The organism is Herbaspirillum sp. NPDC101396, from assembly GCF_044767365.1.
In the GTDB taxonomy this organism is placed as follows: Bacteria; Pseudomonadota; Gammaproteobacteria; order Burkholderiales; family Burkholderiaceae_D; genus Herbaspirillum.
The window spans coordinates 1-57369 of the sequence record NZ_JBIWNT010000008.1; the positions used below are offsets into that span (position 1 = coordinate 1).

53 protein-coding genes (1 of these 53 only partly in view) are annotated in these 57369 nt (G+C 61.2%); 30 read left to right on the forward strand and 23 right to left on the reverse strand.

The window, feature by feature from the left end; all coding sequences use genetic code 11:
- Window positions 1-96 (reverse strand): CoA-transferase (locus ACIROY_RS23250; RefSeq protein ID WP_402278782.1); only part of this gene is annotated, 96 nt, incomplete at its 3' end.
- Between the two features lie 158 nt (window positions 97-254).
- Between ACIROY_RS23250 and ACIROY_RS23255 the strand changes: the two genes are divergently transcribed.
- Window positions 255-815 carry a LuxR C-terminal-related transcriptional regulator gene (locus tag ACIROY_RS23255; RefSeq protein WP_402278968.1) on the forward strand — a complete coding sequence of 187 codons (561 nt, stop codon included), beginning with the start codon at window positions 255-257 and terminating at the stop codon, window positions 813-815.
- Window positions 816-821: 6 nt separating this feature from the next.
- On the opposite strand, the gene ACIROY_RS23260 is transcribed toward ACIROY_RS23255, so the two are convergent.
- Window positions 822-1721, reverse strand: a complete 900-nt coding sequence (locus ACIROY_RS23260) for a LysR family transcriptional regulator (RefSeq protein WP_402344539.1) — start codon at window positions 1719-1721, stop codon at window positions 822-824.
- A 144-nt stretch (window positions 1722-1865) separates the two neighbouring features.
- On the opposite strand from ACIROY_RS23260, the gene ACIROY_RS23265 reads away from it, so the two are divergent.
- Both ACIROY_RS23265 and ACIROY_RS23270 read left to right on the forward strand, forming a co-directional pair.
- Window positions 1866-2774: an MBL fold metallo-hydrolase gene (locus tag ACIROY_RS23265; protein ID WP_402344542.1), complete on the forward strand. Its 909-nt coding sequence runs from the start codon at window positions 1866-1868 to the stop codon at window positions 2772-2774.
- 104 nt (window positions 2775-2878) lie between these two features.
- Window positions 2879-3535, forward strand: coding sequence for a DsbA family protein (locus tag ACIROY_RS23270; RefSeq protein ID WP_402344545.1), 657 nt, complete (start codon window positions 2879-2881; stop codon window positions 3533-3535).
- A gap of 6 nt (window positions 3536-3541) precedes the next feature.
- On the opposite strand, the gene ACIROY_RS23275 is transcribed toward ACIROY_RS23270, so the two are convergent.
- Together ACIROY_RS23275 and ACIROY_RS23280 are read right to left on the reverse strand one after the other, a co-directional pair.
- A complete protein-coding gene (locus tag ACIROY_RS23275; RefSeq protein ID WP_402278961.1) occupies window positions 3542-4198 on the reverse strand; it encodes an HAD family hydrolase in 657 nt (218 codons plus the stop codon).
- Window positions 4199-4239: 41 nt separating this feature from the next.
- Window positions 4240-5682 (reverse strand): PLP-dependent aminotransferase family protein, encoded by a 1443-nt coding sequence (locus tag ACIROY_RS23280; protein ID WP_402278976.1) that lies wholly within the window; start codon window positions 5680-5682, stop codon window positions 4240-4242.
- A gap of 180 nt (window positions 5683-5862) precedes the next feature.
- Here ACIROY_RS23280 and ACIROY_RS23285 point away from each other — a divergent pair, with 180 nt between their 5' ends.
- The 10 genes from ACIROY_RS23285 (at window position 5863) to ACIROY_RS23330 (ending at window position 17725) form a co-directional block, all read left to right on the forward strand.
- A complete protein-coding gene (locus tag ACIROY_RS23285; protein ID WP_402278959.1) occupies window positions 5863-7185 on the forward strand; it encodes an aspartate aminotransferase family protein in 1323 nt (440 codons plus the stop codon).
- 21 nt (window positions 7186-7206) lie between these two features.
- Window positions 7207-8700 (forward strand): CoA-acylating methylmalonate-semialdehyde dehydrogenase, encoded by a 1494-nt coding sequence (locus ACIROY_RS23290; RefSeq protein WP_402278957.1) that lies wholly within the window; start codon window positions 7207-7209, stop codon window positions 8698-8700.
- A gap of 596 nt (window positions 8701-9296) precedes the next feature.
- Window positions 9297-10490 carry an ABC transporter substrate-binding protein gene (locus ACIROY_RS23295; RefSeq protein ID WP_402278974.1) on the forward strand — a complete coding sequence of 398 codons (1194 nt, stop codon included), beginning with the start codon at window positions 9297-9299 and terminating at the stop codon, window positions 10488-10490.
- A gap of 109 nt (window positions 10491-10599) precedes the next feature.
- Entirely contained in the window at window positions 10600-11460 is an 861-nt protein-coding gene (locus ACIROY_RS23300) for a branched-chain amino acid ABC transporter permease (protein WP_402278955.1), read from the forward strand.
- A gap of 10 nt (window positions 11461-11470) precedes the next feature.
- Window positions 11471-12457 carry a branched-chain amino acid ABC transporter permease gene (locus tag ACIROY_RS23305; protein WP_402278953.1) on the forward strand — a complete coding sequence of 329 codons (987 nt, stop codon included), beginning with the start codon at window positions 11471-11473 and terminating at the stop codon, window positions 12455-12457.
- Entirely contained in the window at window positions 12457-13236 is a 780-nt protein-coding gene (locus ACIROY_RS23310; protein ID WP_402344548.1) for an ABC transporter ATP-binding protein, read from the forward strand. The genes ACIROY_RS23305 and ACIROY_RS23310 overlap by 1 nt, the downstream gene beginning before the upstream one ends.
- Window positions 13233-13937 carry an ABC transporter ATP-binding protein gene (locus ACIROY_RS23315; RefSeq protein WP_016833809.1) on the forward strand — a complete coding sequence of 235 codons (705 nt, stop codon included), beginning with the start codon at window positions 13233-13235 and terminating at the stop codon, window positions 13935-13937. The genes ACIROY_RS23310 and ACIROY_RS23315 overlap by 4 nt, the downstream gene beginning before the upstream one ends.
- A gap of 48 nt (window positions 13938-13985) precedes the next feature.
- On the forward strand, window positions 13986-15242 hold the full coding sequence (locus ACIROY_RS23320; protein WP_402344551.1) for a Zn-dependent hydrolase: 1257 nt from the start codon (window positions 13986-13988) through the stop codon (window positions 15240-15242).
- A 24-nt stretch (window positions 15243-15266) separates the two neighbouring features.
- Window positions 15267-16766, forward strand: a complete 1500-nt coding sequence (locus tag ACIROY_RS23325; protein WP_402278947.1) for a M81 family metallopeptidase — start codon at window positions 15267-15269, stop codon at window positions 16764-16766.
- Between the two features lie 35 nt (window positions 16767-16801).
- Complete coding sequence (locus ACIROY_RS23330) at window positions 16802-17725, forward strand: DMT family transporter (RefSeq protein ID WP_402278945.1); 924 nt, start codon at window positions 16802-16804, stop codon at window positions 17723-17725.
- On the opposite strand, the gene ACIROY_RS23335 is transcribed toward ACIROY_RS23330, so the two are convergent.
- On the reverse strand, window positions 17726-19780 hold the full coding sequence (locus ACIROY_RS23335) for a putative bifunctional diguanylate cyclase/phosphodiesterase (protein WP_402344554.1): 2055 nt from the start codon (window positions 19778-19780) through the stop codon (window positions 17726-17728).
- Window positions 19781-20074: 294 nt separating this feature from the next.
- On the opposite strand from ACIROY_RS23335, the gene ACIROY_RS23340 reads away from it, so the two are divergent.
- Window positions 20075-21781 (forward strand): methyl-accepting chemotaxis protein, encoded by a 1707-nt coding sequence (locus ACIROY_RS23340; RefSeq protein WP_402344557.1) that lies wholly within the window; start codon window positions 20075-20077, stop codon window positions 21779-21781.
- A gap of 119 nt (window positions 21782-21900) precedes the next feature.
- Here ACIROY_RS23340 and ACIROY_RS23345 read toward each other — a convergent pair whose 3' ends face one another.
- From ACIROY_RS23345 to ACIROY_RS23365, 5 genes are all read right to left on the reverse strand, one after another.
- Window positions 21901-22425 carry a peroxiredoxin family protein gene (locus ACIROY_RS23345; protein ID WP_402278972.1) on the reverse strand — a complete coding sequence of 175 codons (525 nt, stop codon included), beginning with the start codon at window positions 22423-22425 and terminating at the stop codon, window positions 21901-21903.
- A 209-nt stretch (window positions 22426-22634) separates the two neighbouring features.
- Window positions 22635-23297 (reverse strand): BON domain-containing protein, encoded by a 663-nt coding sequence (locus tag ACIROY_RS23350; protein WP_402278939.1) that lies wholly within the window; start codon window positions 23295-23297, stop codon window positions 22635-22637.
- Entirely contained in the window at window positions 23290-23886 is a 597-nt protein-coding gene (locus ACIROY_RS23355) for a phosphoheptose isomerase (RefSeq protein ID WP_402278938.1), read from the reverse strand. The genes ACIROY_RS23350 and ACIROY_RS23355 overlap by 8 nt, the downstream gene beginning before the upstream one ends.
- A 163-nt stretch (window positions 23887-24049) precedes the next feature.
- Window positions 24050-24454: a YraN family protein gene (locus tag ACIROY_RS23360; protein WP_402344560.1), complete on the reverse strand. Its 405-nt coding sequence runs from the start codon at window positions 24452-24454 to the stop codon at window positions 24050-24052.
- A 6-nt stretch (window positions 24455-24460) separates the two neighbouring features.
- On the reverse strand, window positions 24461-25681 hold the full coding sequence (locus tag ACIROY_RS23365; RefSeq protein WP_402278934.1) for a penicillin-binding protein activator: 1221 nt from the start codon (window positions 25679-25681) through the stop codon (window positions 24461-24463).
- Window positions 25682-25692: 11 nt separating this feature from the next.
- Here ACIROY_RS23365 and rsmI point away from each other — a divergent pair, with 11 nt between their 5' ends.
- A complete protein-coding gene (rsmI, locus tag ACIROY_RS23370; RefSeq protein WP_402278932.1) occupies window positions 25693-26613 on the forward strand; it encodes a 16S rRNA (cytidine(1402)-2'-O)-methyltransferase in 921 nt (306 codons plus the stop codon).
- Window positions 26614-26630: 17 nt separating this feature from the next.
- On the opposite strand, the gene ACIROY_RS23375 is transcribed toward rsmI, so the two are convergent.
- From ACIROY_RS23375 to ACIROY_RS23405, 7 genes are all read right to left on the reverse strand, one after another.
- Complete coding sequence (locus ACIROY_RS23375) at window positions 26631-26963, reverse strand: SMR family transporter (RefSeq protein WP_016833797.1); 333 nt, start codon at window positions 26961-26963, stop codon at window positions 26631-26633.
- Window positions 26964-26994: 31 nt separating this feature from the next.
- Window positions 26995-28071 (reverse strand): septal ring lytic transglycosylase RlpA family protein, encoded by a 1077-nt coding sequence (locus ACIROY_RS23380; RefSeq protein WP_402344563.1) that lies wholly within the window; start codon window positions 28069-28071, stop codon window positions 26995-26997.
- Window positions 28072-28200: 129 nt separating this feature from the next.
- Entirely contained in the window at window positions 28201-29310 is a 1110-nt protein-coding gene (rodA, locus tag ACIROY_RS23385; protein ID WP_402278929.1) for a rod shape-determining protein RodA, read from the reverse strand.
- Window positions 29311-29318: 8 nt separating this feature from the next.
- Window positions 29319-31259 carry a penicillin-binding protein 2 gene (gene mrdA, locus ACIROY_RS23390; RefSeq protein ID WP_402278928.1) on the reverse strand — a complete coding sequence of 647 codons (1941 nt, stop codon included), beginning with the start codon at window positions 31257-31259 and terminating at the stop codon, window positions 29319-29321.
- Between the two features lie 18 nt (window positions 31260-31277).
- On the reverse strand, window positions 31278-31790 hold the full coding sequence (gene mreD / locus ACIROY_RS23395; RefSeq protein WP_053195515.1) for a rod shape-determining protein MreD: 513 nt from the start codon (window positions 31788-31790) through the stop codon (window positions 31278-31280).
- Window positions 31787-32845: a rod shape-determining protein MreC gene (gene mreC, locus ACIROY_RS23400; protein ID WP_402344566.1), complete on the reverse strand. Its 1059-nt coding sequence runs from the start codon at window positions 32843-32845 to the stop codon at window positions 31787-31789. The genes mreD and mreC overlap by 4 nt, the downstream gene beginning before the upstream one ends.
- Before the next feature lie 249 nt (window positions 32846-33094).
- Window positions 33095-34138, reverse strand: a complete 1044-nt coding sequence (locus ACIROY_RS23405; protein ID WP_050463753.1) for a rod shape-determining protein — start codon at window positions 34136-34138, stop codon at window positions 33095-33097.
- A 272-nt stretch (window positions 34139-34410) separates the two neighbouring features.
- Here ACIROY_RS23405 and gatC point away from each other — a divergent pair, with 272 nt between their 5' ends.
- The 5 genes from gatC (at window position 34411) to ACIROY_RS23430 (ending at window position 39568) form a co-directional block, all read left to right on the forward strand.
- Window positions 34411-34713, forward strand: coding sequence for an Asp-tRNA(Asn)/Glu-tRNA(Gln) amidotransferase subunit GatC (gene gatC, locus ACIROY_RS23410; protein ID WP_402278925.1), 303 nt, complete (start codon window positions 34411-34413; stop codon window positions 34711-34713).
- 82 nt (window positions 34714-34795) lie between these two features.
- Window positions 34796-36262, forward strand: a complete 1467-nt coding sequence (gene gatA / locus ACIROY_RS23415; protein ID WP_402344569.1) for an Asp-tRNA(Asn)/Glu-tRNA(Gln) amidotransferase subunit GatA — start codon at window positions 34796-34798, stop codon at window positions 36260-36262.
- Between the two features lie 47 nt (window positions 36263-36309).
- On the forward strand, window positions 36310-37770 hold the full coding sequence (gene gatB, locus ACIROY_RS23420; RefSeq protein WP_402344572.1) for an Asp-tRNA(Asn)/Glu-tRNA(Gln) amidotransferase subunit GatB: 1461 nt from the start codon (window positions 36310-36312) through the stop codon (window positions 37768-37770).
- A 214-nt stretch (window positions 37771-37984) separates the two neighbouring features.
- The gene (locus ACIROY_RS23425) at window positions 37985-38881 is read left to right on the forward strand and encodes a TauD/TfdA dioxygenase family protein (RefSeq protein WP_402278922.1); all 897 of its coding nucleotides are present in this window, start codon (window positions 37985-37987) and stop codon (window positions 38879-38881) included.
- Between the two features lie 174 nt (window positions 38882-39055).
- The gene (locus ACIROY_RS23430; RefSeq protein ID WP_116435956.1) at window positions 39056-39568 is read left to right on the forward strand and encodes a LapA family protein; all 513 of its coding nucleotides are present in this window, start codon (window positions 39056-39058) and stop codon (window positions 39566-39568) included.
- Window positions 39569-39665: 97 nt separating this feature from the next.
- Here ACIROY_RS23430 and pyrE read toward each other — a convergent pair whose 3' ends face one another.
- Window positions 39666-40331 (reverse strand): orotate phosphoribosyltransferase, encoded by a 666-nt coding sequence (gene pyrE, locus ACIROY_RS23435; protein WP_053195508.1) that lies wholly within the window; start codon window positions 40329-40331, stop codon window positions 39666-39668.
- A gap of 125 nt (window positions 40332-40456) precedes the next feature.
- On the opposite strand from pyrE, the gene ACIROY_RS23440 reads away from it, so the two are divergent.
- On the forward strand, window positions 40457-41233 hold the full coding sequence (locus tag ACIROY_RS23440; protein ID WP_402278921.1) for an exodeoxyribonuclease III: 777 nt from the start codon (window positions 40457-40459) through the stop codon (window positions 41231-41233).
- An 87-nt stretch (window positions 41234-41320) separates the two neighbouring features.
- On the opposite strand, the gene ACIROY_RS23445 is transcribed toward ACIROY_RS23440, so the two are convergent.
- The 4 genes from ACIROY_RS23445 to ACIROY_RS23460 all read right to left on the reverse strand — a co-directional run bounded on the left by ACIROY_RS23445 (window position 41321) and on the right by ACIROY_RS23460 (window position 46906).
- A complete protein-coding gene (locus ACIROY_RS23445; protein WP_402344575.1) occupies window positions 41321-43978 on the reverse strand; it encodes a DNA topoisomerase III in 2658 nt (885 codons plus the stop codon).
- Between the two features lie 355 nt (window positions 43979-44333).
- Entirely contained in the window at window positions 44334-44810 is a 477-nt protein-coding gene (locus ACIROY_RS23450) for a DUF494 family protein (RefSeq protein WP_053195505.1), read from the reverse strand.
- Between the two features lie 171 nt (window positions 44811-44981).
- Window positions 44982-46097: a DNA-processing protein DprA gene (dprA, locus tag ACIROY_RS23455; RefSeq protein ID WP_402344578.1), complete on the reverse strand. Its 1116-nt coding sequence runs from the start codon at window positions 46095-46097 to the stop codon at window positions 44982-44984.
- Complete coding sequence (locus tag ACIROY_RS23460) at window positions 46094-46906, reverse strand: hypothetical protein (protein WP_402344581.1); 813 nt, start codon at window positions 46904-46906, stop codon at window positions 46094-46096. Before ACIROY_RS23460 ends, dprA begins: the two co-directional genes overlap by 4 nt.
- Before the next feature lie 177 nt (window positions 46907-47083).
- Between ACIROY_RS23460 and def the strand changes: the two genes are divergently transcribed.
- Window positions 47084-47596, forward strand: coding sequence for a peptide deformylase (gene def, locus ACIROY_RS23465; protein WP_402278915.1), 513 nt, complete (start codon window positions 47084-47086; stop codon window positions 47594-47596).
- A 65-nt stretch (window positions 47597-47661) separates the two neighbouring features.
- Here the strand turns inward: def and ACIROY_RS23470 are convergent, their stop codons facing one another.
- A complete protein-coding gene (locus ACIROY_RS23470) occupies window positions 47662-48729 on the reverse strand; it encodes an MBL fold metallo-hydrolase (RefSeq protein WP_402278913.1) in 1068 nt (355 codons plus the stop codon).
- A gap of 160 nt (window positions 48730-48889) precedes the next feature.
- Between ACIROY_RS23470 and ACIROY_RS23475 the strand changes: the two genes are divergently transcribed.
- The 8 genes from ACIROY_RS23475 to ACIROY_RS23510 all read left to right on the forward strand — a co-directional run.
- Window positions 48890-49330, forward strand: a complete 441-nt coding sequence (locus ACIROY_RS23475) for a MerR family DNA-binding transcriptional regulator (RefSeq protein ID WP_402278911.1) — start codon at window positions 48890-48892, stop codon at window positions 49328-49330.
- A 121-nt stretch (window positions 49331-49451) separates the two neighbouring features.
- Window positions 49452-50636, forward strand: coding sequence for an isovaleryl-CoA dehydrogenase (locus ACIROY_RS23480; protein WP_402278909.1), 1185 nt, complete (start codon window positions 49452-49454; stop codon window positions 50634-50636).
- Between the two features lie 36 nt (window positions 50637-50672).
- Window positions 50673-51878, forward strand: a complete 1206-nt coding sequence (locus tag ACIROY_RS23485) for an acetyl-CoA C-acetyltransferase (RefSeq protein WP_402278907.1) — start codon at window positions 50673-50675, stop codon at window positions 51876-51878.
- A gap of 14 nt (window positions 51879-51892) precedes the next feature.
- A complete protein-coding gene (locus tag ACIROY_RS23490; RefSeq protein WP_402278905.1) occupies window positions 51893-52504 on the forward strand; it encodes a 2-hydroxychromene-2-carboxylate isomerase in 612 nt (203 codons plus the stop codon).
- Window positions 52504-52920 (forward strand): YchJ family protein, encoded by a 417-nt coding sequence (locus tag ACIROY_RS23495; protein WP_402278904.1) that lies wholly within the window; start codon window positions 52504-52506, stop codon window positions 52918-52920. Before ACIROY_RS23490 ends, ACIROY_RS23495 begins: the two co-directional genes overlap by 1 nt.
- Before the next feature lie 29 nt (window positions 52921-52949).
- Window positions 52950-54572, forward strand: a complete 1623-nt coding sequence (locus ACIROY_RS23500) for a carboxyl transferase domain-containing protein (RefSeq protein ID WP_402278902.1) — start codon at window positions 52950-52952, stop codon at window positions 54570-54572.
- 20 nt (window positions 54573-54592) lie between these two features.
- Window positions 54593-55753, forward strand: a complete 1161-nt coding sequence (locus ACIROY_RS23505) for a dienelactone hydrolase family protein (RefSeq protein ID WP_402344584.1) — start codon at window positions 54593-54595, stop codon at window positions 55751-55753.
- A gap of 50 nt (window positions 55754-55803) precedes the next feature.
- Window positions 55804-57369, forward strand: the 5' portion of a protein-coding gene (locus tag ACIROY_RS23510) for an acetyl/propionyl/methylcrotonyl-CoA carboxylase subunit alpha (protein ID WP_402278899.1). It continues 456 nt past the right edge of the window; only the first 1566 of its 2022 coding nucleotides appear in the window; the start codon lies at window positions 55804-55806; its stop codon lies beyond the right edge, outside the window.

The following is a 57369-nucleotide window of genomic DNA, read 5'->3' on the forward strand; positions in this document are numbered from 1 at the left end:
AATGCCGCACAGGCCGAAGCCGCCGACGGCAATCGTCTGGCCGTCCTTGACGATGCCGGATAACGCGCTGGACGCGTCGGGATAGACTTTATTCACGTGTCTCCTTTCGATTCTTATAGGTTCAAATGTCAGCAGGCATCATAGGACGCTGGTAGGGCAGCAACAATACGGTAAAAATACCTAGAATCGTCTCCAGGCCTTAGAATTCGGAATCCTGACCAGTATTTTTACGATACAAGAATTAGCAACGGACAATGAGCAACCCGCATCTCGTCGACTTTGAACAAGTATTCATGCATGCCCCGATCGGCATGTGCGTTTCGCACAATCGCGTGATCCAGCAAAGCAACCTGGCGCTGGCGAAGATGTTCGGCTATGCGCCTGGGGAATTGTCGGGCCAGTCGTTCATGGTGCTGTATCCGACCGCAGACGAATTCGAGCGTACCGGCGTGCGCCTGGTGCCCATCCTCAACGAAAAGGGCTTCTACTCCGACGAGCGCATCATGAAGCGCGCCAGCGATGAGATGTTCTGGTGCCACGTGACCGGCGCCTCGCTGGTGCAAGGCGATCCGCATGCGGCCGGTATCTGGACCTTCGAGGACGTCAGCGCCAAGCGTCCGCTGGCGCCCGGACTGACGCCGCGCGAGCGCGAGATCGCGGCGCTGCTGGTGGAAGGCAAGACCAGCAAGCTGATCGCGCGCCAGGTCGAACTGAGCCCGCGCACGGTGGAAATGCATCGCGCCCGGCTGATGCGCAAGTTCGGCGCTTCGACGTCTTCGGAACTCGTGCACAAGCTGCTCAGCATCACTCCCTGATACCGGCTAGCCCTCTCCCCATTCCGGTTCGTCGGTAAACCGTTCCGCCAGAAAATCCAGCATGGTGCGCAAGGTTGCAGGCATGTGCTTGCGCGAGGCATACACGCCATAGATATCGAGTACGGTCGGCTCGTGTTGCGGCAGCAGCGCCACCAGCTTGCCGGACGCCACATACGGCGCGGCCGCATAGGACGGCAGATGCGCGATGCCGGCGCCGGCCAGCGCCGCGGACAGCAACACCATCGCCTCGTTGGCGCTGATATTGCCGCTGACCGCGACCGAGCTGTGCTTACCCTTGTGATCGAACTCCCACAGGCTTTTGCCGACATAGGAATGCGTCAGGCAGTTATGCAACGCCAGATCCGCGACCTTTTTTGGCGTGCCGTGTTCGCGCAGATAGGCGGGCGAAGCGCAAATCGTCGAACGGCACACCGACAGCCTGCGCGCGATCAGATTGGGATCGAGGCGCGTGGTCATGCGAATCGCCAGATCGATGCGTTCTTCCACCAGGTTGACGGTGCGGTCCAGCATCATCAGGTCGACCGCCACACCGGGATAGCGTTTGCAGTATTGCGCCACGGCGCGCACCAGCTGCGGACCGAATGAAGTCGTCGTGGTGATGCGCAACAAGCCCTTGGGCGCTTGTTGCGGCTGATTGACGGCGTTCTGCAAATCGCTCGCAGCCGTCAGCATCTGGCGGCAACGCTCCAGCACATCGTTGCCTGCCGGCGTCAGGCTCAGACGCCGCGTGGTCCGGTGCAACAGCCGCGCGCCTACCCATTCTTCCAGCTCCGCCAGGTAGCGAGAAATCACCGGCCGCGACATGTCCAGTTGCAAGGCCGCCGCCGACTGGCTGCCGCTGTCGACGACGCTCACAAACACCTGCATTGCGGTCAATCTGTCCATATTGCGCTCTTCATCCGTGTGGCCTTATATGACCGATTTTAGAAACAAACTATGTTTCATTATGCTGTTTTTCCAAAACAAATAAGTCATTAATCTTCGTTTGTCGCACTTTTCCCTGCGTTTAAACCTTTTGGAGAGATGAACATGCATTCGAGCTTTCACACAATTTCCCGTCCGCTGCTGGCGCTGGCTGCGGCGGTCGGCATTTTCGCCGCCGGCACTGCCGCCGCGGCAACAACCGCATCCAATGACGCCCTCAAGCTGGACGTCTACAACCCCGGCGACAGCGCGCTGTTTCCGGTCAGCTCGGTACTGGTCAGCGGCAAGCAGGATGCCATCCTGGTCGACGCGCAATTCGGCCGCGGGCAGGCGCAACAGGTCGTGGAAAAGATCCGCGCCAGCGGCAAGAAACTGGTGGCTGTCTATATCAGCCACGGCGACCCGGATTATTACTTCGGCCTCGACACCATCAAGGCCGCCTATCCCGACGTGAAAATCCTGGCGACCCCGCAAACCGTGGCCCACATCAAGGAAACCGTCGCCCACAAGCTGGCCTTCTGGGGACCGAAGCTGGGCGCCGATGCACCGACGCAAACCATCGTGCCCGATGTCCTCGACGGCAATTCGTTGACGCTGGAAGGCAAGAAGCTGCAAGTAATCGGTCTCGACGGCCCGCAACCTGAGCGCAGCTTCGTCTGGATTCCGTCGATCAAGGCGGTAGCCGGTGGCGTGGTGGTGGACGGCAACGAACACGTCTGGATGGCCGATACGCAAGGCGAAAAATCCCACAAAGATTGGCTGCTCACGCTGGCGCGCATCGAAAAGCTGAAACCGAAAACCGTCATCCCCGGCCACTACGCTGCCGGTGCGCCGATGACCATCGCCTCGGTGAAATACACCCGCGACTACATCAAGGCCTTCGACGCTGAAACTGTCAAGGCTGCCGACTCCGCCGCACTGATCGCAGCAATGAAAGCGCGCTATCCCGGCGCCACCAATCTTTCGGTGCTGGAATTGTGCGCCAAGGTCGCCAAGGGCGAGATGAAGTGGTAAGGCGGGTCAACGCACATTGATCAACGAGGTTCCGTCTTGAATAGCCGGCGCACATGCGCCGGCGTTTCACGTTAGGCTACCGGTCTCTCTTCAAGGAACGCATCATGAGTACTTACGACACCAGCAGCAGCACGGCGCTGCATTACATCTACGACCCGCTGTGCGGCTGGTGCTACGGCGCCGCGCCGCTGGCCGCAGTTGCACGCGAAATCATGCCGGTAATCGGCCATGGCGGCGGCATGATGATGGACGCCAACCGCCAGCAGGTCAGCCCGGCCCTGCGTGATTACGTCATGCCATACGATCATCGGATCGCGGAATTGACCGGCCAGCCATTCGGCGACGACTACTTCAACGGGCTGCTGCTGGATGAGACCGCCGTCTTCGATTCGGCGCCACCGATCAAGGCGATTCTGGCGGCGGAAGACATCTCCGGACGCGGTCTCGACATGCTGGCACGTTTGCAAGCCGCCCACTACGTAGAAGGCAAGCGTGTTGCCGATGAAGATGTGCTGCAAGCGCTGGCGGCTGAACTGGGATTGAATGGGGAGGCATTCGCGCAAGCGTACGGCCGCGTCGGCGAAGAAGAATTGCAGCAGCACATCGCCGCCAGCCGCCGCTTGCTGGCGCAGGTCGGCGGTCACGGCTTTCCGACTTTCGTGCTGGAACAGGACGGCCGTTTCGAAGTGCTTGATGCCGGCCGCTGGCTGGGCGAACCCGATGCGTGGCGCGAGCATCTCGCCGCATACACGCATCGCTGAATCGACTCAGACAGGCAAGCCGAGTTCTCGCAATTGCTTCACCGTCTCGGCGCAATCGACATGATGAATCGCATGCCAGCCGAGGCGGCGCGCCGCTTCGACGTTCTTCGCCGAGTCATCGAGGAAGACCAGCTCCGACGGCTTCAGGTTGGGCAGATGCTTGCCGTAGCGCGTCAGCGCGATCTGGTAAATCACAGCGTCCGGCTTGATGCACTGCTCCGTTCCCGACACCACGATGTCGCGGAATATCTGCAGGAAATCATAGTTCGCCAGCGCGTACGGAAACGTCTCCGAAGACCAGTTGGTCAAGCCGAACAAGGGTACATCCTTGTCATGCAAGGTGCGCAGCAATTCGACGCCGTCATGCAGCGGCCCGCGCAGCATTTCCGTCCAGCGATCGTAAAACGCGCGAATCATCGGCTCGTGTTGCGGATGTTCGGCCAGCAGCAACTCGGTGCCATCTTTCAGCGTGCGGCCGCCGTCCTGGCGGATGTTCCAGTCGGGCGAACAGACATTGGTGAGAAAGTGTTCGCGCTCGGCGGCGTCGGGAATCAGGTCTTGATACAGGTGCAGCGGATTCCAGTCGAACAGCACGCCGCCGAAGTCGAACACCACGGCGCGAATGCCGGCCGAACTTGCATAGTCAGGGTTGAATTTTTGCATCAGGCGACCATCAGTTGAATGTTGAAGGAATGTTCTAGACATCAAAGCGTGCGGAAAAATTCATACAACTCGGGCGCATCCGCATACGCCACGTTGAAACGGAACCACGGCTGATCCGGCGGCGTGAGGTGGAAAAATTCCCCCGGCGCCAGCCAAATGCCCTTTTGCCGCGCGCGATCGGCGATATCGCGTGCGCTCAGGTCGCAGCCGTCCAGCCGCGCCCAGGAGAACATGCCGCCGCGCGGCGTGGTGAACGGCGTCAGGCCGGTCTCGCTGAGCTTGCCGTTGACGCGCGACTGCGCGTTGAGCAGCGACGCCGCCAGGTTCTCAACGTGGCGGCGATGGTGGCCTTCGGTCAGCACGCTGTGCACCAGGCGTTCGTTGATTTCGGAATTGGTCAGGCTCAGCACCATCTTGGTATGCACCAGCTGGCGCGCCAGGTCGCGCTGGCAGGCGATGAAGCCGAGGCGCAGCGACGGCGCGATGGTCTTCGAATAACTGCCGACGTAGATCACGCGCTGCAAGCCATCCAGCGCCGCCAGCATCGGATCGGTCGGCTGCCCCAGTTCGCGGAAGATGTCGTCCTCCACCACCCAGAAGCCATGACGCTCGGCCGCCTGCAAGACACGCATCGCGCAGGCCGGCGTGTACGATGTGCCGGTCGGATTGTGCAACACGCTGGTGGTGAAAAACAATTTCGGCTTGTGCGTACGCGCCAAAGTTTCGAGCATCTCGGTGTCGACACCGGTGGGCGTACGTGGAATGCCGATTACGTTGAGGTCGGCCATCCTGAGCATGGCGATCAGGTTGCAATAACCGGGGTCGTCGACAAACACCGTATCGCCGCGCTTGACCATGGTGCGGATGATCAGGTCCAGGCCCTGCGTGGCGCCGTGCGAAGTGAGCACCTGATCGAGCGAGACTTCCAGCGACCAGTTGGCCAGGAACTGGCAGATGATCTGGCGCAGCGGCGCGTAGCCGTAGGGGTGGCCGTAGCCGACCTGCTGCGCGCCGGGCGAGCGGATGATGCGGCGTTCGGCCTGGTGCAGGCCTTCGTCGTCCAGCCATTTGCCGGGTAGCCAGCCGCAGCCGGCTTTGATCGGCACGCGCTCGTCTGCGAACATTTCCGACAGCAGCCAGGCTGAATCGATGACCGGATCAGGCGGTGTGAAGGCCATCGCCGGCGGCGGGTTGGCGCCCTTGGGCGCGATGAAGAAGCCGGCGCCGCGCCGCACGATCAGGAGGCCGCGCGCGACCAGTTGCTCATAGGCTTCCACCACGGTCGAGGCGCCGATGGCGTGCGACTCGGCGAACTGGCGCACCGACGGTAGCCGTTCACCCGAACGCAGCGCGCCCTGTTCGATCAATTGCGCCAATCCGTTCACCACTTGCTCGACCAGGCGGTTGCTCCCACTTCTGGAGCCGCCCTTTGCACCGTTGCGCTCCAATGTCAGGTAAACCGCTTCACGCTGGACCTTCGCCATCATTTCCTCGCTGTTGCCAGCCGTCGACATGATTCTGATCTTGTCGGACGGGCAAGTGTCATCAATACAGATTGTTGAAATAAACAATACAGTTCTTCGGTTAATTCCAAAGTGTATCTAACAATCCGGGCCGCGTCTCGCAATAATCAAGCATCTTCAACCGCCCGAGGTGCGCCTGAAATGAACAAACCACTGTCTTCTTCCGACCTGTCCGCCTATTGGATGCCCTATACCGCCAACCGCAACTTCAAAGCCAGCCCGCGCATGCTGGTCTCGGCGGAAGGCATGTATTACCGCGACGACGCCGGCAATGCCATTCTTGACGGCACTGCCGGCCTGTGGTGCGTACCGCTGGGCCACGCCCAGCCGAAGATCGTCTCGGCCGTCCAGAAGGCCGTGGCGACACTCGACTACGCCCCCTCCTTCCAGCTCGGCCATCCGATGGCGTTTGAACTGGCCGAGCGCCTCAAGCAATACACCGGCGGCCGCTTCTCGCAAGTGTTCTACACCGGCTCCGGTTCGGAAGCAGTCGACACCGCCCTGAAAATCGCCCTGGCCTATCACCGCATGCGCGGCGACGCCACCCGCACCCGCCTGATCGGCCGTGAGCGCGGCTATCACGGCGTCGGCTTCGGCGGCATGTCGGTCGGCGGCATCGGCGGCAATCGCAAGACCTTCAACTCGGCCTTGCTGCAAGGCGTCGATCACCTGCCGCACACCCATAACCTCGAAAAGAACGCCTTCACCAAGGGCGAGCCTGAATACGGCACCCATCTGGCCGATGAACTGGAACGCCTGGTCACGCTGCACGACGCCTCCAACATCGCCGCCGTGATCGTCGAGCCGGTCGCCGGCTCCACCGGCGTGCTGATTCCGCCCAAGGGCTATCTCAAGCGTCTGCGCGAGCTGTGCACCAAGCACGGCATCCTGCTGATTTTCGATGAAGTGATCACCGGCTTCGGCCGCCTGGGCACGCCGTTCGCATCGGACTACTTCGGCGTCGAACCGGACATCTTCACCACCGCCAAGGGCCTGACCAACGGCGTGGTGCCGATGGGCGCCGTGTTCGTCAAGCCGCACATCCATGAAGCCTTCATGAACGGCCCCGACGGCATCGAACTGTTCCACGGCTATACCTATTCCGGCCACCCGCTTGCCTGCGCCGCCGGCCTGGCGTCGCTCGACATCTTCGAACAGGACGGCATCCTCGAACACGCCAACAGCGTCGCCGATTACTTCCAGGAAGCAGCGCATTCTCTGCGCGGACTGCCGAACGTGATCGACATCCGCACCATCGGCATGATCGTCGGGATCGAGCTGGCATCGATCCCCGGCAAGGTCGGCGCACGTGCTTACGACGCCTTCCGCCGCGCCTTCAACGACGGCATCCTGATCCGCGTGACCGGCGACATCATCGCCTTGTCGCCGCCGCTGATCATCGAGAAGAAACACATCGACGAACTGTTCGGCAAGCTCGCCGCCATTTTGAAAACATTAGATTAAGAACCAAGGAAACAAGTCAGCATGGAAAAGATTACCCACTTCATCGGCGGCCGCCGCGTCGACACCAACAGCGACCGCTACGCCGATGTCTTCAACCCTGCTCTGGGCGTGGCAGTCGCACGCGTTGCGCTGGGCACGGCGGAAGAAGTCAATGATGCCGTCACCGCAGCCGCTGCCGCTTTCCCGGCCTGGTCCAACACGCCGCCGCTGACGCGTGCGCGCGTGCTGTTCAAATTCCTGAACCTGATCCAGCAGCATGCCGACGACTTCGCCGCGATTCTCACCCGCGAACACGGCAAGACCTTCTCCGACGCACAAGGCGAAGTCGCGCGCGGCATCGAAGTGGTTGAGTACGCGGTCGGCATTCCACAAATGCTCAAGGGCGAATACACCGACCAGATCGCCCGCGGCATCGACGCCTGGTCGATGCGCCAGGCGCTGGGCGTGGTGGCCGGCATCACGCCGTTCAATTTTCCGGCGATGGTGCCGATGTGGATGTTCCCGATCGCACTGGCCTGTGGCAACTGCTTCATCCTCAAGCCTTCCGAACGCGATCCGTCGGCCTCGCTGCTGATCGCCGAGTTGCTGCAGCAAGCCGGATTGCCTGACGGCGTCTTCAGCGTCATCCAGGGCGACAAGGTCACCGTCGATGCGCTGCTCGATCATCCTAAAGTCAAGGCCATCAGCTTCGTCGGCTCGACGCCGATCGCCGAATACATCTACGCGCGCGGCAGCGCCAAGGGCAAGCGGGTCCAAGCCTTGGGCGGCGCCAAGAATCACATGGTGGTCATGCCGGACGCCGACATGCAAGTCGCGGTCGATGCGCTGATCGGCGCAGCCTACGGTTCGGCCGGTGAACGCTGCATGGCGATCTCGGTGGCGGTCGCGGTCGGCGACGCCGGCGACAAGCTGGTTTCGGCACTGGCCGAACGCACCCGCAATCTGAAGATCAACGACGGCATGGAAAAGGACGCCGAAATGGGTCCGGTCGTGACCGCGGCAGCAAAGGCGCGTATCGAAGGATTGATCGGCAAGGGCGTCGAGGAAGGCGCAACACTGGTGGTCGATGGTCGCGGCTTCAAGGTGCCGGGTCGTGAAAACGGTTTCTTCGTCGGCGGCACGCTGTTCGATCACGTCACTCCTGAAATGACTATCTACCAGGAAGAAATTTTCGGACCGGTGTTGTGCGTGGTGCGCGCCCCCGATGTCGCTACCGCAGTCGAGCTCATTAACAATCATGAATACGGCAACGGCGTCGCCGTATTCACACGCGACGGCGGCGTCGCGCGCGAGTTCGTGCGTCAGATCGAAGTCGGCATGGTCGGCGTCAACGTGCCACTGCCGGTGCCGATGGCGTTCAGCAGTTTCGGTGGATGGAAGCGCAGCCTGTTCGGCGATCATCATGTCTACGGTCCGGAAGGCGTGCGTTTTTACACCCGCGCGAAAGCCGTGATGCAGCGTTGGCCGAACACCGCCAGCGCCGGCGCCGAGTTTGCTTTCCCGCAAATGAAGTGAGCTTGAAAGAAAAATGAAAACGGCGATTTCTTCATAGACAAAAACGGCATGAGCGAACCTCATGCCGTCGCCGTTTTCAGAACCGGTTTTAGCATGTGAATTATTGGTGCGAAAGACGAATTTGATGGTGCAGAACGATACTGAAAATGCACCGTCATCTGCAGAAAGGAAAGATTAAATTCATCAAAAGAAAAATCCCTCCGGGAGGTAATTCACGTAGCATGCAGTAACGCGAAAAAACAAAATGCAGACGTGAAAAAAGACACGATCATGCAGCCATTCGCGGCAGTAAAAATATAAAAACGAACAGAGACATTAATCCAGGAGGAGCAAACATGATCCATCGTCATCATGCATTGCGGCGTTCGCACATTCGCGTGCGCACAAGGTCGCAAAACCGTCATATTCACACTGCTTTTACCAAGGTAAACGCGGTGCATTTCCTCATATCCCTGCAATAGCTTTCCCCGTATTTTTGCCTCTGGCGACGTCATGATTTTTCATCGTCACGGGCATGGAACTTGCGTCACAATACCCCGACTCAATTGCTGATCAACCCTTTCAATGCGCAGTCATTTTTTGGAGATGTGAATATGATGAAACGTCGTGATTTTCTCAAGCTGTCCGCCCTCGCCGCACCTGGCGCGCTGTCCTATACCGATGTCTTTGCGCAAGCCGATGCGATCCAGTTCGGTTGCCCTGTTCCTATGTCGGGTCCGTTCGCCGCCAACGGCAAGTACGCCGACATGGGCATGAAGCTGGTGCTGCAAAAATACGGCAAGGTGCTCGGCAAGAATCTGACTTACACCACGCTCGACACCGAAGGAAAACCGGCGACCGCGGTGCGCAAGGTGCAGGAAACAATGGAAAAGGGCACACGCTTTTTCGCCGGCGGCATCCTCTCCGGCGAAGCGCTGGCGATGGGCAAGGAAGCGGAAAAAGGCGGCAGCATTTTCATCACCACCGCAGGCGCCGATGAAATCACCGGCAGCGATTGCAACCGCGCCACCTTCCGCTGGTCGGTGCCGACCTTCGGCGCGATCGAACAAACCGTGCGTCCGCTGCTGGAAAAGATGCCCAACGCCAAGCGCTGGTACACCATCACGCCGCAGTACGTGTTCGGAGACGGCTTGCTGAGCGCGGCCAAGGCGATCTTCAAGGAAAAAGGCATCGAGCACGTCGGCAACAGCTACCACTCGCTGGCCGAGAAGGAATTCAGCGGCTACCTCACCAACGCCATGGCTGCCAAACCGGACGTCCTGCTGCTGCTGAACTTCGGCTCGCAATCGTCGGACACGCTGCGCCAGGCGGTCAGCTTCGGCATGAAGAACAACTGTACGATCCTGATGGCCTGGGCTTCGGGCCTGGAACAGTTCGAAACCCTGGGCGCAGACATTTGCGACGGCGTGTACTTCGGCGCGCAATACTGGCACGCCATTGATGCGCCGTTCAACAAGGAATTCGTCAAGACGGTCAACGACGCACTAAAGATTGACCCGAACTACAGCCTGGCCGGTTCCTACATCTGTACCAAGATCGTGCTCGACGCCATCATCAAGGCCAACAGCACCGATCCGAAGGCAGTCATCGCGGCGATGGAAGGCATGAAGTACGAAGGCCTGACCGGCACCGAAGAAATCCGCAAGGGCGATCACCAGGTCATCAAGAACTACTACCTGCTCAAGGGCAAGGCCAAGTCGAAGATGCGCAACAAGAATGACTATGCGGACATCATTTCGTCCGGCAAGTCCTTCCTCGCGCTCGACAAGACGATGTGCAAGCTGGGTTGATTCTGTTGGCGTAAGTTTGTTTCTGCACGGCGCCGTATGTATGCTTCCCTCATACGGCGCCAACTCCGCACATTACTGCAAGCTGCTTGCATAAGCGTTTCGAGGTTTCATGAATATCTATCTGCTGCAAATTGCCAACGGCATCGGCATCGGCATGCTGTATTTCCTGCTCGCGGTGGGCCTGTCCATCGTGTTCGGGCTACTGCGTTTCGTCAATTTTTCGCATGGCGCATTTTTCCTGCTGGGTGCTTATTTCTGCTTCCAGCTTGGCGAAATGGGCGTCAATTTCTGGTGGTCGCTGCTGATCGCGCCCATCGTGGTCGGCTTGTTTGCATTTCTGGTCGAGCGCTTCGTCCTGCGCCACATTTATGCATTGCCCCATCACTTCCATATTCTCTTCACAGTCGGCCTGGCGCTGGTGTTGCAGGAGGCCGTGATCTCTTATTGGGGCCCGCTGGGCAACAATATTTCGCCGCCGGATATCTTGCAGGGTGTGGTCATGGCCGGCGGTTTCGTCTATCCGAAATACCGTCTGTTCGTGATCGCTTTCACCGCTGTGATGGCGCTGCTGTTGTGGTGGATTCTGGAAGGCACGCGCCTCGGTTCCATCGTGCGCGCCGGCAGCGAATCGACCGAAATGGTGTCGCTGCTGGGTCTCAATATTGATCGCATTTTCAGCCTGGTGTTTGCACTGGGCGCGTTCACCGCCGGCCTGGCGGGCGCCCTGGCGGCACCGATCCGCGGCGTCGAACCCTTCATGGGAGTGGAGGCCCTGGGCATCGCGTTCGTGGTGGTGGTGATCGGCGGTCTTGGAAGTTTCTCCGGTGCGCTGGTGGGCGGCATCCTGGTCGGCATCGTGCAAAGCGTGATGAGCACGGTGTGGTCGGAAGGCGCGCATCTGATGATTTATGTGGCGATGGCGGCGGTGATGCTGCTGCGTCCCAACGGCCTGCTCGGCCGCGCCAGCTGAGGAGAGTACCTTGAAACATATCGCTCATTTCCGCTTTACCCTGCTGGTCATCGCCGTGGTCTTGTTGCTGCCGCTGTGCATCGGCTCCGGCACGCTGGCGACTGAAGTATTGATCTATGCACTGGCCGCACTCGGCTGCAATCTGCTGCTCGGGTATACCGGGCTGATGTCGTTCGGCCAGGGGATTTTCTTCGGCATCGGCAGTTACGCCACCGGTCTGGCGTTGTTGCACCTGAAGGCGCCGCTGCTGATTTCGCTGTTGATCGCCGCACTCATCGGCGGGCTGATTGCGCTGCTGGTCGGCTGGTTCTCGATTCGCCAGCGCGGCACCTATTTCGTCATGCTGACGCTGGCGTTTGCGCAGATGTTCTACTTCCTCGCTTACACGATGAAGGACATCACCGGCGGCGACAACGGCTTGCTCGACATCCCGCGTCCAAACCTATCCGTGCTGGGCCACACGCTGTTGCCGACCACCACGTCGTGGCAGTACTACAGCTTCGTCGCGATCCTGTTCGTGGTGGTGTTCTGGCTGTTGCAGCGCGTGGTGGATTCTGTACTCGGACGCACGCTGCTGGCCGTGCGCGACAACGAGGCGCGCGCGTCTGCGGTTGGCTATGACATCACCCTGCTGAAGCTGGCCGCATTCGTCATCTCCGGTGCCGTGACCGGCCTCGCGGGTGGTTTGCACGCAATGATGACCGGCGTCGCACCGCTGTCCAACATCGAATACCACACCAGCGAATCGATCCTGATCATGACCGTGATCGGCGGCACCGGCAACCTGTTCGCGTCGGTGCTGGGCGCGTCGTTCTACGTGATTGTCGGCAACTGGCTGTCGACGCTGTGGCCGCGCTGGCTGATGCTGCTCGGCTTCCTGCTGATCGGCGTGAGCCTGTACATGCACAAGGGCTTGTACGGTTTGGCGCAATCGCTGTTGCAACGTTTCCGCCCCGGCGCAAAACCGATGGCGGACGTCGCCAAGGAGATCCACTGATGAGTACGCCCATCCTAAAAGCGGTGAACGTCACCAAGCGCTACGGCAAGTTCACCGCCGTCAACAACATCACGCTGGATATTCTGCCGGGCACCGTGCATTCGGTGATCGGCCCCAACGGCGCCGGCAAGACCACGCTGTTCCATACGCTGACCGGCACCACGCCGATCACCGAAGGCAGCATCCTCGTAGAGGGCCAAGAAGTCTCACACCTGCCCGGCTACAAGCGCGTGCGCAAAGGCCTGGCGCGTTCGTTCCAGGTGACCAGCCTGTTCCCCAACCTGAGCGTGCGCGAGAACCTGCGGCTGGCGGCACAAGGCACGCGTCCGGCGCAGGCGCTCAATCCATGGAAGCGGCCCGAGTTGCTGCGCCAGGCCTGCGACGTCGCAGAGCAACTGGTGGCGCGCCTGAACCTGCAGGCCGTCGCCGATCGCCTGTCCTCCGAACTCTCGCACGGCCAGCAACGCCGCCTCGAAGTCGGCATGGCGATGGCGGGTCAGCCGAAGGTGATCTTCCTCGATGAGCCGACCTCCGGCATGGGCATCGACGACATCGCCGAGATGAAGAAACTGATCCACAGCCTGCGCGACAACTACACCGTGGTGCTGATCGAACACAACATGGACATCGTGATGGACATCTCCGACAGCATCACCGTGATGCAGCAGGGACAGATCCTGGCGCAAGGCAAGCCCGACGAAATCCGCAATGACGACCGCGTGCGCCGCGCTTATCTGGGCAGCATGATCACTGGTGGAAAGAACGGAGGAAAAGCATGATCCTCAACGTACAGGACATTCACGGTTATTACGGTAAGAGCCATGTGCTGCAAGGCGTGTCGCTGCAGGTTGCGGCCGGCGAAGTGGTGACGCTGCTGGGCCGCAACGGCGCCGGCAAGAGCACCACCTTGAAGAGCATCGTCGGCGTGGTGCAGCCGCGCCAGGGCAAGGTCATGTTCGAAGGCAACAACGTCGCCGGCCTGCCCGCTTACAAGATCGCTGCGCGCGGCGTGTGCCTGGTGCCGGAACATCGCGGCATCTTCAAGCTGCTGACGGTGGAAGAAAACCTCACCATGGCGGCACGCAAGGATTCGGCCTGGGGACTCGAAGACGTGTACAAGATCTTCCCGCGCCTGAAGGAACGCCGCAAGAACGGCGGCGGCCAGTTGTCCGGCGGCGAGCAGCAGATGCTGGCAATCGCGCGCGCGCTGATGACGCATCCCAAGGTATTGATGCTGGACGAGCCGGTTGAGGGACTGGCGCCGGTGATCGTCGACGAGATCGTCGCGCAGATCAAACTGATCAAGGCCACCGGCATGTCGATCATCCTGGTCGAGCAGAATCTGGAGGTCTGCACGCAACTGGCGGATCGGCATTACATTGTGGAGCAGGGACGCATTGCCTATACCGCGACCAATGCGGAATTTCTCGCCGACGACAGCGCGAAAGATCGCTATCTTGGCGTGAATTTAGCTGCATGAGTAGCTGCCTGATTTAACCCAAACACCATCGCATTTGACGGAATCATCATGAACACGACAACCAGCATCACCAATTTACGCATCGACGGCAAACGCCTGTGGAACTCGCTGATGGATCTCGGCGCGATCGGCGCGACACCGAAGGGCGGCGTCTGCCGTCTGGCGCTGACCGATCTCGACAAGCAGGGCCGCGATCTCGTCAGCAGCTGGGCCAAACAGGAAGGCATGAGCGTCACGGTCGACCAGATCGGCAACATCTTCATGCGCCGCGCCGGCCGCAATAACGACCTGCCGCCGGTGGTCACCGGCTCGCACATCGATACGCAACCGACCGGCGGCAAGTTCGACGGCAACTACGGCGTGCTGGCCGGCATGGAAGTGATCCGCACGCTGAACCAGCACAACATCCAGACCGAAGCGCCGATCGAAGTCGCGGTGTGGACCAATGAAGAAGGGTCACGTTTCGTGCCGGTGATGATGGGTTCGGGCGTGTTCTGCGGCGCATTCACGCTGGAGCATGCTTACAGCGCGACCGACACTGACGGCAAGAACGTCAAGGATGAATTGACGCGCATCGGCTACATCGGTGAACAGAAGTGCGGCGATCATCCGATCGGCGCGTATTACGAAGCACACATCGAGCAAGGTCCGGTGCTGGAAAACGCCGACACCGTCATCGGCGTGGTGCCGGCCGTGCTGGGCCTGTCATGGTACGACTGCACGGTCACCGGATTCGAATCGCACGCCGGTCCGACGCCGATGGAAATCCGCAAGGACGCGCTGCAAGTGTCGACGTACATCATGCAGGAAGTCGTAGCGATCGCGAACCGCTATCCGCCCTACGGCCGCGGCACCGTCGGCCAGGTGCAAGTGATGCCGAACAGCCGCAACGTGATTCCGGGCCAGGTGAAATTCTCCATCGACCTGCGCAACGTCAGCGACGAGACCTTGAATCAAATGCACGCAGACTTGCTCGCGTATCTCGAACAAACCCGTCAGAAGACCGGGCTGAAGATCGAGCTGGAACGCGTGTCTTATTTCCCGCCCTGTCCTTTCCATCCCGACTGCGTCGGCGAAGTCCGCAATGCGTCGGCGATGCTTGGCTACGCCACCATGGATGTGGTTTCGGGTGCAGGTCACGATGCCATCTACGCCGCGCGCCTGGCTCCGGCCGGGATGATTTTCGTGCCGTGCAAGGATGGCGTCAGCCATAACGAAATCGAGGACGCCAAACCCGAACATCTGGAAGCCGGCGCCAACGTGCTGTTGCATGCGATGCTGGCCAGCGCAAAAGTCGTCGCCTGAATAAAGAACCCGCAAGGAATAGTCATGCCGTTAAAGATAGTCGTCGCCCGTCTCAACCACGAGACCAATACCTTTTCGCCGATCCCGACGCCGCTGGAGGCCTTCCTGCCGCAATGGGATGCCGCGGCCTACCAGGATCAGAAAGGCGCGCGCACTGCGATGGGCGCCTTCCTCGATATCGCTGACGGCCTGTCGGCCACCATCGTGACGCCCTTGTCCGCAACGGCCAACCCGAGCGCAACGGTCGCGGCCGATGCTTATACGTTGATGACCGACGCCATCGTGCGCGCCATCGAAGCCGGTTGCGACGCCATCATGCTCGACCTGCATGGCGCCATGGTGGCGGAGAACGCCGACGACGGCGAAGGCGCGCTGCTGGAACGCATCCGCAAGATCGCCCCGCGCGTGCCGCTGTGCGTGGCGCTCGACCTGCACGGCAACGTCACGCAAAAGATGGTCGACAACGCCGACATCATTGTCAGCTTCAAGACCTATCCGCACATCGACATGTATGAAACCGGAGAACACGCCGGACGTCTGCTGGTGGAATTACTGCGGGAAAAATCGCGCCCCGTCACCGGCTGGCGGCAGGTGCCGCTGTTGTCGGCGACGCTGACCAGCAATACCTCGGCCTCGGCAATGCTGCGCGCAGTAGAGCAGGCCAAGCTTGCGGAAAAGCAGACCGGCGTATTGGCGGTATCGGTGCTGGCAGGATTTCCACTGTCCGACTTCCGCGATGCCGGCATGTCGGTGGTGGTGGTGACCGACAACGATGCGGCGCTCGCGCAAACCGTCGCCGACACGATTGCGAAACAGATCTGGGCCGAGCGCGATGATTTCGTCTACGACAGTCAGCCGCTGCGCCACTCATTGGCGCATGCGCGCGAAATCGCTGCGGGTTCGGGCAAGGGCCCGGTGCTGTTGCTTGACCATAGCGACAATGTCATGTCAGGCGGCACCTGCAACACCATGGACGTACTGGAAGCGGCGCTGGCCGAAGGAATGAGCGGCATCGCCGCCGGTCCGATCAGCGATCCGGAAGCGGTCGCGCAATTATTGAAAGCGGGCGTGGGCGGCACAGTCACGCTGGCGGTCGGCAACAAGGTGGCGCTGACGCAGCAGGGCATCGTCAAGACGCCACTGCAACTGACCGGCAAGGTGCTGGCGATCACCGACGGCGTGTTCCGCGTGTCGGGCCCGATCTATACCGGATCAATCATCAACATGGGCAACAGCGTGCTGTTCGATATCGGCGCGGCAAAGATCGTCATCACCGAAGAGCGCGTCGAACCGTATGACCTAGGCGTGTTCACCAGCCTCGGCCTGGACCCGGCAAGCATGGATTACGTCATCCTGAAGTCGCGCATGTATTGCCGCCCAGTGTTCGTGCCGATCAGCAAGGGCCTGGAAGAATGCGACTCCGACAGCGGCGGCCCGACCAGTTCCAACTTCGACCTGTTCCCGATCCGCAAGGTGCGTCGCCCAGTCTATCCGCTCGACGTTGCAACGCCTCCACCCGTCTGACGGTCTGACGATCTGACGATCTGAGTAATACGACCATGCCATCGACGAGCGCGCAGGGCCGCAAGGACAGCGCCAAGGCCAGACTGTTGCTGCTCGTCCTCGGTGTGCTGTGGGGACTCAACTGGCCTGCGGTGAAGGTGTCGCTGAGCGGAATTTCGCCATGGACCTTGCGCAGCATCGGCCTCGGCGCTGCGGCGTGCACGCTGTTCGCGCTGGCGTTCGCACGCGGGCGCAGCCTGCATATCAGCCGGCGCGATCGTCCGCACATCGTCATGACGGGGCTGCTCAATATCGCGCTGTTCAATATCCTGCTGACCTTCGCCCAGCTCGGTGCGGCGACCTCGCGCGTGGCGATCATCACTTATTCCATGCCGTTGTGGGCGACGCTGTTTGCGCGCATTGCACTCGGCGAAAAACTTGATCGCGTGCGCGGCATCAGCCTGGCGTTCGGCGCCGGTGGCCTGGCCGTATTGATCGCGCCATTGATCGGCGGCGGCTTGCTGAATCTGCCTCACGGCATCCTCTACGCATTGGCCGCGGCGCTGACCTGGGCGGCCGGAACCGTCTATATGAAATGGGCCAGGATCAATGCGGAACCGCTGGCGGTCGCCGCCTGGCAATTGCTGATCGGCGCGCTGGTGGCGCTGGCCGGCTTGCTGTCGTTCGAAGGCTGGCCGCACCTGGGCGCGCTGCATCTGACGGTGATGATCGCACTGGCGTATCACATCTTTTTCGGCATGGCCGCGGCCTATATCCTGTGGTTCGAAATCATTGCCAGATTGCCGGCCGGCGTCGCCGCATTGGGCACTTTGCTGGTGCCGGTGGTCGGCGTCAGCAGTGCGGTGTTGCTGCTCGGTGACCGGCCCAGCATGCCCGACCTGGTTGGCTTCGCGCTGATCTTCGGCGCCGCCGTTTGCGTGCTGCTGCCCACGGGGTCCCTGCGCCTGAACAGGGCCTGATCAGCTCTGCGCTGTCTGCAGAGAATTGACAAAGGCGGTCTTGAGCACGTGATGCGGCACGTAGAGCAAATCCGTCACCGTCTCCGGCGCCAACGCGCGCGAAAAGAAAAATCCCTGTCCGAAATCGCAACCGATGTTGCGCAGGTGGTCGACCTGCATCTCGGTCTCGGTTCCTTCCGCCACCACCTCGATGCCGAGATTGCGCGCCAGCGTCATGATGGTCTGCACGATCTGCAAGCGCTCGTGATCCTCGTTCATGCGCATGACGAAGGAACGATCGATCTTCAACACGTCCAGCGGGAAACGGTGCAGGTAACTCAGGGATGAATAGCCGGTGCCGAAATCGTCAACGCTGAAGCGCACGCCGATCTCGCGTAGTTGCGACAGGATACGGATGGTGCGCTCGACGTCGCCCATGGTCACGCTCTCGGTGATCTCCAGGCGCAGCGTATTGGGATCGATGCCGGTCTCGGCGACGATCTGCTTGATCTGGTCCACCAGATTCGGCTGGACGAACTGGCGCGGTGAAATATTGACGCTGATGGTGAGCGGTTTGGCGCGCGGGAATTGCCGGTGCCATTGATGCATCTGGCGGCAGGCTTCGCGCAGCACCCACATGCCGATGTAGAGGATCAGGCCGGTGTCTTCGGCGACATCGATGAAGTCGCCCGGATAGACCAGCTCGTCCGGCCCACGCTGCCAGCGGACCAGCGCTTCGACACCGACGATGGTGCCGCCCTGCAGCTCGATGATGGGCTGGTAGTGCAGCACGAATTCGTTGTTCTTCAGGGCATGGCGCAAGGCGGTCTCGATGGTGAGGCGGCTGACCGCCCCCTTGCGCATGCTGCGGTCGAACACTTCGTAGCGGCTCTCGCCCAGCGACTTGGCGCGGTACAGCGCCAGATCGGCGTCTCGCAGGACTTCATCAGCCAGGGTGTGGCCGACGTCGCCGAACACAATGCCGGTGCTGGCGCTGGCGTAGATCTCCTGGTCACGGATCAGGAACGGCAAGGCCATCGCTGCCTGGATGCGCTCGGCGATGCGCACCGCTTCGCCGACGTCATCGACATCGCTCAGCAGCACAGTGAATTCATCGCCACCCATGCGCGCCAGCGTGTAGCTGGGGCTGACGCCGTCGACGCGCAAGGTGTCGGGGGAGGAAGGCGCCGCGGGGTGATCCGGACGCAAGGCATTCCTGAGACGCGCCGCCACCTGGATGATCATGCGGTCGCCGGCGAGGTGGCCGAGGCTGTCGTTGACGATCTTGAAACGGTCGAGATCGATGAACAGCACCGCGAAGCGCGCGTTGTCGTCATCCCACTGGCGCTGCAGCGCCAGGTCCAGCTGCTGCAGGAACAGGTTGCGATTGGGCAGGCCGGTCAGTGCATCATGCGAGGCATCGTGCGCCAGCCGTCGCATTGCCTGCGCGCGCTCGGCGACGTGCCCCAGGCGCGTGCCGATCTGGCGCATCAGGTTCATCAGGCGCAGCAAGTGGTCGTCCAGCGACAGGATGCGCACTGAGAAAAATTCCAGCACCGCCACAACATCTCCACCGCTCATCACCGGAAAGGCGATTGCCGCGCGGATGCCTGCCGACCGTGCGACGTCGGCGCGCAGCGCATCGCGATCGGCGCCGAGATTGACGATCCAGACCGGCGCGGCCTCCGCGAGCACGCGGCCGGGCAGGTCCTGCTCGGCGAGGAATTGCGGGTCGCCGGACATGCAGCGGAAGGCGGAAAATTCAGGCCGGTGGGCGCCATGCCAGATACCGCTTGAAACCAGGGCGGATGGTCTGGCGCTTTTGCGCACGTGGAAACAATGACCCAGCGGCCAGCCGGTGTAGCGGCAGATCTCGTCGACGGCGAATTGCAACGCCTGCTCGAACGTGTCGGCTTCGTTGGCGGCCGCGGTGACGGCTTCCAACACTTGCAATCGGCGCAGGCTGCTTTCCGTGGCGGCATCGGCCTGCAGGCGGGCATCGCGGTCACGCACCAGCGACTGCGTCAGTTTCTCTAATTCCGCGGCATGCGCTGCCACGTCCGGTTTTGTTGTCATGTGATCGTGAGAGTGATCGTGAAGCGAACAAGACGGCAGCCATGCGCATTGCCGTAGTGCACTTCCGAAGCACTGGATTATAGCGGCACGTTGTCACTATTGCATGAAGGCATTTCGCTCATGCCGGCTTAATTTGCCCCAATCCTGACGCAGAGTTGACAAAAGGCCATACAAACCATCGCTCACCTGCGATTTGAAGCCATTTCGCTGTGATACGCTGAACCGATAACAATAATTCAACGCCCGCGCATACCGGCGCGGAAATGAAAAGCAGTACGGGAAAAGGAGACGGCCATGAAGAACTACAGGATAGGTGTACGGCTCGGTATCGGTTTTGTGGCGATGCTGATGTTGATGGCGGTCATGGTGGGTATCGGCGTATGGCGCCTGCAAGGCATCGGCGACGCCACCGACGACATGGTCAAAAATGCCCTGCAAAAAGAACGCGACGCCTCCCGATGGCACGCCGCCATCAAGGAAAACGGCGTACGCACCTTCGCCGTGATGCGCAGCGACGACGCCGAATTCCAGAAATACTTCCAGACCCAGATCGATGCCGAGTCGAAGAAGGTCAGCGATACCCAGAAAAGAGTGGAGGCGGCGATTTCGTCACCGGAAGAAAAACAGCTGTTCGACGAAGTCGGCAAGCTGCGTACCGCCTATCGCACCGCGCGGGAAGATATTTTCAAGATGAAGGCAGCCGGAAACGCAGAGGAAGCCAAACAGCTGACCAACACCAAGTTGGTCAAGATGATGGACGATTACTCCGGCAGCGTGTTGAAGTACGCCAACTACCAGACCGAGATCATCAATCTGGCCGCGCAACGTATCAACGACAGTTATCAATCGGGACGCACCCTGCTGCTCAGCCTGGGGATGATCGAACTGATCCTCGGCGGGCTCCTCGGCTGGCTGCTGACGCTGAGCATCACGCGTCCGCTCAACCAGGCGGTGAACATCGCCGAGACGGTGGCCTCGGGCGACCTGACCTCGCACATCGACGGCAGCGGCAAGGATGAAACCAGCAAGTTGCTGCAGGCGCTCAAGACCATGAACGACAACCTGCTCAATATCGTCGGCGAAGTGCGCAGCGGCACCGACACCATCGCCACCGCCTCGAGCGAGATCGCCAGCGGCAATCTCGACCTGTCGGCGCGCACCGAAAGCCAGGCCGGCGCGCTGGAAGAAACCGCCTCGGCCATGGAAGAACTGACCTCGACCGTGAAGCAGAACGCCGACAACGCACGCCAGGCTAACCAGCTCGCGGTATCCGCATCCGAAGTCGCGGTGCAGGGCGGCAGCGTGGTGGGCCGGGTGGTCGATACCATGGGTGCGATCAATGAATCATCGAAGAAGATTGTCGACATCATCAGCGTGATCGACGGCATCGCCTTCCAGACCAACATCCTGGCGCTGAATGCCGCAGTGGAAGCAGCGCGCGCCGGTGAACAGGGCCGCGGCTTTGCGGTGGTGGCGTCGGAAGTGCGCAGCCTGGCGCAGCGCTCGGCGGCGGCGGCCAAGGAAATCAAGGCGCTGATCGACGACTCGGTGGAAAAGGTAGGTTCCGGCAGCAGGCTGGTCGAACAGGCCGGCGCCACCATGACCGAAGTGGTCGCCAGCGTCAAACGCGTGACCGACATCGTCGGCGAAATCAGTTCGGCCAGTCAGGAACAGAGCGACGGCATCGAGCAGGTCAACCGCGCCATCACGCAGATGGATGAAACCACGCAGCAGAACGCCGCACTGGTGGAGCAGGCCGCAGCGGCAGCGCAATCGCTGCAGGATCAGGCCAGTACGCTGACCCAGGTGGTCAGCGTGTTCAAGCTGGATAATACCGGCGTGGCGGTCAAGCCGGCGCTGCGCACCGTCGATATCACGCCGCAGCGCAAGCCGGCTGCAACGATGCGCGCGCGCGTACTGAAAGCGGATGCACCCAAGCTGAAGCAGGCGCCGGCGCAGGTCCCCGCCAAGGCATCGGAAGGGGACTGGGAACAGTTCTGATGGTGATGTTCAACTCGAGATTCAGCTTGAAATTCGGCTGAGAGTACTCAGATCTGGAAGCCCCATGAAAAACGCCGGCATGCAGCCGGCGTTTTTTGTTGCTGAACCAGATACCTGCCTCAGGCGGCCAGCGCCTTTTCCAGCAGCTGATGCAGTTCGGCGAACTGCGGCTCGCCGACATAGCGCTTGAGGATGCTGCCGTCCTTGCCGATGACGAAGGTGGTCGGGGTCAGCTTGACGTCGCCGAAGGCCTTGGCCAGCGTGTCTTGCGGATCAAGCGCAACCTTGAACGGCAGCTTGCGGGTCTCGGTGTAGTTGAGGACGTAGTTCGGCGGATCGTAGCTCATGGCGACGGCGACGAAGTCCAGGCCCTGGTCCTTGTACTTGTTGTAGGTCGAAATCATCTGCGGCATTTCGCCGATGCAGGTAGTGCAGCTGGTGGCCCAGAAGTTGACCATCACGACCTTGCCGCGCAAGTCCTTGAGTGCGACCTTTTGACCGTCCAGCTTGACGAAGGTGACGTCCGGAGCGGCGTTGCGCGCCGACAGCGAACTGTAGCCGAACAGGGCGACGGCGGCGACGACGGCCAGTCCGCCCAGCTTGAGGCCGAGGCGACGACGGGGCGCGGCAGCGGCTGCGGGCATTGATGAAGTGGCGTTTTTGGCTTCCATGTTCTTTCCGTAGCGGTATTGCCGGATGACAAGGCGACAACATGAAGCATGTGTCAGCCATCCGGAAACATCAGTCGATCAACACATTATAGACGCGCCATGAAAAAGCCGCCGGGCCATGAATAATCACGGACCCGGCGGCTCCGGCCTGCTGCAGAGACTTGCCCTGCGGCGGGCTCAGCTTACTTGGCCGGATCCGGCGGCGCCTGGCGGGAATACTGCTTGAGTTCCTCTTCCGAGATGTATTCGTACAGCGTCACGACCTTTTGCACGCCGCTCACGCCGCTGGCGATATCCGCCCCACGCTTGCCTTCGCGTTCCGTCACGCGTCCCATCATGTAGACGATGCCGCGTTCGGTAGTGACCTTGAATGCGCTGGAATACAGATCCTTGGCGTCAACCAGGCTGGCCAGCACCTTGCTGGTCACGAGCGCATCGCCGGAACGCGCCGAGAAGTTGGACGAACCGGAAATGGCGAGTTCATTGTAGACGGTCTCAACGCCGGGCAAGCTCTTGATTTCACGTTCGGCGGCGGCCTTGGATGCTTCGTCAGGCACCTCGCCGCTCAGCAGGACCTTGCGGTTGAAGCTGGTGACGTTGACGTGGGAGCCCTGCGGCACGACGCCGGGGATGTTCGCTTCGCCCTTGACCACGATGGACTTGTCCTCGGTCTGCGCGCCCAGCGTGCGGCGATCGGTAGCGGCAAAAGTGCCGGCCAGCAAACCGCCGGCCAGTACGCCGAAGCAGCCCTGCAAACCGATTGCCAGCATGCCGCATACGGCGGCGGCCGCCAGCGGACGGCGCAACTTCAACAACGTGGTCCAGCCAGCCTTGACATCATTCATACACATCACCTCCAAAGAGCGCGACATCGATACCGTCGCAAATACAATGTAAAGTCAGCAGATGTACTTCCTGGATGCGCGCGGTACGGTCATGCGGCACACAAATATGCACATCGGCATCGGTCAGTTTCTTGCCGATGGCGCCACCGCCCTTGCCGGTCAGCGCCACCACGCGCATGTCGCGTTCCTGAGCGACCTCGATCGCCGCCAGCACATTGCCGGAATTGCCCGAGGTGGAGAAAGCCAGCAACACGTCGCCGGCCTGGCCGAAGGCCTGGACCTGCTTCGAGAAGATTTCCAGGTAGCTGTAGTCGTTGCCGACTGCGGTCAGGATCGAAGTGTCCGTCGTCAATGCCAGCGCCGGCAGCGGCAGGCGCTCGCGTTCAAAACGACCGACCAGTTCAGCGGCGAAATGCTGACAGTCCGCTGCCGAACCGCCGTTGCCGCAGGCAAGAATCTTGTTGCCATTCGACAGCGCCGTGAACATAAGTTCAATCGCCTGCTCGATCGGCTGCGCCAGCACGGCGCCGGCGTGGATCTTGAGTTCGGCGCTTTCCTGGAAATGCGAAAGGATACGTTGATTGGTCATGGTGCGAGTAAATTTAACGATGCATGAAGAGCGACATTGTCTGGCGCGTCCGCCCGCGTTACCGGCCTGGAACTGGCAGGCCGCGGCAGACAGTGCCAATAAGCCCGGCAATTATAGTGTAGTTGGGCGGCGGCTCCGCCGATGCAAGCGGCGAAGAAGCGTATCAATAGGCGTCCGGACTTGCTTCCACGGCATTTTTCAGCCAGTGCATGCGATCGTGGTCGTAGCCGATCACGTCAAAGCGGCAAGCCGGCGGCATGCGGTAGCGTTGCAGGAAAATCTGGGCCGCAACGATCAGGCGGCGCTGCTTGGCGCGTGTGACGCTGGCCAGTGCGCCGCCGTAGCTGTCCTTGCTGCGCTTGCGCACCTCGACGAACACCAGCGTGTCGCCATCCTGCATGATGAGATCGATTTCGCCACCCTTGCAGCGGAAGTTGCGCTCGACCTGGCACAGCCCCTCGCCTTGCAGGAACGCCAGCGCGGCATCCTCGGCGGCGTCGCCGCTGACTTGCTTGCTGGTGCGCGGAGCGGTGTCGGTCTTGCCGCGCAGCCGGTCGAACAAGGCCATGCGCGCTCAGCGCTGGTTGGCCACCGGGACCGCGATGCCGTCCTGGTAGACGGCCTGGGTTTCCTTGCGTTGGAAATAGGTGGCGCCGGCGCCCATGTTGACGTTGATCTGGCCGGTCACGCCATCGATGTCGAAGCCGGAGTGCTGCGCGGCGATTTCACTGGCGACCCGGAAGGCGTCGATGCCGAGCGCGTACAGACGCTCAAGGTCGGCGTTGGGCTTGCCGTCGATATTGGCGACCGAGCGCGGATACGCCGCCACAGCGGCATGGTCGGCCTGCAATTGCCACGGCATGTCGACCAGGTGCACGCCGTCAAGCTCGGGCAAACGGCTGTCGTTGGCCGGCGGTGCGGTGTTGGTGGCGGCCGCTTTCGCTGCCGCATTGATTGCTGCCGTCGCCGTCGCCAGCGTCAGGGGATTGAGCTGGGAAGTGCCATAAAGTGGAATCTCGTTGCCGATGGCGCTGCGCAGCTGGATAGTCTGCGCGGCATCGAGTGCGACGAACAGCAGCGCCGGTTTTTCCGCCTGGATGCGCTGACCGAGTTGCGCCAGGCCACTGGCGCTGAGCGCATTGTTGGGCACGCTCAGTTCCAGATTGTCGACCGTCAGACCGATCTGCCGGGCCTGCTGTGTGAAGGCCTTGGCGGCGCGGCGTTGCCAGGCGATGTTGGTGGAGATCGAAAAGATCTTGCCGGGCGTCTTGACGCGTTCGGTCCAGGCGGCCACCTGGCGCGCTTCATCCTCGATCGACAAACCCATCAGCAGCAGTTGGCGCGGCAGGCGCTGGTCGGCGCCGTCGGGAAGATCCGGCTGCGCCAGCGCGATGGTCGGCTTGACGATATTGTTCGATTGCGCCAGCGCGGTCACGGCGCTGCGCGCCAGCGGGCCGACGATGATGTCGTACTTGACGGCGGCGTCGTTGTACGCGCTCAGAACGTCCTGCACCGAGTCGCCGGTTTCGATGATGGTGATGACGAGATTGTCGCGCGTGCGTTCGGAGGCGGTCAGGAAACCGGTGCGCACCGCATCGGCGGCGGCGCCGAATACGCTGGAGCGCAGCGGCAGCAGCAGCGCCAGGCGTTTGGGTGGCGGCGCGTTGTCGCTTTGTGCGAGCGGCGCCGGTTCAGCCGGGGCATTTTCCGCAACGGTTGTATTTGCCTGCACGGAAGCGCACAATCCGCTCAGCATGACAGTCTGCAAGATGACTTTCGCCCATTTTCCCAACATTATTTTCTCCAATGAGTCACCCCAACTCCAGCGCGGCAGCCGCGTCGTCAGTCCTGAGCGAGGCCGCGCAGCAGACGTATCCTGAGTCGGCATTATATGTGCTGGCCACGCCCATCGGAAATGTTTGCGATGTGACGTTGCGCGCTTTGCACGTCCTGGCCATCGCCGACGCGGTCGCCTGCGAAGACACCCGCAACACCAGCCACCTGCTTACGCGCTACGGCATCAGCCAGACGCTGATCGCGGCGCACGAGCACAACGAGCGCGAGGCCGCCGAGAAGATCATCGCGCGCCTGCAGCAGGGCCAGCGCATCGCCCTGGTGTCGGACGCCGGAACGCCGGCGGTGTCGGATCCGGGCGCGCGCATCGTCGAGGCCGTACGCGCGGCGGGACTGCGGGTAGTACCGCTGCCGGGCGCATCGGCGGCGGTGACGGCGCTGTCGGCGAGCGGACTGGTCAACGATGCTTTCCGCTTCGTCGGCTTCTTGCCAAATAAATCAAAACAGCGCGAACATGCACTGCAAAAACTGGCGGGTGATACGGCCACGCTGGTGTTCTATGAAGCGCCGCATCGCATCGTCGAGACCATCGATGCGCTGCGGCTGGCCTTCGGTCCCGAGCGCCACGTCGTCCTGGGACGCGAACTGACCAAGCTGTTTGAAACCGTGCACCGTTGCCCGCTGGCCGAAGCGCCGGCCTGGCTGGCCGAGGACGCCAACCGACAACGCGGCGAGTTCGTGGTGCTGGTGGAAGGCGCACCGGCGGCCGGCGACGACAACGACGCTGAAGCCGAACGCGTGTTGCGTATCCTGCTGGAAGAATTGCCGCTGAAGCAAGCGGCCGGACTGGCCGCGCAAATCACCGGCCAAAAGAAAAACGCGCTCTATGAGCGCGCTCTTCAGATTAAGGATGCGGGTGAAGCGTCGACGTGACGCCCCGTGCACTGATCTCAGTGCACGGTCGATTTTGAAAACAGGTTGAGCACGACCACGCCGACCAGGATCAATGCCATGCCGATGATGGCAGGCAGGTCCAGTGATTGGCCGTACAGGAAGTACGCCACCACCGAAATCAGCACAATCCCCAACCCCGACCAGATCGCGTAGACGATGCCGACCGGGATCGATTTCAACGTCAGCGACAGACACAGAAAAGCCACCGCATAGCCGATCACCACCATGATCGACGGCAGCAGGCGGGTAAAGCCTTCGGCCGCGCGCAGGGCGGAGGTGGCAATGACTTCGGCCACGATGGCGATGCCCAGCAATAAATAGGGATGCATGTGTCTGTCCTGTAACGTGAGTTGAAGCGAATCAGCGTTCGACCACGAACGGCGTCACGCTGCTGCGTTGACGCACCACCTGGGCGGCGTCCATGGCCGCCGGGCGAGTAGCGTAAGGGCCGGCGTACAAGCGATACAGACCGTTGACAACGACCGTTTCCATTTTCTCAACAGCGCCGCCGAGGCCTTGCATCAGCTTGTCGCGCGCAGCCAGGGCGTTGGCTTCCTGCGCATAGGCGCCGAACTGCAGGTAGAAACCGCTGGCCAGCGCTGCGCCTGCGGGAGCTGAGGCTGAGGCTGGTGAAGAGGAAAAGGCCGCGACCGCCGGCGCAGTCGTCATCGCCACCGGCATGATCTGTCCGGGTGGCGCCACACTGCCGACCGACACAGGCTCTGCCGCAGGCGCGGCGGCGGCAGTATCCGGAATGCCATTGCGCTTGTTCTCGGCCATGCGCGTGATTTCATCTGGCAGCAGGCGCTCGACTTCCAGTTCGCTGCTGCCGGACGACAGGTAGCCCAGCTTGAGCGCTGCGGTATAGGACAAGTCGATGATGCGCGTGGAATGGAACGGTCCGCGGTCGTTGATCCGCACGATCACCTGCGCGCCGGTCTTGAGGTTGGTGACGCGCGCATAGGACGGGATCGGCAACGTCGGATGCGCGGCCGACATCTTGTACATGTCGTAGAGCTCGCCCGATGATGTCTTCTGGCCGTGGAATTTCTTGCCGTACCAGCTGCCGATGCCGCGTTGCTTGAACGGACGGTTATCGCTGATGGGGGTGTAGGTCTTGCCGAAGACGGTGTACGGACGCAGCGCCGATTTCGAATACGGCTCGACGCGTGGTTCGGCGTCAGGAGTCTCGAGCAAGCCTTCCGGCGGCTGGTCGCCCGGACCGTCGTCCTTGTAATAGCCGCCGCGGCCGGAGCCCGCAGCAGGCAGCGCCGGCAATGGCTTGCCGTTGGCGCTGCGCGCCACCGGTGTCGGGCTCGACGTCGCCGACGGCGACGGATTGAGTGGCGGCGCGCTGCTGCACGCCGCCAGCGCCAGCGGCGCCAATAAGGACAACCAGCGCATCACGCGCGGCGTCGAGACAAGAAAATCCCGCATTTGCAATGTTCCCTGAGCTTGTATTGTTGTGTGACTTCGAGCGCAACGATACCAGAGTATCCACGATGCTACGTGGAAATGCCCGCTGCGCCCACCGGCCGTTACAAAATCAGGTCGCCGGCCGGGTTGTCAGGTTTGCACCAGTTTGCGATGGCGCTGGATACTCATCAGGATGCCCGCTCCCAGTCCCAGCGTCACCAGCGCGGTGCCGCCGTAGCTCATGAACGGCAACGGCACGCCGACCACCGGCAGGATGCCGCTGACCATGCCCATGTTAACGAAGGCGTAGGTGAAGAAAATCATCGTGATGGAGCCGCCCAGCAAACGCGTAAACAGCGTTGGTGCGTTCGCCGTGATCATCAGGCCGCGGCCGATCAACAGCAGGTACAGCACTACCAGGATGGTGTTGCCGATCAGGCCGAACTCTTCGGAGAACACCGAGAAAATGAAGTCGGTGGTGCGCTCGGGGATGAATTCCAGATGGGTCTGCGTGCCCATCAGCCAGCCCTTGCCGGTGACGCCGCCGGAACCGATGGCGATGGTCGACTGGATGATATGGAAGCCTTTGCCGAGCGGATCGGAAGTCGGGTCGATCAGCATCATCACGCGCTGGCGCTGGTAGTCGTGCAAGACCGACCAGATCACCGGCAGGCTGGCGGCGCCCGCTATAGCCAGGCCAGTCAGCACTTTCCACGACAGGCCGGCGAAGAAGATCACATAGAAGCCCGCCGCCAGCACCAGCACGCCGGTACCGAGATCGGGCTGGCGAATGATCAGGCCGACCGGCACCGCCAGCAGCAAGCCTGCGATCAGGAACACCGGCCAGCGGATCATGCCTTCGCGCTTCTGAAAGTACCAGGCCAGCATCAGCGGCATGGCGATTTTCATGACTTCCGACGGCTGCACCACCATGCCGATGTTGAGCCAGCGCCGCGAGCCTTTCTTGACGATGCCGAACACCGCCACGGCAATCAGCAGTGTCACGCCGACGGTGTAAATCGGCACCGCAAACCGCAACAGCGTCTGCGGCGAGACATTGGCTGCGATCCACATGACGATGAAGGCAACCAGAATATTGCGCAACTGGTCTTCGACACGGCCGGGGAAATTCATGCCGGCCGAATACAGCGTGACGATGCCGACCGACATGATCAGAAAGATGATCAGCGACAAGGCGCCGTCGAACACCGCCAGATGCGGTTTGATGATTTGCCACAAAGGTGGTCGATGGAGACTCATAGTATTGTTCAGTCCCTGAGATCGTTGCCGACCGCGTCCGTTGCGGGTTGTGAGGTGGCTTCGCTATCCTTGGCGGCCGCAGCCTTGGCCTTGTCCCCGGGACGTTTGCCGAGCAGGTAGAAGTCGATCGCCTTGCGCGCCAGCGGTGCAGCGGCTTCGGCGCCCCAGCCACCGTTTTCGACGATGACCGACAGCGCAATGCGCGGTTTGTCGGCCGGGGCGAACGCCGTGAACAAGGCATTGTCCAGCAAGTGCGTGGCCAGGCGCTTGGCGTCGTACTTCTCGTTCTTCTTGATCGAGACCACCTGCGCGGTGCCGCTCTTGCCGGCCGAGGTGTATTCCGCGCCGGCGAACACGCGCGCACCGGTGCCTTCCTTGTTGACGCCGACCATGGCCTGCTTGATGACGTCGATGTTTTCCTGCTTCAGCGGAATGCGATAGCTTTCCTTGGGCACGGTGATGGTGCGGTCATGCGTGACGCCGTCTTCGATCATCTTGACCAGATGCGGCTTCATCACGATGCCGTTATTGGCCAGCGTCGCGGTGGCGTGCGCCATCTGGATCGGTGTGAACGCGTTGTAGCCCTGGCCGATGCCCAGCGAGATGGTTTCGCCGGCGTACCACTTGCGCTGCTCCGGCTTGCGGTAGGCGTTGCGCTTCCATGTCGTGGAGGGCAGCAGGCCCTTGCGTTCGTGTTCAAGGTCGATGCCGGTCACCTGGCCGAAACCGAACGGCTTCATGAAATCGTGGATGGCGTCGACGCCGAGGTCGTTGGCCAGCATGTAGTAGTAGGTGTCGCAGGAGACCACGATCGAGCGGTACATGTCGACCACGCCGTGACCTCCCTCTTTGTCGTCGCGGAATTTATGGTTGCCGAGCCAGAAGAAGCCGGGGTCGCGGATGGAGTCGGCCGGCTTGCGCTTGCCCAGCTCCAGCGCGGCCAGCGCCATGAACGGCTTGTAGGTCGAACCGGGCGGATAGGTGCCGGACAGCGGGCGGTTGATGAGCGGGCGATCGGGTGAGTTGTTGAGCTCGTCCCAGGTCTGCTGGTCGATACCTTCGACGAAAACGTTGGGATCGAACGATGGCTGCGAGACATAGGCGAGGATATCGCCGGTGGCCGGATCGATCGCCACCAGCGCGCCCTTGCGATCGCCGAAGGCTTCTTCGATCACTTTTTGCAGCTCGATGTCGATCGACAGGATCAGGTTCTGGCCTGGACTCGCAGGCGTACGCGAAAGCGTGCGCACGGCGCGGCCGCCGGCGGAAATCTCGACTTCTTCGTAGCCGGTAGTGCCGTGCAGCTGGGTCTCGTAGCTCTTCTCCAGGCCTTCCTTGCCGATGTAGTCGGTGCCGTTGTAGTTGGCTTCGTCGTCGGAGTCGGAGATGCGGTCGGCGTCGCGCTGGCTGATGCGGCCGATGTAACCAATCACGTGCGCGGCAGTTTTGCCGTACGGGTATTGGCGGAACAGGCGCGCCTGGATGTCGACGCCGGGGAAGCGGTAACGCTGCGCGGTGAACTTGGCCACTTCTTCGTCGGTCAGGCGCGTGCGGATCGGCAGGCTTTCGAAGTTCTTGGATTCTTCTAGCAGCTTGCGGAAACGGCGCCGGTCCTTCGGCTGGATGTCGACCAACGCACTGAGTTGATCAACCAGATCGTCGAGGCTGCCGGCGATCTTGGAGGGCGTGATTTCGAGCGTATAGGCGGAGTAATTGCGCGCCAGCACCACGCCGTTGCGGTCCAGGATCAGGCCGCGATTGGGCACGATGGGCACCACCGAAATGCGATTTTCTTCGGCCTGAGCGGCGTAGGCGTCGTGGCGCACGATCTGCAGCCAGACGAAGCGCGCCATCAGCAGGCTGAAACACACCAGCACCAGCACCGCGACCGCGAACAGGCGCAGCCGGAAGAGCTTCAGTTCATGCTCGGTGTTTTTGAACTCTGTCATATCGGCGCGTGTTGTGACCTAGATCGGACGATTGTCGTCGCGATTGATCGCACGTCGTTGCGGCGCCAGCAGCAGCCACGCCACCACCGGCCACAGCAGGGCGCAGACAAAGCTTTCGCTGAAGTAGTACCAATGCGGGAATTTGCCGCTGACAATCAGGCGCACCACCAGCTGCACCGCCTGCGTCAGTAGCAGCAACGGCAGGATGTGCAAGGCCTGGGTGCCGACAGGGAACCACAGCACGCGGCGATGGATCATGATCGAAAAATAGGACAGCAGCGTATAGGCCAGCGCGTTTTCGCCCAGCAGCGTGGCTTCGTTGACGTCCATTAGCAGGCCCATCATGAAGGCGATGCTGATGCCGATCTTGCGCGGTTCGTGGATCGCCCAGAACACCAGCACCAGCGCCACGAAATCAGGCACCCCGACCCATTGCCCCCACGGCAGCAGGTTGAGCAGGAAGGCGGCTACCAGGCTCAGTGCGATGAACAGCGGATTGGCCGGCAGCAGGATGTAATGCGGATCGTTCATCGGGCGCTCTTGGCGGGTTGCGCCGGCGTTGCCGCGGGCGTTGTGGCTGGTTTGGCGGCAGGCGCGGCAGCCGAAGTAGCCGCAGCGGGAGCGACGCCCTTGCGTTCTTCGGTCGGCGCCTCCTTGGGCGCCACGGCGTCGCTCTCCTTGGCGCTGTCGCGCAGGCGGCGCTTGAGCAGCTTGTCGACCTTCTCGCCGGCGCCTTCAGGGTCGGGACGCGGCGCAATGCTTTGCTCAACCAGCAGGATCAGCAATTGTTTGTGGCGGTCGACGCCGGCAGCCGGCAGGCAGACGATGTGGGCGAAGGCGTCGGTCGACTTGGTTTCGACCTGTTGCACCGTCGCCACCGACAAACCGGGAGGATAGATGCCGTCGATGCCTGAGGTGACCAGTGCGTCGCCCTTCTGGATGTCGGCGTTGGCTGCCATGAAGCGCAGGTCCAGCACGCCCGACTGGCCGCGACCGTAAGCCACGCTGCGCAGACCGTTGCGCAAGACCTGCACCGGGATCGCCTGGTCCTTGTCGGTCAGCAGCGTGACTTCGGCCGTGAACGGGAACACGCGTGTGACCTGGCCGACGATGCCGACGTCGTCGATCACCGGCTGGCCCGGCGCGACGCCCTGCTGCGAACCGCGATTGAGGATGATCTTGCGGGTGAACGGATCGCGCGCATCGTAGAGAATTTCACCGACCACCGATTTGTTGGTCATGCGTTGCTGCATGCTCAGCAGCTTGCGCAGCTGGCTGTTTTCGGCGGCCATCTGGCGTTCCTGCTGCATCAGCTGGGCGTTCATGGCCTGTTGGCGGCGCAGCCCGTCGTTTTCCTTTTGCAGCGCCGTCAGGGAATTGAAGTAGTCATCGACCTTGTAGGCGGCATCGCGCGGCACCATGGCGACCACCTGGAACGGATACAGCACCGTGCCGACCGCCTGGCGCACCATCGACAGCGCATGCATGCGCGAATCGACCACCAGCATGATGATCGCAATCAACGCGAAAAAGCCGGCGCGGGCGCGGGCCGAGGCGCCTTGCTTGAAGAGTGGTGGGATATCCATGTGTCGTCAGGCCGAGACCGATGCCGAGTAAGCTGAAAACCGCAACAGCCCGCACACGGCGGGCTGGAGGGAGAAGAGCGGGCGGATACCGGGAAGATTCCGGCCAATGTCAGGAAGGCAACGCGCTGCAGCAGTCGAGATTTGGCCGTTGTGCGAACGTTTGGTTCGCAGCACCGACCCAATCTGCTTGTGCTCAGTCATAGGCGCGTTTCGGTTCCTCGAGGTTGGCCGGACTCCTGTGGCGGAGAATTATTCGTTGGAGAAGATCGAACCCAGTTTGTCCATGCGATCGAGCGCCATGCCGGAACCGCGCACCACGCAAGTCAGCGGGTCTTCCGCCACGATCACCGGCAGGCCGGTTTCTTCCATCAGCAAACGGTCCAGATCGCGCAGCAGCGCACCGCCACCGGTCAGCATCATGCCCTTTTCGGCGATGTCGGCACCCAGTTCCGGGGGCGTCTGTTCCAGCGCGTTCTTGACGGCGGACACGATGTTGTTGAGCGGATCGGTGAGCGCTTCCAGGATTTCGTTGCTGGAAATGGTGAACGAACGTGGAATGCCTTCGGACAGGTTGCGGCCCTTGACTTCCATTTCCTTGACTTCGGAGCCCGGGAAAGCGGAACCGATGGCCTTCTTGATCGCTTCAGCGGTTTGCTCGCCGATCAGCATGCCGTAGTTGCGGCGGATGTAGTTGACGATGGCTTCGTCGAACTTGTCGCCGCCAACGCGCACCGAACCCTTGTACACCATGCCGCCCAGCGAAATAATGCCGACTTCCGTGGTGCCGCCGCCGATGTCGACCACCATCGAGCCGGTGGCGTCCGAGACCGGCAGGCCGGAGCCGATTGCCGCAGCCATCGGTTCTTCGATCAGGTAGACCTGCGAAGCGCCGGCGCCGAGCGCCGATTCGCGGATCGCGCGGCGTTCCACCTGGGTCGAGCCACACGGCACGCAGATGATGATGCGCGGGGACGGACGGAACAGCTTGGAGTCGTGCACCATGCGGATGAATTGCTTGAGCATCTGCTCGGTGACGGTGAAATCGGCAATCACGCCGTCTTTCATCGGGCGGATCGCCTCGATGTTGCCAGGAACCTTGCCCAGCATCTGTTTCGCTTCCTTGCCGACCGCCTGGATGGTCTTCTTGCCGTTCGGACCGCCTTGCTGGCGGATGGCGACCACGGACGGTTCGTCGAGGACAATGCCCTGACCGCGTACGTAAATCAGTGTGTTTGCCGTTCCAAGGTCAATTGCGAGGTCGTTAGAGAAATAACTGCGTAAAAATCCAAACATGAATTGTCCTGATGCGCCAGAGTCGCGCGCGTTGCATTTGGTAAGTGGGGGTGTCTTTTTAAGCCGCGGCGACACAAATACGGCGCCCGCAAGGCATTAGTCCTACATTCTACCTTATAATTTGGCAGAAACCAGCAGGCAAAATAGCCAGCCATCCTTGCCTGATAAGAGATTTTTCTGCGTTTTTGCAGGCTTTTACCTGCGCATTTGCCGTCATGGCGATCCGATTTTTCAACACATTAGTTTTTGCGCCCGGCGCGCACCTTCCTATCATGACTCTTGCCCTTTCCGATGTGAAACGCATTGCCAACCTGTCCCGTCTCGAGTTGACGGATGAACAAGCAGGCCAAACCCTGGAAAAACTCAACAGCATCTTCTCGCTGGTGGAACAGATGCGGGCCGTGGATACGACGGGCATCGAGCCGCTGAGCCATCCGATTGCGGCGCTGACGGCCGACCTGTCGCTGCGCCTGCGCGACGACAAGGTGACCGAAAGCAACCAGCGCGAGGCCTACCAGCAACCGGCGCCGGCGACCCAGGACGGCCTGTACCTGGTACCCAAGGTCATCGAATAAATCACACTGCTGTGCAAAAAACTGCGCACAAAAAAAAGACGCTTCGGCGCCTCAGCCTCACCGAACCTGAAACGACATTTTCATGCATACCAAGACCATCAAAGAGCTGTCGACGCTCTTGCAGACCAAGAAAATTTCCGCGGCCGAACTGGCCACGCTGTTCCTCGACCGCATCGGCCAGAGCGACCTCAACGCCTTCCTGCATGTCGACCGCGAACTGACCTTGCAGCAGGCCGTCCAAGCTGACCAGCGTATCGCCGCAGGCGACGTCACTCCGTTGACCGGCATCCCGATCGCGCACAAGGACTTGTTCGTGACGCGCGGATGGCGCACCACGGCCGGCTCGAAGATGCTGGAAAATTATGTAAGCCCGTTTGATGCAACCGTGGTGGAACAGTTCAACGCTGCCGGCACTGTTACATTGGGCAAGCTCAACTGCGATGAATTCGCGATGGGTTCGGGCAACGAAAATTCTTATTTCGGCGCCGTGAAAAATCCGTGGGACAAGCGTGCCGTGCCGGGTGGTTCGTCCGGCGGTTCGGCCGCCGCGATTGCCGCGCGCCTGGCGCCGGCCGCCACCGGCACGGATACCGGCGGCTCGATCCGCCAGCCGTCGTCGCTGTGCGGCGTGACCGGTATCAAGCCGACTTACGGCAGCGTCTCGCGCTACGGCATGATCGCGTTTGCGTCGTCGCTCGATCAGGGTGGCCCGATCGCCAAGACCGCCGAAGACTGCGGCCTGCTGCTCAACGCCATGAGCGGTTTCGATCAGCGCGACTCGACCAGCATCGAGCGCCAGAAGGAAGATTTCACGCGTTCGCTCAACGACAGCATCAAGGGCTTGCGCATCGGCGTGCCGAAGGAATTCTTCGGCGCCGGCCTGGCCGCTGATGTCGAACAAGCCGTGCGCGCTGCACTCGCGGAATACGAAAAACTCGGCGCCACATTGGTCGACATTTCGCTGCCGAAAACCGAACTGTCGATCCCGGTCTACTACGTGATTGCGCCGGCTGAAGCATCGTCGAATCTGTCGCGTTTCGACGGCGTGCGTTACGGCCATCGCGCCGCCGATTACAAGGACCTCGCAGACATGTACCAGAAGTCGCGCGCGGAAGGCTTCGGCGATGAAGTGAAGCGCCGCATCCTGGTCGGCGCCTATGTGCTGTCGCACGGCTACTACGACGCCTACTACTTGCAGGCGCAAAAAATCCGCCGCCTGATCGCGCAGGATTTCCAGAACGCGCTGACCGGTCAGGACCGCAAGTGCGACGTCATCATGGGACCGGTCTCGCCGACCGTGGCATGGGACCTGGGCGACAAGACCGACGATCCGGTGGCCAACTACCTGGCCGACATCTTCACGCTGTCGACCAGCCTGGCGGGCTTGCCGGGCATGTCGATTCCGTGCGGTTTCGGTCAGGGCGAAAAGAACAGCAAGCGTCCGGTCGGCCTGCAAATCATCGGCAGCTACTACGATGAAGCGCGCCTGCTCAACGTCGCCCACCAATACCAGCAAGTCACCGACTGGCACCTGCGCGCGCCGGCCTGAGCGACGTTTGCCAAAGTAAAACAGATACAGAATCAGCGAGGAATACTATGCAGTGGGAAGTCGTCATCGGTCTGGAAACGCACACGCAGCTTTCGACCGAATCCAAAATTTTCAGCGGCTCGTCGACGCAGTTCGGCTCCGCTCCCAACACCCAGGCCAGCCCGGTCGACCTGGCCTTGCCGGGCGTCTTGCCGGTGCTGAACAAGGGCGCGGTCGAACGCGCCATCCAGTTTGGCCTGGCGATCGGCGCGACGATTGCGCCGCGCTCGGTGTTCGCGCGTAAAAACTATTTTTATCCCGATCTGCCCAAGGGTTACCAGATCAGCCAGTTTGAAATCCCGGTGGTCCAGGGCGGCAAGATTTCCTTCGTGCTCGAGAAAGACGGCAAGGCCGAAATCAAGACGCTGCAACTGACCCGCGCCCACCTCGAAGAAGACGCCGGCAAGTCGCTGCATGAAGACTACCAGGGCATGACCGGCATCGACCTCAACCGCGCCGGCACGCCGCTGCTGGAAATCGTCACCGAACCCGACATGCGCAGCGCCGCCGAAGCCGTGGCCTACGCCAAGGCCCTGCACTCGCTGGTGATGTGGCTGGGCATCTGCGACGGCAACATGCAGGAAGGCTCGTTCCGTTGCGACGCCAACGTCTCGGTGCGCCCGGTCGGCCAGAAGGAATACGGCACCCGCTGCGAAATCAAGAACCTCAACTCGTTCCGCTTCATGGAAGACGCGATCAATTACGAAGTGCGCCGCCAGGTCGAACTGATCGAAGACGGCGGCACCGTGGTGCAGGAAACCCGCCTGTACGATCCGGACAAAAAGGAAACGCGCTCGATGCGCAGCAAGGAAGACGCGCAGGATTACCGCTACTTCCCCGATCCCGACCTGCCGCCGCTGGTGATTGCGCAAGAATGGATAGAACGCGTCAAGGCCACCATGCCGGAATTGCCGGGCGCGATGCGCGAGCGTTTCGTCGGCGATTACGCGCTGACCGAATACGACGCCGCCGTGCTGACGCAATCGAAGGCGATGGCGTCCTATTTCGAAGCGGTGGTCGCCGCCGCCGGCAAGGAGCAGGCCAAGCCCGCCGCCAACTGGCTCATGGGCGACGTCGCCTCGACGCTCAACCGCGAAGACACCGACATCGCCGCCGCGCCGGTCAGCGCCGTGCAATTGGCGCTGCTGCTGAAACGCATCGCCGACGGCACCATTTCCAACAAGATCGCCAAGGAAGTCTTCGCCGGCATGTGGGAAACCAAATCCGGCAAGGACACGCTGGCCGACGACATCATCGAAGCCAAGGGCTTGAAGCAGATTTCCGACAGCGGCGCGCTGGAAGCCATCGTCGACCAGGTGCTGGCGGCCAATGAAAAGTCGGTGGCGGAGTTCCGCTCCGGCAAGGAACAGGCCATCAACGCCCTGATCGGCCAGGCCATGAAAGCCACCAAGGGCAAGGCCAATCCGGCGCAACTGACCGAGTTGCTGCGCAAGAAGTTGACATCCTGATCATCATTTTTGCTGCAAGAACGACGAAAGCCGCTGCTGTTGCAGCGGCTTTTTCTATTCTGGATTTCGCATGGCGCAAAAAACGCATATGGTTATGAAAACTTATTACTTGCTGGCCCGGCCGGTGAGGCGTGTAATCCTTGTTTTACCCATACTCGGAGCGGGGTCGCCAGCTGCACGCTGACCACTGCCCGGCAACGGAGCAAGATTCATCATGTCCAGCGCAAGCGCACTGCAAACCTCTTCCGTCCAGACGGAACAAGATTTCACCATCCGCGCCTTCGGCGGCCCGCTGGGCGCCGAAATCACCGGCCTCGACCTCAACTTGCCGGTGTCGGACCGTGAACTGGCCGAGATCCGCGCAGCGCTGGTCAAACACAACGTGGTGGTGTTTCGCGACCAGCGCATCACGCCGGACCAGCACGTGGCGTTCAGCCGCCGCTTCGGCCCGCTGCAGGTGCATGTACTCAACCGCTTCCACCTGAAGAATTATCCGGAAATCCTGATCGTCTCCAACGTGCTCGAAGACGGCAAGCCGATCGGCCTGGTCGACGCCGGCGCCGACTGGCATTCGGATCTGTCCTACATGCCCAAGCCCAGCCTGGGGGCGCTGCTGCATTCGCAGGAGCTGCCGGCGGAACAGGGCGACACCTTATTCGCCAACACCGCCGACGCCTACGACACGCTGCCGGCCGAGATCAAGAAGCTGCTGGAAGGCAAGCGCGCGGTCCACTCCTATGTCTACCGCTACGAACGCCTGCGCAAGCTGTCGCCATGGCGTCCGGAACTGACGCAAAAGCAGATCGACGAAGTGCCGCCGGTGGAACATCCGGTCATCACCACGCATCCGGAAAGCGGCCGCAAGATCCTGTTCGTCAGCGAAGGCTTCACCTCGCACATCGTCGGCATCCCGCGCGATGAAAGCGATGAGCTGCTCAAGACCCTGCACGCGCATATCACGCGCCCCGAGAACGTCTACCGCCATCAATGGCAACCGCACGACATCGTGTTCTGGGACAACCGCAGCACCCAGCACTATGCCGCGATCACGCCGCAACACCTGCGCCGTACGCTGTACCGCACCACGGTCGAAGGCGACGTGCCGGTCTGAAGCTTGCTCATCCGGCAAGATTCAATAAAAAAAGCCCTCGCATGAGGGCTTTTTATTGCCTGCAAGGCATTGTTTCCGATCGATAAGGAACGGCGACGCCCGCCGCTGGTCCAAACTTTGGACGGCCCTGCCTTGCGCCTGCGGCCTTATTCGAACAACAACAGGAGAATGCTCATGAAATTCCGTACAACCTTTATGATCGTGGTGCTGGCGCTGGTCGCCATCTTTGCCGCCGTCAATTGGGAAGCCTTCCTGGCGCCGACGCCGCTGACGCTGGTGTTCACCGACTTCCAGGCGCCGCTGGGACTGGTGATGCTGGGCGTGGTGGTGATTCTCACCGCGGTTTTCCTGATGTACGTGATGGCGCTGCAAACCAGCGCGCTGTTCGAAGCGCGCAGGCTGACCAAACAGCTCGATACGCAGCGCGAGCTGGCCGACCAGGCTGAAAAATCGCGCTTCATCGAATTGCGCGGTTACCTGCAAAGCGAATTGCAGCAGTTGCAGCAGCGCCAGAACGCCCACCTGAGCGCGTTGACCAACAAGATCGAATCGGTGCAGCAGGACATCCAGCAACGCGGCCAGCTGACGGAGAATGCGGTCGCTGCACAGATCGGCGAGCTTGACGATCGCCTGCAACGCCTTGGCGTCGGTACGACCGGAGTAGCAGGCGTCAGAGCCACCGTCTGAAGCTCGCTGCAAAAGCACCAGCGTCAGCAGATAAAAAAAGCCCCGGGTCGCAATGACCCGGGGCTTTTTCAATGCCTGCAGCTTTACGGGGATTACTCTATTGCACGCCGTAACGCGCACGGTAAGCCGCCACCGCATCCTTGTACTGCGACAGCTGCGCATCGGCGCCGGCCTGCGCCAGGTATTGCAGCAAGTCGTTGAGGTTGCCGATCGAGATCACCGGCATGTCATAGGCCTTGCCCACTTCCTGCACCGCTGAAAGCGCCGACAGGGCGTCGTCCTTGCCGGAGCGCTCCATGCGGTCCAGCGCGATGAGCACCGCGCAGGGGGTGGCGCCGGCGGCACGGATCATGTCCACCGATTCGCGCACCGAGGTGCCTGCCGAAATCACGTCATCGATGATCACCACGCGGCCTTGCAGCTTGGCGCCGACGATGGTGCCGCCTTCGCCGTGGTCCTTGGCTTCCTTGCGGTTGTAGGCGAACGGCACGTTGCGGCCCTGGCCCGCCAGCGCAACGGCGGTGGCCGACGCCAGCGTGATGCCCTTGTAGGCGGGACCGAACAGCATGTCGTATTGCAGGCCGGACTCCTGCAAGGTCTGGGCGTAGAACTGAGCGACTCTGGCCAGCGCCGCGCCTTCGTTGAACAACCCGGCGTTGAAGAAATAAGGCGAAGTACGGCCGGCCTTGGTGACGAACTCGCCGAAGCGCAACACGCCTGCGGACACGGCGAACTCAATGAACTCTTGTCGTAAGTTGCTCAAAATACATTCCTGAAAAGTAAGATGCGAAGCGGCCCTGACAGTGGAAAAGCGCTGCGCAGGCCGCAAGACCCACATTTTAAATGAATCAGGTATGCTACGCGCCTGACTTTTACGTGAGTTTCCCCATGCCAAAAATCGTCTCCGCCAATCTCAACGGCATCCGCTCCGCCGCCAAAAAGGGTTTCTTCGAATGGATGGCCAAGGAATCCGCCGACTTCATCTGCGTGCAGGAACTGAAGGCGCAGGAAGCAGACATGTCGCCGGAGTTCCTCGCACCCGAGGGCTACGTCGGCCATTTTCACTACGCCGAGAAAAAGGGTTACTCGGGCGTGGGCGTCTACAGCAAGCGCACGCCAAACGCGGTGCGTATCGGCTTCGGCGTACAGGAGTTCGACGACGAAGGCCGCTATGTCGAATGCGACTTCGGCGACCTCACCGTGATCTCGCTGTACTGCCCGTCGGGCTCGTCGAGCGAAGAACGCCAGCAGGCCAAATTCCGTTTCATGGAAGTGTTCCTGCCGCACTTGCAGGAGTTGAAAAACAGCGGCCGCGAGATCGTCATCTGCGGCGACTGGAACATCGCCCACAAGGAAATCGACCTGAAGAACTGGAAGAGCAACCAGAAGAACTCGGGCTTCCTGCCGGAAGAGCGTGCCTGGCTGACGCGCGTGTTCGACGAACTCGGCCTGGTTGACGTCTACCGCACCATCCATCCGGAAACCACCGGCGACGCCTACACCTGGTGGAGCAACCGCGGCCAGGCCTGGGCCAACAACGTCGGCTGGCGCATCGATTATCACATCGCGACTGCCGGCATCGCCAAGAAGGCCAAGACGGCGGCGATCTACAAGACCGCGCGCTTCTCGGACCATGCGCCGCTGACGATCGATTACAAGGCGTGAACCTGAATGCAGACTGAGCGTTTGCATTCGCACCAGCCATGAAAAAAGCCCTCGCTAGCGAGGGCTTTTTTATGCACCGCTGAATGCTTAAGCAGCGGCGGCTTTCTTCGGTGCAGCCTTTTTCGCAGCGGGCTTTTTAGCCGCAGGTTTCTTGGCGGCCGGCTTCTTTGCGGCTGCCGCCGCAGGCTTGGCCTTGGCCTTGCTCGCCGTTGCAGTCGCTGCGTCCTCGTCACCTTCCGCAGCAGCTGCCGCAGCCTTGCCCTTGGCCGGCGCCTTGGCCTTGCGTTCCTCGAACTCGAAGCTGATCTTGCCGTCCTTGCCGCGCGTCAGGAACGCCTTGAACGGACGGCGCGTGCGTTGCGAGATGAAGCCCGGCAGCAGGTCGGTCTTGCCTTCGTTGAGCAGCTTGGCCATCTGTTCCGGCAGGATTTCCTGCTGCAGGATGATACGGCCGCTGCGGAAATCGCAGGCCTTCGGCTTCGCGACCTGCTTTTCACAGACGTACGCCAGGCCCATTTCGTACACGCCGCTGCCGCATTTCGGGCAAGGACCGAGCGGGGTCTGCTCGCTGAAGTCGACCGGTTCACCGCTTTCGTCGTCGTTCTGGCCGAAGTCGAATTCCAGCTTGAAGTTCTTGATTTCTTCGTCGCGTGAAATCTTCAGGATCGCCGCAAACGGTCGTCCCATCTTGGAGCGGAAACCCTGCAGCGGACCGATGGTGCGATTGGCCAGCAACTCCTCCACTTCCGGGATCTCAAACTGGCGACCGGCCGGCGTCTTGCTCATCGAGAATTCGCATTTGGTGCAGGCGAAGCGGCGATAGTTTTCCTTCACCACGCTGCCACAATTCGGGCACGGCGTCTTGAGCGTCGCATAGTCGCCGGGGATGGTGTCGTTGTCGTATTCCTTGGCGCGCTTGACGATGATTTGCGTCATCTGGGCGATCTCGCGCATGAATTCTTCACGGCTGATCTTGCCGCGTTCCATCTGCGCCAGCTTCTGCTCCCATTCACCGGTCAGCTCAGGTTCGGTCAGTTCGTCCACACCCAGGCCGTGCAGCAGTGTCATGAGCTGGAACGCCTTGGCGGTCGGCATCATTTCGCGGCCTTCGCGCAGCAGGTATTTTTCGTTGAGCAGACCTTCGATGATGGCCGCACGCGTGGCCGGCGTGCCGAGGCCCTTGCCGGCCATCGCTTCGCGCAGCTCGTCGGAATCGATCAGCTTGCCGGCGCCTTCCATGGCCGACAGCAGCGTCGCTTCGGTATAACGCGCAGGCGGCTTGGTGACCAGGCCGTTGGCGGTAATCTTGTCGGTCTTGACCTTTTCGTCCTTGGCGACGGCGACCAGCGTGCCGCTGTTTTCGTCTTTCTCGTCGACCACGTCCTTGCCGTAAATCGCCAGCCAGCCGGGGTTGGTCATGACCTTGCCTTCAGTCTTGAACTGATGACCGGAGACTTCGGTGAAGCGCGTGGTGACCTGGAATTCCGCCGCCGGGAAGAACACCGCCATGAATCGGCGCGTCACCAGGTCGTACAGCTTTTGTTCCGGTTCGGACAGATTCTTCGGTGCTTGCGTGGTCGGGATGATCGCAAAGTGATCACTGATCTTGGTGTTGTCGAAGATGCGCTTGTTCGGCTTGACCCAGCCCTGCTTGAGGATCTGCTTCGAGAACTGATGGTAATTGTTGCTCTCGGACAGGGTATCGAGCGTGTCCTTGACGGTCTGCACGTAATCTTCCGGCAGATGACGCGAGTCGGTACGCGGATAGGTCAGCACCTTGTGCTTTTCATACAGCGCCTGGGCCAGGCCGAGCGTGTTCTTGGCCGAGAAGCCGAAGCGCGAGTTGGCTTCGCGTTGCAGGCTGGTCAGGTCGAACAGGCCAGGCGCCATTTGCGTGGTCGGCTTGGATTCTTCGGTGACGTTGCCGATCTTGCCGCGGCAGGCGGCCACGATCGATTCGGCGGCAGCCTTGCTCCACAGGCGCTCAGGGCGCTTCTCCGGATCGTTCTCGTCCTTCTTGTGCTGTTTGTCGAGCCAGCGGCCTTCATAGATGCCGGCGGCGCAGACGAAGTCGGCGCGTACTTCCCAGAAATCGCGGGAAACGAACTTCTTGATCTTCTCTTCGCGCTCGACCACGATCGACAGGGTCGGCGTCTGTACGCGACCGACGGTGGTCAGGTAAAAGCCGCCTTCCTTCGAATTGAAGGCGGTCATGGCGCGCGTGCCGTTGATGCCGATCAGCCAGTCCGCTTCGCTGCGGCAGCGGGCGGCGTCGGCCAGCGGCAACATGTCTTCGTCCTTGCGCAGATTGGCGAAACCGTCGCGGATCGCGCCCGGCGTCATCGATTGCAGCCACAGGCGCTGCACCGGCTGCTTGGCCTTGGTGTATTGCGCGATCAGGCGGAAAATCAGTTCGCCTTCCCGCCCGGCGTCGCAGGCGTTGATCAGGCCGGTGACGTCCTTGCGCTTGATCAGCTTGTTGAGCGCCTTGAGGCGCGACTCGGTCTTGGCGATCGGATTGAGCGCGAAGTGCGGCGGAATCATCGGCAGATGGGTGAAGGTCCACTTGCCGCGCTTGACGTCGTATTCCTCGGGCACCGCGATTTCCAGCAGATGGCCCACGGCCGAGGACAGAACGTATTCGTCGGATTCGAAATACTCATCGTGCTTGGTAAAGCCGCCGAGCGTCTTCGCGATGTCGTTCGCGACAGAGGGCTTCTCGGCAATGATGAGGGTCTTGCTCATAAATGTGTTCTCAAAAGAGGATGCAAAGGGGTCGTAGGCTGATGCCCGGCCGCGCCAAAATGCGACGCTGAGGCGCAATTTGTATTGCGTATTGGCAATATGCTTTTTATATAGTAGCTAATATTTGAGCAGTGCGGGGGAATGATAAGCGCGTTGCAGAACAAACGGCAAGCACTGCGCTGCGGCCGTGACTCTCCGGTGACTTGGCGGTTTTGGACAATCTGCAGGCGAATCCGGATAAAACAAGCGCTGATCACGCCGCCCTGCAGCGGGCATGCAAAGTGTCGGCCGCATGAAAAACGGCGTCGCAATGGACGCCGTCTTTCGTTGCACTCGATGCAAGTTTGGTGCAGGTTCAGTGCAACAGCCGCGGTTCGGCGTCGTCTTCGTCAAGGAACAGTTCGTCGAACATCAGGCCGTCCGGTTCCTTACCTTGGCTCCACAAGACCATCAATACGATAACCTTGAGCTTTTCCAGCGATACCGGCGCGTCGCCGACCGCGAGGGCGCGTTCGATGACGATTTCGCGCTGCACGGCGTTGAGCATCTTGGCGGATTCGAGGAACTGGATGAAGCCGACGGCTTCGGTGCCGAGCACATCCATCTCTTGCTGGGCGTAAATGCGGATACCGAAGGAGAAGGCGGTTTGCTGAGGATACTGATCAGCGAACTCGTGATTGGCTTCTTCCAGATCAGTGAGCCAACCGAGCGCCCTGGTGATTTCCTCGTCCTCAAAACCAATGGCGGTCAATTTCTTGACCAAGGCCGCTGGTTCAGGGCAGGCATCGGGGCGGTAATAGGTTTCGTACAGATAAACAAGGACGTCAAACATGGCTCTACTCTATCGCGAAGGTTGACACAACACAAGTCTACGAATCCAGTATGGCAGGATTTTGAGATTTGCGCAGAATATCTTGCGAGTTGTTGTCTGACCATTATCTGATTATTCACGTCTTGTTTGACGTCCGTTTTCAGCATGATTTTTCAGCGCTATTTATCTCCGTCAGTTCACGCGCCGATAGCGTCCTCCGGGCAGACATTCCACTGCGCCGTCGAGCTCCAGCGCGAGCAGCCGTTCGCTCAACGCGGCGACGCCGAGACCGCTGCGCATGCTGAGCGCATCGGCATCGACGGGATCGAAACCCATCGCGCCGAGCAGCGCGTCGGCGGCACTATCTCCAGGCGCAATGACTGGCATTTGCTCACGCCGCGCAGGTAATGGCAGCTTGCCGAGTTCTTCGAGGATGTCCTGTTCCGACTCGACCAGTTTGGCGCCCTGCTTGATCAGTTGATGACAGCCCTTCGACAGCGGCGAATGAATCGAACCGGGAATCGCGAAAACATCGCGCCCCTGCTCGGCCGCCGTACGCGCTGTGATCAGCGAGCCTGATTGCGCCGCCGCTTCGACAACCAGCACCGCGCGCGCCAGGCCGGAAATGATGCGATTGCGGCGGGGGAAATTGGCGGCCACCGGCGGCATGCCGAGCGGGTATTCGCTGACGATGCAGCCCTCTTCCTCCAGGCGTTGCGCCAACCCCCGATTGCGCATCGGGTAGACGATGTCGATGCCGGTGCCGATCACTGCGACGCTGGAGCCTCTGCCGCGCAGGCCGCCGTGATGCGCCGCCGCGTCGATGCCCAGCGCCAGCCCCGACACGATGGTCAGCGCCGCGCGGCTGGCGGCTTCGGAAAATCGCTCGGCGTTCTGTATCCCCTGCACCGTCGCGTTGCGACTGCCGACGACCGCCAGCGAGGTGGACGACAACAATGCACTGCGTCCTTTTATATAGAGCAGGATCGGCGGATCGGCAATGTTCAGCAGCGCTTGCGGATAATCGGCATCCGCCAGCGTGAGGATGCGATGGCCGGGTTGTGCCGCCCAGTCCAGCGTCAGCCCGAGCCGGTTCTGCATCATCGCGGTCGGCGGTCGCAGCAAGGCCCGCGCGATGCGTTCCGGCGCAACGGCGCGCAGGTCGTCGAAGCCGGCGCTGAAGATGTCGCCCGGCAGACCGAAGGTTGATAGCAATCTGCGCGCCATGTCGACGCCGACACCGTCGGTTTGCATGAAGCGGATCCAATCGCGCAGTTCCGCTGCGTCGTTGGGGTTGGCAATGGTCAATGTGGTGTGTATTCCATGAATGGCGCGAACGCCTTGTCCCCCACCTGCAGCGCTTCGACTGACTCCGTGATGAGCCCGTACGACACGCTGTCATAGACGCGAAATATCAACAGGCGACCGCTCTCGTTTCCCGGCGATCTTGTTGCCTGCTGCTGCGTATTTTTTGCCACCAGCCCCAGCGACATGCCTGCGGCAATGTGATCGCGAGCGCCTTTGTTGATGCCGACCGCTTGGTGCTGCGCCGCATGTGCGGCCCCGCCGACGATGGAGATGATCTGTGCGTCCACGGCTGCACCGGGTCGGGTGGTGGTGGAATCTCTGGTCGGAGCGGCATCGGGAATCAGCAAGTCGCCCTGCATGATTTCCTGTGTAGACGACGTGACGATGAAACTGTGCACACTGTCGGCGCCCTCATGCTGCAGCACCGCTTTGCCAAGCACAACAGCTTCGTCGCCGAGATGTTCTCCGCTCAATGGATCGCGTAGTTTCAACGATGGCCGCACCACGCGGAATTCAGACACACCGTGCAAACTGCCTTCCCCCACGATGCGATCGCCCTTGCCCGCCAACGTACGCCGGTCGGGCATTGCGACGATGCGCAGGGCCTGCGCCAGTTGCGCGGCGTTGATCAGCAGCGGCGCGATCGCAATCGCTTGTCGCGTCCGTTGCACGGGCTGCGGCAACACGCCCGAACGCATCTCCGGCGCCAGCCGTACGACTGCGTCATCGTCCTCCGAAACCGAGACCTGGACCGCACAGGACAGGTCTGACAAAAGGAGAAGCACGGCGGCTATGATAAAATTTTTCAAAAATCGCGCCCAAAAAACGATAAATCCCGGCAATTAACCGAATCGGCAAGCTGAAGCATGCCCAACTTTGTTGACACAAAGACAACAAATGCCGATTCTGCCGACAATTCCTTGAACTGGCAAGAACAACCCTCAGCTATCTGTATAGAGCGCAGATAGCGCAGTGAACAGAAAAGTATGGCCTTATTGAATATCCTCCGTTATCCGGACCCCCGCCTGCACAAGGTCGCCAAGCCCGTCACCGTATTCGACGAGCGCCTGAAGAAACTCGTCGCCGACATGGCTGAAACCATGTACGACGCGCCCGGCGTCGGCCTGGCCGCGACCCAGATCGACGTGCATGAGCAAGTGATCGTGATCGACGTGTCCGACACCAACAACGAACTGCGCGTGTTCATCAATCCGGAAATCACCTGGTCCAGCGACGAGAAGCAGGTCTACGACGAAGGCTGCCTGTCGGTGCCCGGCATCTACGACGGCGTCGAACGTCCGGCACGCGTCAAGGCGCGCGCCTTCGATGCTGACGGCAAGGAATTCGAAGTGGAAGCCGACGGCCTGCTGGCGGTCTGCATCCAGCATGAGATGGATCACCTCAAGGGCAAGGTTTTCGTGGAGTATCTGTCGCCGCTCAAGCGCAATCGCATCAAGACCAAGATGCTCAAGGAAGAGCGCGAACTGAAGCGCGGATAAGTAGTTACAGGAACCTCGACGCGTCAAAAAAACGGCCCGCACTCTGCGGGCCGTTTTTCATTGCATCAGGAGGCGACCGTGAAACGAAAAATCCCGTCGTCGCCGAGCCGTCTTTGCAGCACGCCGTCAAACCACAGCTTGTGCAAATGCGCTACCGCCTCGCCCAGCGCGAAGCTCAGCTGATGCGTGTCGAGCGGACGCTTGAACATCACCGGCAGGATCTCCACCGCCGTCTTCGGCGTGGCGCATGCCTCCAGCACCTCCGCCAGGCGCGCGCGATGATGATCGTTGAGTTGCGTGATGCGCGTATGCAAGCCGCGGAATGGTTTGCCGTGCGACGGCAGCACCAGCGTGTCATCGGCCAGGCCGGTATATTTTTTCAGCGAATCAAGATATTGCTGCACCGGATTCGCTTCCGGCTCGATGGCGAATACCGACACGTTGGTCGAGATGCGCGGCAGCACCATGTCGCCGGAAATCAGCAGGCGCGCCTCGTCGGCATACAGCGAAACATGTTCCGGCGAATGGCCGAAGCCGGTGATCACGCGCCAGTCGCGCGTACCGATGCGCACCGTGTGCTGGTCCTGCATGCGCGTGTACGCCAAGGGCACGGCCGGCACCAGATCCTTGTAGTAGTTGTTGCGGCCGGAGAGCTTGGAGATCAGTTCTTCATCGACCAGCCCATGGCGGCGGAAATGCGGCGCCGCCGACGTGCCGTCGGCGCCCGGCAATCCGGCCGACATCAAGCGCGCAAAACCGTATTCACCGGTACTCATCCACAGCGGCGCGTTCCAGCGCGCGCACAGCCAGTCCGCCAGCCCGACGTGGTCGGGATGGCAATGCGTGACCAGCACGCGGATGATCGGCAGGCCGCGCAGTTGCGTGGCGAAAATACTTTCCCAGCTTTCCTTCGTGGCGTCGGCGGCGATGCCGCAATCGACTGCGGTCCAGCCGCGTACACGTCCGGTCGGCGTCTCGATCTCGTCTTCCAGCAGCCACAGGTTGATGTGGTCCAGCGCGAACGGCAGGCCCATGCGCAGCCACAAGACGCCAGGCGCGACTTCCAAGGTGGCGCCCACGGCGGGCAAGGTGTCGCCGAAGGCGTATTCGAGCTGGGATTCAAGAGCGTTCATGGGTACCTGACTGTGGACGATGCTTTCCGGCATGTTGGCAAACTGGCAAAACCGAACAAGGGGTTTTCATTTTTTTGCGGACAAGCCTACAATATACTTTACGTTAACGTAAAGTGCCACGACCGCCCCACAAACCGCAACGCGTCATCCCCAAGAGATCATGCCGACCTACACCATTACCGAGCTGGCCAAGGAATTCGACATCACGCCGCGCGCGATCCGGTTTTATGAAGACCAGGGCTTGCTGAGCCCGAAGCGCGAAGGCAGCGGCGGCCGCAACCGGGTCTATGCAGCGCGCGAACGCACCCGCCTCAAGCTCACGCTGCGCGGCAAGCGACTCGGCCTGACTCTCTCGGAAATCAAGAACCTGGTTGACATGTACGAATCGCCCAAGGATACCGAGGCGCAACTGCAGCGCTTCCTCGGCGTGCTCGCGCAGCATCGCGAAAAGCTTGAACGCCAGCGCGAAGATCTTGAAGTAACGCTGGAAGAAATCGCCGCGCACGAAGCCGAATGCCTGCAATTGCTGGAAACCGACCTGCCGCTCAAAGCGCCCGCAAAGCGCAACGCCCGCACCGCCGCCGCAAGAAAATCCGCCTGACCCCATGAAACGCGCTGCCCATTATTTAGGCATAATTCGCAATTGAATTGACGTTAACGTAAAGCACCACGCCCGCACATAAACCAAGACCAATTACCTTATCCAAACGAGGAGACACAACATGATCCATCTGCCAGGTTTGACCTTCGATCACGGCGAAGACATCGCCGCCTTGCGCGAGAGCGTGGCCGCCTTCGCCCAGGCTGAAATCGCGCCGCGCGCCGCGGAAATCGACCGCAGCGACCAGTTCCCGATGGACTTGTGGAAAAAGATGGGCGACCTCGGCGTGCTCGGCATCACCGCCGACGAAGAATACGGCGGCGCCGCCATGGGCTATCTCGCGCACATCGTCGCGCTGGAAGAAATCTCGCGCGCCTCGGCCTCCGTCGGCCTGTCCTATGGCGCGCACTCCAACCTGTGCGTCAACCAGATCAAGCGCAACGGCACTAACGAACAAAAGAACAAGTACCTGCCCAAGCTGATCTCAGGCGACTTCATCGGCGCACTCGCCATGTCCGAACCCAACGCCGGCTCCGACGTCGTCAGCATGAAACTGCGCGCCGACAAAAAGGGCGACCGCTACGTCTTGAACGGCAGCAAGATGTGGATCACCAACGGCCCCGACGCCGACGTGCTGGTGGTATATGCCAAGACCGACCTGGAGGCAGGCGCGCGCGGCATGACCGCCTTCCTCGTGGAGAAAGGTTTCAAGGGATTCTCGGTCGCACAAAAACTCGACAAGCTCGGCATGCGCGGCTCACACACCGGCGAACTGGTGTTCCAGGATTGCGAAGTGCCGGAAGAGAACGTGCTCGGCGGCGTCGGCCGCGGCGTCAATGTGCTGATGTCCGGCCTCGACTTCGAACGCGCAGTCTTGTCCGGCGGACCGCTGGGCATCATGCAAGCTTGTATGGACGTCGTCGTCCCTTACGTGCATGACCGCAAGCAGTTCGGCCAGGCCATCGGCGAGTTCCAGCTGATGCAGGGCAAGATCGCCGACATGTATTCGACCATGATGGCCTGCAAGGCCTACGTCTACGCCGTCGGCCAGGCCTGCGATCGCGCGAAGACGCCGGACGCGGCGCGCGCCCTGCGCAAGGACGCCGCCGGCGCTATCCTCTACTCTGCAGAAAAAGCCACCTGGATGGCCGGCGAGGCGATCCAGACGCTGGGCGGCAACGGCTACATCAACGAATATCCGGTCGGTCGCCTGTGGCGCGACGCCAAGCTCTACGAAATCGGCGCCGGCACCAGCGAGATCCGTCGCATGCTGATCGGCCGCGAGCTGTTTGCCGAGACCATGTAAGCATTTTTGAATCATCCATCCGAGCAGGAGAAGAACATGCAAGACCGTATTGAAGATCGCGTTGAAGACCCTATCGTCATTGTCGGCGCCGCGCGCACTCCCATGGGCGCCTTCCAAGGCGAACTGTCGGCGTTGACCGCCAGCGATCTCGGCGCCGCCGCCATCAAGGCTGCGCTGGAACGCGCCGGCGTTGCGCCCGAGCAAGTGCAGGACGTCTTGTTCGGCAACTGCCTGATGGCGGGACAAGGCCAGGCGCCTGCGCGCCAAGCGGCGATCAAGGCCGGCATCCCGGTCTCGGCCGGCGCCGTCACCTTGTCGAAGATGTGCGGCTCGGCCATGCAGGCGACCATGTTCGGTTTCGACTCCATCCTGGCCGGCACCAATGACGTGGTGGTCGCCGGCGGCATGGAATCGATGACCAACGCGCCCTACCTGATCCCGAAAGCGCGCGGCGGCTATCGCATCGGCCACGGCATGATCTACGACCACATGATGCTCGACGGCCTCGAAGACGCCTACGACAAGGGTCGCGCGATGGGCACCTTCGGCGAAGACTGCGCGGCGAAATACCACTTCACGCGCGAAGACCAGGATGCCTTCGCAATCGCCTCGGTCAAGCGTGCGCAGCAAGCCACCGCGGACGGTTCGTTCAAATGGGAAATCGCACCGGTCACCGTGGCCACCCGCGGAGGCGACGTCGTGGTCGATACCGACGAAGGTCCGCGCAAGGCCAAGATCGAAAAGATCCCGACATTGAAAGCCGCCTTCAAGAAGGACGGCACCATCACCGCCGCGTCGTCATCCTCCATCAATGACGGCGCTGCCGCGCTGGTGCTGATGCGCGAATCGACCGCGAAAAAACTCGGCAGCACGCCGATTGCACGCATCGTCGGCCACGCGCGTCACTCGCAGGAACCGAACTGGTTCACCACCGCGCCGATCGGCGCCATCAACAACCTGTATAAGAAGATCGGCTGGAGCACCGCCGACGTCGACCTGTTCGAAATCAACGAAGCCTTTGCCGCCGTGCCGATGGCCGCGATGAAGGAACTCGGCATCACCCACGACAAGGTCAACATCCACGGCGGCGCCTGTGCGCTGGGTCATCCGATCGGCGCGTCCGGCGCGCGCATCATCGTCACGCTGATCGGCGCGTTGAAGAAGACCGGCGGCAAGCGCGGCGTCGCCTCCCTGTGCATCGGCGGCGGCGAAGGCACGGCGCTGGCGATTGAATTGCTGTAAAACCCGGGACCCCTATGAGCGACCAAAAATCACCCGTCGATTTCTACTTCGACTTCAGTTCGCCTTACGGCTACTTCGCTTCGCTGGAGATTGAAAAGCTGGCGGCGAAATACGGCCGTACGGTCAACTGGCGCGCCATCCTGCTCGGCCCGGTGTTCAAGACCATGAACATCGCGCCGATCGCCAACGTGCCATTGAAAGGCGACTATGCGCGCCATGACATGGAACGCAGCGCGCGCTTCCACAACATCCTGTTCCGCCATCCCGACGTCATGCCGATCGCCACGCAGCATGCGGCGCGCGCGGTGCTGTGGGTGCAGCAGAACAATGCGGCCAAGGCGATCAACCTGATCCATGCCTTCTACAGCGCCTACTTCACCGAGAACATCGACATCAGCGCACTCGAGACGGTGGTGCGCATCGCCGGCGATAACGGCATCGACGTCGGCAAGCTGACCGCCGCGCTCAACGACGACACTGTCAAGGACGCACTGAAAACGGAAGTCGCGGCCTCCATAGCACGCGGCGTGTTCGGCTCGCCGTTCGTGATCGTCGACGGCGAATCGTTCTGGGGCTTCGACCGCTTCGACCAGCTCGAGGCTTTCCTGAAGAACGGAAAGATCTGATGGCAGGCAAGGCAGACAAACAGGCTTGTCCCTGCGGCAAAGGCGTCTACGGCGCCTGCTGCGGCCGCTTCATTGCTGGAGAAGCGGTGCCGGCGACGGCGGAACAATTGATGCGCTCGCGCTATACGGCATTCTCGTTGCGCGAGGAAGACTACCTGCGCGCGACCTGGCATCCCGACACGCTGCCGGACGAGCCGATCACCGCCGAGAGCGACGTCAAATGGATAGGACTCGACGTGATCAAGCACAAGCATGTGAAGGATACCGATGAAGCCACGGTGGAATTCGTCGCACGCTTCAAGGTCGGCGGCCGCGGGCATCGCCTGCACGAAGTCAGCAGCTTCGTACGCCAGCCGGATGCCGCCGGCGTGGCGCGCTGGTACTACGTCGACGGCGCTTTTCCGGACGACGAATAAAAAATATTAAGACAGAGACAAAGGACAATATGCCGCAACTCGACAGCAAACTGAACACGCGCAGCGACGACTTCCAGAGCAACACGGCGGCGATGCAAGCCATCGTTGACGATCTGAAGGAAAAGATCGCCGTCATCGCGCAAGGCGGCGGCGAAGCCGCGCGCAACAAGCATCTGGCGCGCGGCAAACTGCTGCCGCGCGATCGTGTGCAGATGCTGCTCGATCCGGGCACACCTTTCCTCGAGTTCTCGCAACTGGCCGCGTACGCCATGTACCAGGAGAAGGAGGGCAAGGATGCAGCGCCCTCCGCCGGCATCATCACCGGCATCGGCCGCGTCGCGGGGCAGGAATGCGTGATCGTCTGCAATGACGCCACGGTCAAGGGCGGCACCTATTATCCGATGACTGCCAAGAAGCATTTGCGCGCGCAGGAGATCGCCGAGTTCAACCACCTGCCCTGCATTTATCTGGTCGACAGCGGCGGCGCCAACCTGCCGAACCAGGATGAGGTATTCCCCGACCGCGATCACTTCGGCCGCATCTTCTTCAATCAGGCCAACCTGTCAGCCAAGGGCATCCCGCAAATCGCGGTGGTGATGGGTTCCTGCACGGCCGGCGGCGCGTATGTGCCGGCCATGAGCGACGAGTCCATCATCGTCAAGGACCAGGGCACCATCTTCCTGGCCGGACCACCGCTGGTGAAGGCCGCCACCGGCGAAGTCGTCACGGCCGAAGAGCTGGGCGGCGGCGACGTCCATACGCGCCTGTCGGGGGTGGTCGATCATCTGGCGCAAAACGATCTGCACGCGCTGTCGATTGCGCGCAGCATCGTCGCCAACCTCAACCGCACCAAGCCGCAGCAGTTGGCGATGCGCGACGTCCGTGAGCCCAAGTATCCGGCGCGTGAACTGTACGGCGTCATCCCTACCGACACGCGCAAGCCCTTCGACGTACGCGAGGTGATCGCGCGCGTGGTCGACGGCAGCGAGTTCGACGAATTCAAGGCCCGCTACGGCACCACGCTGGTGTGCGGCTTCGCGCACCTGTACGGCATGCCGGTCGGCATCATCGCCAACAACGGCATCCTGTTCTCGGAGTCGGCGCTCAAGGGCGCGCACTTCATCGAGCTGTGCTGCCAGCGCAAGATTCCACTGATCTTTCTACAGAACATCACCGGCTTCATGGTCGGCAAGAAATACGAAAACGAAGGCATCGCGCGCAACGGCGCCAAGATGGTGACGGCGGTGTCGACCGCCGCCGTGCCGAAGCTGACGATGATCATCGGCGGAAGTTTCGGCGCCGGCAATTACGGCATGTGCGGCCGCGCGTTTTCGCCGCGCTTCCTGTGGATGTGGCCGAATGCGCGCATCTCGGTGATGGGCGGCGAGCAGGCTGCCAGCGTGCTGGCGACCGTCAAGCGCGATGGTATCGAATCCAAGGGCGGCAGCTGGACGGCGGAAGAAGAAGCCGCCTTCAAGACGCCGATCCGCGAACAGTACGAACACCAGGGCCATCCGTACTACGCCTCGGCGCGCCTGTGGGACGACGGCGTGATCGATCCTGCCGATACGCGCATGGTGCTTGGACTGGGATTGAGCGCGGCGTTGAATGCGCCGATTGAAGAGACGAAGTTCGGCGTATTTCGCATGTAAATCTTTCGTACGCGATAAAAATGAAAAAGCAAGTCTCCATCGCCTTGTTGGTTGCGTTCTGTATGTGCCTGGTTCCGGCTTTTAGCGCCGAACTGCCGCGGAACAAAGGATTGCGCGAGGAAGTCGTCATGATTCCCTCCGGCACGGGCATGTTTTCCGTGAATTTGGAAACCACAATCTACAAGCCTCCCGGCGATGGACCTTTTCCACTACTCATCATGAATCACGGGAAAGCTGCCGGGATACCGGCATTCCAACTCCGTGATCGCGGCATATCCATCAGCAACGAATTTGTGCATCGCGGCTATGCGGTCATCATTCCCATGCGCAAAGGCTTCTCCAGATCCGGCGGGCTCTATGTCGATGGTGGCTGCAATATCGGCGGCAACGGCGATGCCCAGGCGGACGATGTGCAAGCTGCGCTGGACTATGCGATCCAGCAACCCTGGGTCGACAAGGACAATGTCATCATCATGGGGCAATCGCATGGCGGTCTGACGACGATGGCTTTCGGCGCGCGCAATCCTCCGCACGTCAGGGCATTGCTCAATTTTGCCGGCGGGCTGCGCTACGACATGCTGGGCTGCGGCTGGAAACCGGCACTGATTGACGCTTTCGAACGCTATGGCAAGACCACGCATATCCCCAGTCTCTGGTTCTATGGCGAAAACGACAGTTACTTCAATCCGGAGTTGGTCCGCAAGATGCATGAGGCGTACATCCGATCCGGCGCCGACGCCAAACTGATTGCCTACGGCCCGTTCAAGAATGATTCGCACGGCATGAGTGGCAGCCGCGATGGCGTTGCCATCTGGTGGCCGGAGACAGAAGCACTGCTCAAGCGTCTGGGGTTGCCGACCGAAAAGACGGTTGTGTTGGCGGATGAATTGCCGAAGACCGATTTTGCCAAATTGGAAAATAGCGCTGCGGTCCCGTATCTGAATCAAAAAAACCGAGAACACTACGAGGCCTTTCTCAAACTCGCGTTGCCTCGGGCATTTGCCATTTCATCGTCCGGTGCAACCGGCTGGGCTTGGACCGGAGAAAATACAACTGAACGTGCTCTGCAGCAATGCCAGAAAAATTCCAAGGACGCTTGCCGTCTCTACGCCATCGACCGGAGCGTGGTCTGGATCGACGACAAACAAAATGAGAGTGACAAGAGCGCCGCCTTGCACTGACGTATCTACATATCGGCACATAACAAACAGGTCACATTGAAGGAGACAAGATGTTCAGCAAAATTCTGATCGCCAATCGCGGCGAGATCGCCTGCCGGGTAGCTGAGACCGCGCGCAAGCTCGGCATCAAGACGGTCGCTGTCTATTCCGAAGCCGATGCGCACGCCAAGCATGTCGCGGCCTGCGACGAGGCGGTTCTCATCGGCCCGGCGCCGGCCAAGGAAAGCTACCTGCTCGGCGACAAGATCATCGCCGTGGCGCTGGCCACCGGTGCGCAGGCGATCCATCCCGGCTACGGCTTCCTGTCCGAGAACGCCGGTTTCGCCGAGGCATGCGCCAGGGCCGGCCTGGTCTTCATCGGCCCGCCGGCGTCGGCAATCCATGCGATGGGTTCCAAGTCGGCGGCCAAGGCCTTGATGGAAAAAGCCAACGTGCCGCTGGTGCCCGGCTATCACGGCGACAACCAGGATGCCGATTTCCTGCAGCAGGAAGCCGACCGCATCAGCTACCCGGTGCTGCTCAAGGCCAGCGCCGGCGGCGGTGGCAAAGGCATGCGCATTGTCGAGAAATCGGAAGACTTCAAGGCTGCGCTGGCATCTTGCAAGCGCGAAGCCATCAACAGCTTCGGCGACGACAAGGTGCTGGTGGAACGCTACCTGACGCGCCCCCGCCATATCGAAATTCAGGTGTTCGCCGACGGCCACGGCGCATGCGTTTACCTGTTCGAACGCGATTGCTCGGTGCAGCGTCGTCATCAGAAAGTGCTGGAAGAAGCGCCGGCGCCGGGCATGAGCGAAGAACGCCGTCGCGCCATGGGCGACGCCGCCGTGGCGGCGGCGAAAGCGGTCGGTTATGTCGGTGCTGGCACGGTGGAGTTCATCGCAAACCAGGATGGCTCGTTCTACTTCATGGAGATGAACACCCGCTTGCAGGTCGAGCATCCGGTCACCGAAATGATCACCGGCCTCGATCTGGTCGAATGGCAATTGCGCGTGGCCTCCGGCGAACGCCTGCCGCTGCGCCAGGAGCAGTTGCAACTCAACGGCCATGCCCTCGAGGCGCGCATCTATGCCGAGAATCCGGAGAAAGGTTTCCTGCCGTCGATCGGCACGCTGCGTTATCTGCATACGCCGCCGGCAGTCAACTTCCGCGTTGATAGCCTTGACAGCCATGTGCAGACGCCGGCTGCCGTGCGCATTGATTCCGGCGTGCGCGAAGGCGATGCAATTTCGCCGTTCTACGATCCGATGATCGCCAAGCTGATCGTCTGGGGCAAGGATCGTGATGCTGCGCTGGCGAACATGGCGGCAGCGCTGGCGCAGTACCGCATCGTCGGATTGGCCACCAATATCGGCTTCCTGCAGCGCCTCATTGCCGGCCAGGCATTCTCCACGGCGGATCTCGATACCGGGCTGATCGAACGCAATCACGATCAGCTTTTCCCTGCCGTGCAACCGGCATCGACTGCCACGCTGGCGCTGGCAACTTCGTTGCTGCTGGCGCAGGAAGCCGACCGTATCGGCGACGCTCGCGATCCATGGGCGCACACCAGCGGCTGGCGCATGAACGGCAGCCTGCTGCGCGCCTTGCAGTTTGCCGACGAAGCCGGCGCGTAT

Bases quoted from the DNA above. Each gene is read 5' to 3' on its own strand.
- ACIROY_RS23255 (WP_402278968.1), top strand. From the start codon at position 255: ATGAGCAACCCGCATCTCGTCGACTTTGAACAAGTATTCATGCATGCC.
- ACIROY_RS23260 (WP_402344539.1), bottom strand. From the start codon at position 1,721: ATGGACAGATTGACCGCAATGCAGGTGTTTGTGAGCGTCGTCGACAGC.
- ACIROY_RS23265 (WP_402344542.1), top strand. From the start codon at position 1,866: ATGCATTCGAGCTTTCACACAATTTCCCGTCCGCTGCTGGCGCTGGCT.
- ACIROY_RS23270 (WP_402344545.1), top strand. From the start codon at position 2,879: ATGAGTACTTACGACACCAGCAGCAGCACGGCGCTGCATTACATCTAC.
- ACIROY_RS23275 (WP_402278961.1), bottom strand. From the start codon at position 4,198: ATGCAAAAATTCAACCCTGACTATGCAAGTTCGGCCGGCATTCGCGCC.
- ACIROY_RS23280 (WP_402278976.1), bottom strand. From the start codon at position 5,682: ATGGCGAAGGTCCAGCGTGAAGCGGTTTACCTGACATTGGAGCGCAAC.
- ACIROY_RS23285 (WP_402278959.1), top strand. From the start codon at position 5,863: ATGAACAAACCACTGTCTTCTTCCGACCTGTCCGCCTATTGGATGCCC.
- ACIROY_RS23290 (WP_402278957.1), top strand. From the start codon at position 7,207: ATGGAAAAGATTACCCACTTCATCGGCGGCCGCCGCGTCGACACCAAC.
- ACIROY_RS23295 (WP_402278974.1), top strand. From the start codon at position 9,297: ATGAAACGTCGTGATTTTCTCAAGCTGTCCGCCCTCGCCGCACCTGGC.
- ACIROY_RS23300 (WP_402278955.1), top strand. From the start codon at position 10,600: ATGAATATCTATCTGCTGCAAATTGCCAACGGCATCGGCATCGGCATG.
- ACIROY_RS23310 (WP_402344548.1), top strand. From the start codon at position 12,457: ATGAGTACGCCCATCCTAAAAGCGGTGAACGTCACCAAGCGCTACGGC.
- ACIROY_RS23315 (WP_016833809.1), top strand. From the start codon at position 13,233: ATGATCCTCAACGTACAGGACATTCACGGTTATTACGGTAAGAGCCAT.
- ACIROY_RS23320 (WP_402344551.1), top strand. From the start codon at position 13,986: ATGAACACGACAACCAGCATCACCAATTTACGCATCGACGGCAAACGC.
- ACIROY_RS23325 (WP_402278947.1), top strand. From the start codon at position 15,267: ATGCCGTTAAAGATAGTCGTCGCCCGTCTCAACCACGAGACCAATACC.
- ACIROY_RS23330 (WP_402278945.1), top strand. From the start codon at position 16,802: ATGCCATCGACGAGCGCGCAGGGCCGCAAGGACAGCGCCAAGGCCAGA.
- ACIROY_RS23335 (WP_402344554.1), bottom strand. From the start codon at position 19,780: ATGACAACAAAACCGGACGTGGCAGCGCATGCCGCGGAATTAGAGAAA.
- ACIROY_RS23340 (WP_402344557.1), top strand. From the start codon at position 20,075: ATGAAGAACTACAGGATAGGTGTACGGCTCGGTATCGGTTTTGTGGCG.
- ACIROY_RS23345 (WP_402278972.1), bottom strand. From the start codon at position 22,425: ATGCCCGCAGCCGCTGCCGCGCCCCGTCGTCGCCTCGGCCTCAAGCTG.
- ACIROY_RS23350 (WP_402278939.1), bottom strand. From the start codon at position 23,297: ATGAATGATGTCAAGGCTGGCTGGACCACGTTGTTGAAGTTGCGCCGT.
- ACIROY_RS23355 (WP_402278938.1), bottom strand. From the start codon at position 23,886: ATGACCAATCAACGTATCCTTTCGCATTTCCAGGAAAGCGCCGAACTC.
- ACIROY_RS23360 (WP_402344560.1), bottom strand. From the start codon at position 24,454: ATGGCCTTGTTCGACCGGCTGCGCGGCAAGACCGACACCGCTCCGCGC.
- ACIROY_RS23365 (WP_402278934.1), bottom strand. From the start codon at position 25,681: ATGTTGGGAAAATGGGCGAAAGTCATCTTGCAGACTGTCATGCTGAGC.
- rsmI (WP_402278932.1), top strand. From the start codon at position 25,693: ATGAGTCACCCCAACTCCAGCGCGGCAGCCGCGTCGTCAGTCCTGAGC.
- ACIROY_RS23375 (WP_016833797.1), bottom strand. From the start codon at position 26,963: ATGCATCCCTATTTATTGCTGGGCATCGCCATCGTGGCCGAAGTCATT.
- ACIROY_RS23380 (WP_402344563.1), bottom strand. From the start codon at position 28,071: ATGCGGGATTTTCTTGTCTCGACGCCGCGCGTGATGCGCTGGTTGTCC.
- rodA (WP_402278929.1), bottom strand. From the start codon at position 29,310: ATGAGTCTCCATCGACCACCTTTGTGGCAAATCATCAAACCGCATCTG.
- mrdA (WP_402278928.1), bottom strand. From the start codon at position 31,259: ATGACAGAGTTCAAAAACACCGAGCATGAACTGAAGCTCTTCCGGCTG.
- mreD (WP_053195515.1), bottom strand. From the start codon at position 31,790: ATGAACGATCCGCATTACATCCTGCTGCCGGCCAATCCGCTGTTCATC.
- mreC (WP_402344566.1), bottom strand. From the start codon at position 32,845: ATGGATATCCCACCACTCTTCAAGCAAGGCGCCTCGGCCCGCGCCCGC.
- ACIROY_RS23405 (WP_050463753.1), bottom strand. From the start codon at position 34,138: ATGTTTGGATTTTTACGCAGTTATTTCTCTAACGACCTCGCAATTGAC.
- gatC (WP_402278925.1), top strand. From the start codon at position 34,411: ATGACTCTTGCCCTTTCCGATGTGAAACGCATTGCCAACCTGTCCCGT.
- gatA (WP_402344569.1), top strand. From the start codon at position 34,796: ATGCATACCAAGACCATCAAAGAGCTGTCGACGCTCTTGCAGACCAAG.
- gatB (WP_402344572.1), top strand. From the start codon at position 36,310: ATGCAGTGGGAAGTCGTCATCGGTCTGGAAACGCACACGCAGCTTTCG.
- ACIROY_RS23425 (WP_402278922.1), top strand. From the start codon at position 37,985: ATGTCCAGCGCAAGCGCACTGCAAACCTCTTCCGTCCAGACGGAACAA.
- ACIROY_RS23430 (WP_116435956.1), top strand. From the start codon at position 39,056: ATGAAATTCCGTACAACCTTTATGATCGTGGTGCTGGCGCTGGTCGCC.
- ACIROY_RS23440 (WP_402278921.1), top strand. From the start codon at position 40,457: ATGCCAAAAATCGTCTCCGCCAATCTCAACGGCATCCGCTCCGCCGCC.
- ACIROY_RS23445 (WP_402344575.1), bottom strand. From the start codon at position 43,978: ATGAGCAAGACCCTCATCATTGCCGAGAAGCCCTCTGTCGCGAACGAC.
- ACIROY_RS23450 (WP_053195505.1), bottom strand. From the start codon at position 44,810: ATGTTTGACGTCCTTGTTTATCTGTACGAAACCTATTACCGCCCCGAT.
- def (WP_402278915.1), top strand. From the start codon at position 47,084: ATGGCCTTATTGAATATCCTCCGTTATCCGGACCCCCGCCTGCACAAG.
- ACIROY_RS23470 (WP_402278913.1), bottom strand. From the start codon at position 48,729: ATGAACGCTCTTGAATCCCAGCTCGAATACGCCTTCGGCGACACCTTG.
- ACIROY_RS23475 (WP_402278911.1), top strand. From the start codon at position 48,890: ATGCCGACCTACACCATTACCGAGCTGGCCAAGGAATTCGACATCACG.
- ACIROY_RS23480 (WP_402278909.1), top strand. From the start codon at position 49,452: ATGATCCATCTGCCAGGTTTGACCTTCGATCACGGCGAAGACATCGCC.
- ACIROY_RS23485 (WP_402278907.1), top strand. From the start codon at position 50,673: ATGCAAGACCGTATTGAAGATCGCGTTGAAGACCCTATCGTCATTGTC.
- ACIROY_RS23490 (WP_402278905.1), top strand. From the start codon at position 51,893: ATGAGCGACCAAAAATCACCCGTCGATTTCTACTTCGACTTCAGTTCG.
- ACIROY_RS23495 (WP_402278904.1), top strand. From the start codon at position 52,504: ATGGCAGGCAAGGCAGACAAACAGGCTTGTCCCTGCGGCAAAGGCGTC.
- ACIROY_RS23500 (WP_402278902.1), top strand. From the start codon at position 52,950: ATGCCGCAACTCGACAGCAAACTGAACACGCGCAGCGACGACTTCCAG.
- ACIROY_RS23505 (WP_402344584.1), top strand. From the start codon at position 54,593: ATGAAAAAGCAAGTCTCCATCGCCTTGTTGGTTGCGTTCTGTATGTGC.